A 53,210-nucleotide genomic window follows, 5' to 3' on the forward strand; every position below is an offset into this window, starting at 1 on the left:
CTCATAATCGGCTGGTCGCAGGTTCAAGTCCTGCCGGGCCCACCAATCTTCCAAACCGGTCGTCGGGATTCGTGCAAGGTAATTCTGGCCGGTGCGCTCGATTCGAGGGCCCGCTGAACGCAAGGGAAAGTTGGCGGCATCCTGATACTAAGCCACCTCAGCCAGGGGTGGCAGTTCACCCGACAACCACGAGACCAACGAATCGATTGCGGGCCTATGAACAAAGTTTGGCGCGGCCAGCAACTCCTCGGGAGTCGATGGTTCCGGTCTCCTGCGGCTCTCTTCGATAAAGAGGACCCGCCCCTCATAGTCGATGCTCTCCGCAACCGGCGCTCCGTAAAGGGTTCGAATCCAGGCCTTGAGCAGTCCGAGTCGCTCGGCGTCGTTCGCCACGCGCTCGTCCAGACCGTACATTCGCCACAACGCATCAAGCGACCTGCTTGGCGACTCATCAGGCGGGAACACAGGTTCTGAGGCCTTCCGGATTTCCCGGCGCAGTCGAGACTGGGCCGCTTGGTAGAAAAGCCAGTCGCCTACGAACAGGACGGGCGTGAGCGCGAGCAGCAGCGCGAACCCGGCGATTGTGACCGGAAGGCGAACGATCTCGGCAGCCCACCGGCGCGGGTTTTTCGTCCACCCGAATCCGAAATCTTTCATCCGGATTACGGGCTCGAATCCCATCCCTCGCTCGCGGAGTTCGGCAAGACGACGGGCGGCCGAGGCCGCGCGAGCTTGGCCTGCGAGTTCGATGCACTTGCGTTCCGTGGCGCTGATCATCTGGGGTGGGTATCGAGTCCGGCTACCAAGGGATTCTAGCGGCTGTTTCCGCCGAGCGTTTCCGTGGATCAGCCTCGAGACGCCCCAGCAATCGAGCAGCCGGCTTCGAGCCTGCAGATGCCTGGCCGCCACCAGCGCGAGTCCGCGAGAGCACCACGGGTTTTCGTGAGGTTACTTGCTGGTGCGGTTCTCTGCGGGCTGAAGACGCATTCCCTGTGAGAATTTTCGTGCTCGACCTCCTGCTACCTATACAGGTCGCGTTTTTTCTGACCAAAGGTAAACATGGCTGTGCGAAACTGTAATAATTTTCAAGCAAAACAATTGCTTGAAGACTTGTGATCAGGAAAACGCTGCTCCCGGCCACGTAGAACGTTGCAAATGAAAGCGGTAGAAAGCTACGCAACTCATGCCTCGTTGCTCGTTCGCTTGCACGCACTGCTCCGCCATACGCGGCCAGGATTACGTTTCGAGCGACGGCCAAAATTTCCTTCTGCGAAAAAACGGATTCGTGGTGATCCAGCCCCGGGCAGCGCTAGCGCCTTAATGCCAGCACGGCAGCACCCGCGGCTATGAGGCCGATCCCGAGCCACTCGCGTCCGATCGGTCGCTCGCCGAGAAACAGAAACGCGAACATCGCGACGAAGACGATGCTGAGCTTGTCGATCGGGGCGACCCTCGATGCGTCGCCAATCTTGAGCGCGCGAAAATAGCAGACCCACGAAACGCCGGTGGAGACTGCGGACAGCGCGAGGAAAAGCAGGGTTCGACCCGACAGGGTCAGTGGGTTTGTCCATTTGCCCGCCAGCCACACGAATGCGCCGAGCAACAGCAGGATCAGCACCGTCCGGATCAGGGTCGCGAGGTCCGAGTCGACGCCGTCCAGACCGATCTTGGCGAAGATTGCCGTCAGCGCCGCGAACACGGCCGACAGCAGTGCCCAATAGAACCATTCCTGCGATGTAGCCATGAATCCGATGGCCCTCAGTGTGTCACTGAGATGCCGCGCAGCGGTGGTATGCGCATGGCGTCGGCAACGCCTCCTAGACGTGAATCTGGCGACCGCCGGCAAAGGCCCAGTTCTCCCAGGTCGTTTCCTTGAACACGACCATGACGTTCTCCGGATCGAGATCGCGATCCCGGATCTGCTCCATCAGTACGTCGAGAAACCGTCGCTTGACCTTCACGCTGCGCCCTACCGACCAGAGCACCTCGATGAGGACAAAGTTCTCATCACGAGCCCCTTGCGCGTCGGGATAGCCCGCGTCGAAACGAAAATCCTCGGGTGCGAGTTCGAGAAAGCGCTGGAACCGGTCGGTTTCGGGTACGCCGACTGCGATCAGCGCGGCGTGAACGGAATCCAGAACGGCGGACTTGAACGAAGGGCCCTTGGGTTTCAGGGCGGTGACGGTGATCAGCGGCATCGCTACTCCGAGCCGCCCCGAACGGGATGGGGCGCGTGCCCCGTTTTACCAGACTGTCACGCGCGAGGGTATCGGCATCCCGGCGCAGCGCCTGGTTGCGCCCGGGGCAAAGAACGCGCGGCGGCGACCAGGTCTTGGGGCCCTGGTCGCCGCACGCGCCAAAACGGTGGTCCGGCGCCGGTCCATGACGCCGCAGTCGACCACGCCCTATTTCGACTCTTCAGCCAACCTCGCCGGGGTAGTTTTCCAGACCCGGGTCGTCGCTCACGCCAACGAGCTTCGGGTGATTGATCTTTTTTAGAGTGAACTTCTGAGTCTTGGGGTCACGGTGCCTCAGGATGTAGTCGCGCGTGAGATCCCACAGCAGTCGACCTTCCGGCGTGCGGTTGACCTGCGCCCAGCCGGCTACCTTGTAGACCTTGTCCGGATCGATCGGCGTTCCGTCATCGAGCCGCGCATCGTGGATGCGTTCGCCCAGTGTTTTGCGCGGGTGGATCGTGTAGTCGAGCCCACCGACGCGCACCATGTCGCCGCCGGATTGCAGGTACGGGTCCGGATCGAACAGGTTGTCGGCCACGCCTTCGAGTATGTCCAGCAACTGCTTGCCCGTCAGGTCGGATACATAGGTTTCGGCGTAGGTCATCGAACTCTGGTTGATGACATCGTCCATCGTGATCCACTCGCCCTTCGGCACGGTCGTGCCCCAGCGTACGCCTGCGGAAAGCGCGCAGTCGGCCTTGTACTCCTCGATCAGTGCATTGCAGAGCACCTGGTCCCAGCTGCCCATGAAGTTGCCGCGTCGATAGAGCGTCTGGCCGGCGATGGCGAGTTTCTCGCCTAGGATCTGTTCGAAGGTCTTGCCGTGACGCTCCTTGTTCGTATACAGCGCAGGAACGCGACTCTCCTTGATCTCCTGGTCGTAGACCTTGCCGCGCATGCGTTTGATGTACGCGGCCATCTCGGGGTCGGCCGGCAGCATGTTCGTGATGACCGGCACCATCCGGTAGTGAACACCCTTGACCTGACCGCCCTGGATATCCAGGTCCATCACGCCGACGAACTTTGCGTTCGAACCCGCGTTAGTCACGAGGCATTCGTTGCCATCGGCATTCTTGACCCGCACCGGCTTCGGCACGCCGTCGTGGGTATGTCCGCCGAACACCGCCGTCAGGCCCGGTACCCGGCTGGCCATCTTGATGTCCACGTCCATGCCGTTGTGGGAAAGCAGGACGATGGCGGCGGGCTTCTCCTCGTCGCGAATCTTCTGTGCAAGGTCGATAAGGTCATCCTCGCGCAGGCCGAAGGACAGATCCGGGAAGAACTCCTGCGGATTGGCATTACCAAGGCGCGGGAACGCCTGACCGATCACCGCGATGCGCGCGCCGCCGACCTCCTTGATCGTGTACGGGCGGAACGCATGGCCGGTGTCCTCGCTGAACAGCCCAAGGCCGTTGTATTTCTCGACTATGTCCATGTAATCGCCGCCGAACATCGACGACTCTTTCACGCGCACGTTCTGGCCGACGAAATCGCCCTTGAACAGCGCGACGTTGCTGAGCAGCTGCTCCTGGCTGTAGGTGAACTCCCAGTGGCCGACCATCACGTCGACACCCAGAATGTTAGAGGTCTCAACCATGTCCACGCCGCGAGTCCACAGCGAGGTGCCGGAACCCTGCCAGCTGTCGCCGCCGTCGAGCAGCAGGGTGTTCTGTCGCCCGCCGGCCTGCGCGCGCAGATGTTCGATCAGGGTCTTGAGCTGCGCAAAGCCCCCGGTCGGGCCGTACTTCTTTGCGAGGTTGTCGAAATCGATATAGGTAAACGCATAGGCCTCCGGACTACCCTCCTTGAAACCCATTTCCTTCATGAACGCCTTGCCGACGATGTGCGGCGGCCGGCCGAAGGCGTCGCCGACGCCAAGGTTCACGTTCGGTTCACGAAAATAGGTTGGCAGGATCTGGCCGTGCACGTCGGTGAAATGCATCAGGCGCGCCGAGCCTTTCATGGGCACGTCGAACAGTTTGTCCAGGCCCTTGCTGGCGGCGAGCGCGAGCTCCGGCACCAGTCCGGCCGCGGTGGCCGCGCCGGCCCACTTGATGAAATCACGTCGTTTCATGGTCATGATCGGGTCTCCTCGGGTTCTGTTTCATAGTTGTAGCTCGGCGGTTCAGCCGGCATTCCGTACAGGGGTTCGTTGACGGCAACAACCCATGGCTCAGCATCGAAAGTGCAACAGGATGACAGAATCTAGAGCCTGGGGTTGGCAGCGCGCTCGTTGGCCGCCAAACCGCCCTTTGCTTTCCAGCTGTCGTAGCCACCGGTCAAAACCTTGACGTTGTCGTACCCGGAAAGTTTTAAGGCAAATGCCCCCTGGGCCGAGAGGCTCCCGGTATTGCAATATACAAGTACGGTCTTGTCTCGCGGCAGTTCTGTCCGGCGTGCGACGAGTTGTCGCCACTCGATGTGCACCGCGCCGGGGATATGATCGTGCGCGAAATCCTCCGGACGACGGACGTCGACAACAAAAAGATTCGAATAGTCTGCGGCCGGAATCTGCTCGGGGAGCAGGTTGCCCCCCTGGTATTCGGTGAAGTCGAGCAGTTCGATCATCGCGTCTATCACCAGACCGTCCGGCTCGGCCATCGCTGTTCTGGCGCACAGCAGGCTCATAAATGCAACGAGCACCGCCAATTGGATTCGTCTGATCACGGGGATTCTGCCTTCAGTTCAGCCAAATCGATTCCAAAACGCATCCGGCCCTTGTGCCAGATCAATGGCGCGTGCCAGAGGATACGGAGTCTTCGGCCACGGGCGGGTCGACTTTTTCGCTGATCAGCTCGATCTGTTTGCCGGCAACACGGTACTCGTTGACCTTGTGTTCCATGCGCACGATCGGCACCGCCACCTTGCCGTCGCCGAGCAGCTGATCGATGAAATGCTGCGAGGCACTGCGGTAATTCAGCCGCACGTCCACCTTGACCGTGGCGTCCTTCGGCATGGGAAACACGAACCGGTGCAGCGCATGCCCTTTCGGCGGAATGGTGGTGTCCTCGACGAAGTGATTCATTTCCCACGGGTTGTGGGTCGCATTACCGGCAGTATCCACCGCCACGGTGCGGAAGATCACGGAACCCTGCTCGATGTCACCGTGCGAGTCGAGACCACCATTTGAGAGCAGCTTCGTACCCCGGCCATCGCGCACGTCGATCTGCAACCACATCTCACGCACCTGGGTCAGCGAGGTCGGCAGATGGTGACCAGCGGCTACATTGCGCACGTCAACCGCAAGTTCGAGCAACCCGTTGTCGAGACGGCGCATTGCCAGATCCACCTCGGCCGCATTCTGTAGCCGCTGACGAGCGATGTCGGCGTGTCGGCGGGCCGCCTTGTTATCGGGCTGCAGTGCCGCGGTAATCACCGCATTGCCACCAACAAATTCATGGTTGTGCACCACCGATCGCTCGGACTTCGCCACGGTGCCGGCCTTGCCACGCAAACGTTCAACTTCCTCGGCAAGTTCCTCCGGACGCTTGAGCTCTTTTGCAATCCGGATGGCGGTCTCCACCGGGTTCATGTGGCAGTCCTGACAGACAATGTCGTGCTGCGCATAGACCGAGCGCTTCCACTCGTCATAGGTGCGCTCGATCGGCATGCCGTTGATCGGGTGATGGATGTTGTGACAGTTCGCGCAAAGGTCCGCACGCGTGTGCAGCTCGGAATACTGGGTGTCGTGATACGGTGAGACCGCATCCTTCAGCGGGCCGTACTTCGTGTTTCCGGGCGAGATGTTGAACGATGCGTTGCCGTGTTCCAGCGTGTGCGTGTTCAGAAAGTTCGTGTCGGTCATCTGGTGGCAGACATCGCAACTGACGCCGCGCGTGGCAATTTCGTTCGACGAAACGAATTTGCCGCTCTCCTCGTCGAACGACAGGGACTGGGTGATGGTTCCGATCGGCGCGTGGCATGCTCCGCAGTAATACAGCAGCTTGCCGTCCATCGCCTTGTCGCCCTTCGCCCACTCGGCCTGAAAGATCGGGTCCTTGAACGAAAACGAGTGCATGGAACCCCGCCAGCCCTCGTACTGGCGCGGATGGCAGCCGGCGCAGACCTCGGGGCTTTCGAAATCCTCGGCGCGCAGGGGGCGGCCCGAGTCGGTCGTGATGTACGACGGCGGGAACGGACGTTCCCGGGTCGGCTCATGATCGAGGCCCGCACGTTCCTCGACGATGCCCTTGTGTGCAACGGCTGGATCACACATCAGGATGACCGCGGCTGCGAGCAGCGTAAACACGCCGGCCAGCCAGTATCGGGCCGCGCAGTTGTCGCTTGGGTGATGCGATTTGATCATGGTTCAACGTCTCCCGAGCGCCTGAACGTAAGCGGCTGTCGCGCTGATTTCGCGCTCGTCCATCCGCTCGGCGATGCGACGCATCATTTCCTCGGCGTCGTTGCTGCGCAGGCCACCCTTGAAGGCCGTCAGCATCTTCGCGACATAGTCGGCGCGCTGGCCGCGCAGGGGCGGGATGGATGGCTCCTTCGGCAATCCGCGCCCGTCGCGACCGTGGCAACCCACGCAGGCGGCGAGTCCGGTGTCAGCGTTGCCATGGAAGTAAACGCGTTCACCCTCGGCAATCAGCTTCGCCTGTTCGTCGGGTGGCCCGCCCGCACCCGGCATGAGGCCTGCGTACCAAGCGCCGATGTCCGCCATGGCCGTGTCGGTCAACGCGGCGGCCATCCCCATCATGATCGGATCGGACCGGCGGCCTTCCTTGAAGGCCCTGAGCTGATTGACCACGTAGGTTTCGGGCAGGCCCGCGAGATGGGGCGTACCGGGGATGGGACTCATGCCATCCGGGCCGTGGCATCCCGCGCAGGCGGCGGAGGCCGTCCGCCCGGCTTCCGGATCCCCGCCGGCCTTCGCAACACCGGCGGGGATGGTGCCGGATACGGCCAATATCACCACAATTGCCCTGGATAACCCTGGCCGTACCGTCCGGATCGTTGGCATCGTTCGACGGCTACTTGCAGGCCTGGCCGGCATAGAACGCCGCGAGGTTGTCGACATCGGCATCCGACAGGGCCGCAACCATGGCCTTCATCGTGGGGTCGCCGCGTTCGCCGCTCTTGTAGGCCTTGATCGCCTTGACCAGATAGGCCTCTTTCTGGCCGGCCAGATTCGGATACATCGGCACGTTGCTGACCCCGGTTGCGCCATGGCAACCGGCACAGGCGCCTGCGCGGGCCTTGCCAGCGGCAGCATCGCCGGCAGTGACATTGCCGGCCGCAAGTGCGACGACGGCGGCGAGGACGATTTGCTTGCTGATATTCATTTGCACACTCCAGTTGGATCGTTTTGGTGGTGGGTCTACAGGTCGCCTGCGGCGCCGGCTTCCATGATGGATTTGATGGTGTCGCGAACCTGAACCGCGTTCTTGTGCAGCTCCGGCGACAGATTCGCCGAGGCGATGAACATCTCGAGGTTCATGGTGATCAGCCACGGCTTGCCGTTCTCATCCTCCAGCAGGGTGATGCGGCAGGGCAGATAGGCCGAGAAGCTCGTGTTGAAGTCGATCATGGTCTTGGCAATTCGCGCATCGCAGAACTGGAATATCTCGATGCGTTTCGACTCCAGCCCCATGGCCTGAAGCTCCAGGTACAGAGGCTGATGGCCGACCATCTTGAAGTTGAGGTTGTTCGCGCGCAGCTTCATGGACTGCACGACGTCGTCCATGGTGATGCCGTCTTCAACCGGCATCTTGATCACGGTCTGGTCGATATCGAGCGCGGGCGCACCGCCACGCGCGGGGTTGATGAACGCCAGCGCCAACGCGGCAATGGCGAGGATTGTCCGGCACGTTGAACTCAGCATCTGCTGTTCTCCGCTTTGATGATTAACGTTGTTGCACACCGCGCCAAAAAAAGGCGGGCATCCCTGCCCTAGCTGGAGTATCACAATCCGTGTTGGCGCAAGAGTGAAGTGAACCCAACCAAGGGTTCGCCGCCCCCCGGCGGCGTTTTGCCCTAGAAACGCACGCTGGGCGTTTCGATGGACAAACCGTTTCCGCGCGAGTGAATGTAGGCTTCAAGCGCGGTGAACTCGTCACTGCCTTTTTTGTAGCCCTCCGCGCGGAACTGGCCGTAGCAGCCGGTGAACCGGCTCTGCGCGCCATTGATCTTGCCGTTTTTCAGTCGATAGTTCGGAAATCCGTTGGTCTGCCCCTGGGAGAGCGTCTGCGCACGCAGCTTCAGACCCGAGTAGTAGTCGTGGCACTGGTTGCAGGCCATGTCGAGCTGCCCGGCGCGCGTCGTGTAGATCTCGTGACCCTTGTCGATGAACGGCTTCATCGGGCCGTCGGTCTGCACGTTGACCTTTTCCCCTTTGGCCCGATTGCGGACGAACACTTCAAGATTCAGCGCCTCGGTGCCGTCATACTTCATCGGCGCGTTGCCGACGTTGTTCTCCGAACACATGTGAATGCGCTGCTGGAGGGTCACGGGCTTGCCGAGCTTTGCGTCGTAGGCCGGGTAGGTGGCGAGGTGTTTCTTGTCGAACTTTTCGCCCTCCTCGCCATGGCACGAGCCGCAGGCCTTGCCTTTCGCACCAACCGTATTGAACATCGCGTGGCCGGCCTCGACCGCAGCCATGCCCGGATTGAGGAAATCGTCGTCCTGCATCTCGCGGGTCTCGGCCTTCAGGAACTCGTAGCCGGATTTCGGCTCGGCGCCAGCGGGCTGCAGGGCAAGCCCACCGATCAGCAAACCGGCGAGCAGTCCGTGGCGAACGGCATTCATGCGAATCTTCATCTGCGCAGCCCTCACTTCAGCGTCAGCAGGTAGGCGATCACGTCCTCGACCTCTTGCGCGGTCAGGACCGTCTTGCCGGCGAACTTCTTGTCGACCCGCGAGAACTTGTCCGGGTGCTTGTAGAAACTCGGCATCAGGCTTGCCGGGTTGATCTGTTTGATGTCGACCACACGAACGCGCAGCTGACCCGCGTCGTATCGCGAGCCCACGCCCATGAGCGGCGGCGCAATCTCGCCGTGGAAGTCTTCCTCGGGGATGGGCAGGCGGTGACACGCAAGGCAGTTTCCGCGTCCGCGGTCGATGGCGACCTTGCGACCGTTCTCGGCATTGCCGGCCAGCCCACCGAGCGGTTTCGGAATCGCGAAATTCTCGACCGACCATTGCTGGTAGCCATCGCCCGAAAGGGCCGTGGCGGGCAGTGCCAGCGCGATCGCCAGCGTTGCGCCAACCAACACACGTGGATTCATCTGCAGTTCTCCTCGAGATGGACAAAGCCGGCGGCCACAGCAGCGGCAAACCGGAAGTCGTGGTCGAGGATCAGGCGCCAAGAGCCCGACTGCTCTGGCCCATACAGGCTGGCAGAGCTGCCATCGGTGCGAGTCAGGCACAGTTGCCCATGCGCACGGCGGTTTTCGCCATGTCGTTTGATCACAGATCCTCCACCCCAACGGTCTTTGAGTTTTTGAAACAGGGGCGAGAAGACATGTGCAATGCGCGTGCCAAGTGCCGGAGCGGGCACGAAGGCGGGGTTCGTTGGTTCAGGAACGCACAAACAGTCCGGCGAACCCTGCAAGTTGCAATGCTATGGGCTGCGTTTTGCAGTCATCACTGGCGATTAGGGAATCCGAATGGCGAGAGCTTCGGAAAGTCGATACAAGCGTGCGCAGGTGATAGACGCTGCACCATTGGCCTAGCTGCTACGCGCCGCCCCCCTGCTGCCGTTGCGTCTCGGCTACGGGTCGAGAGTTGTTCGATCCCAGTCTGCTCAGCGGACCACGATGTCAAGCCGGCTGCGGCGGTCGCTCTCGCAGTCTGCGCCACAGTGTCGTCTTGTCGATACCGAGCAATTCAGCGGCACGTCGCTGATTGCCGTCGACGTGCAGCAGCGCCCTGTCGATGTAACGGCGCTGGAGTTCAGCGAGCGTGGGCCAGTCGCCGTCGATCGGCTGGCCATCGGGCGCAACCGTCGGCAGCTTCGTCAGGCTCATGACGGGGCTGTCGGCAAGCACGACGCTGCGCTCAACGAGGTTACGCAGCTCACGCACGTTCCCCGGCCAGGAATAGTCGACGAGCTTCTGCTTGGAAGCCTCATCGAATCCAGTCACGCCGCGCTGGTACTTGTCGTTGAAATGCTGGACGAAGTGCTCGATGAGCAAGGGGATGTCGCCATGGCGCTCGCGCAGCGGCGGTATCGTGATCTTCACGACGTTCAGGCGGTGATAGAGATCCTGGCGAAACTCCCCGTCGCGCACCAGCGCCTCGAGATTCTGGTTCGAGGCCACCACCCAGCGCACGTCGATGCCGATCGGTCGCACGCCGCCCACACGAAGGATCTGCGCCTCCTGGATCACGCGCAGCAGTTTTACCTGCATTGCATCCGAGATATTGCCGATTTCATCGAGGAAAACGGTCCCGCCGTCGGCGACCTCGAGCAGCCCGCGCTTGGTCTGTGTGGCACCGGTGAACGCGCCCTTCTCGTGTCCGAACAGCTCGGATTCCAGCAGCGCATCGCTCAGCGCCCCGCAGTCGACGACCACCAACGGCGTATCCGGTGACGACGTGGTGTGAATCGCCTTGGCGACCAGTTCCTTACCCGTGCCGGATTCGCCCTGGATGATCACGTTGCAGCGCACGTCGGCGATCTTCTCGACCATCCGGTAGATTTCCCGGATCGGTTCGGACTCACCGATCAACTGTTGCTGGGTGCGTTCATCCTTGAGCTGCCGACGCAGCAGTTTGACTTCGCGCTCCAGCAACGAGTGATCGAGGATGCGGTCGACCAGCACAAGCAGCTCCTGCATGTCGAAGGGCTTTTTCAGAAAGTCGACGGCGCCGAGGCGCAGCGCATTGATCGCCGCGTTGACGGTCGAATACGCCGTGATCACGATCGCCGGCACTTCCTTGTCCTGCTCGCGGATCGCGCTCAGCAGGTCGATCCCGTCCATGCCGGGCATGCGCAGGTCGGTGATCACGACATCCGCACCCTGCTCGCGAAAGTGTTTCAGCGCCGCGCGCGGGTCCTGGAATACATGGCAGGTGTACGGCCGGTCGCGACAGAAACGGACGAACAGATCGCAGGCCTTGGCCTCGTCGTCCACGAATACCAGATCGAATTTCTTGCTCATGCTTCTCGCTGTTCTGAGGTGTCGGAGTCCGGCGCTGCGTCCGCCTGCGCCGCGGTGACATTCCCAAGTGGTAGCAACATGCGTGCCACGGCTCCGCCGTCGGGGCGATTGCGCAAATCGAGCGTGCCACCGTGGAACTGCACGATGCCCAGGCTGATCGACAGTCCCAGCCCGCTGCCCTCGCCCTGCGGCTTGGTCGTGAAGAACGGGTCGAACGCGCGGTCGGCCTGCTCGGCATTCAGCCCGGGGCCGTTGTCCAGCACCTCGATGCGGGCCATGTCACCGTCACGGCCGATCGACACCTGGATGTGCTCACCGAACGGGCTGGCCTGGGCTGCGTTTTCCAGCAGATTGCGCAGGGCGCGCTGCAACAGACGGCGGTCGCCGACGAGCGTGCAGGCGCAGTCGACCGTCAGATCGACCTCGACACCGCAGGCGTGACATTCCTTCGCGGCGAGCGCGACGGTGTCGCGAACCCACTCCGCGGCATCAAAGCTCAGCTTCTCGCCGCCGATCTCCGAGGAAAAATTCAGAATCGCACGAATCGTCTGCGCCGCACGCTCGCTCTCCTCGCGGATGGACTGCACGTCGGCGCGAACCCCGTCGGCGTCACCCGGAAGCTCGCGCTGGATCAGCGTCGTGAGCGAAATGATGGTGTTGATCGGGTTGCTGATTTCGTGGGCGATGCCGGCAGCCATCTGGCCGAGCGAGGCCAGCCGCCCGCTGCGCTCCTGCGCCGCACGCGCCTCGTCGCGTTCATGCTCGGCGCGATCCAGCGAGTCGGCCATCGCGTTGAACGCGCGGCCTGCGTCGCGAATCTCGTCCGGCCCGCTGGCCTCGACGCGCTGGCTGCGATCCCCGCCGGCGAACGCGGCCAGCCCCTGCGCGAGCCGCACCACCGGCTGCGCGATGCGCGCGGCGGCCGCGCGCGCGAGCAGCAGGCTGAACAGCAGGGTGGCAAGCACGCTGACGAAGATGCCGATTCGAATGTTGCGAAACGGCGCCCGCAGGTCCTCGGTGCGAATGCGCGTCGCGACCACCCAACTCACCAGCCGGTCCGGGTAGGGCAGAAACTCCTGGAAGTAGATGCGCATCTTGCCGTCCGGCGTGTCGACCACCCCGTAGGACTGCGCATAGGTCCCCGAATAGACCGCGGGATACTGCTCTTGCAGCCGGGGCGCCGAGCTGCGCACGCTGGAGAAATCCGCGCCGCGGTCATCGTCATACAGGACCAGCCCGTCACGCTCGGGGTTGCCGATATTGAGTTCGGCAATCAGCAGCGAGCCGTGGTGCAGACGTGGCGCGACGCCGACGATCCGGTTCAACGGACCAAGCGGTGCATCGATGGTGAGATATCCGACCGGCGCGTCGTTCATGACAAGGGTCGCCGCGGTGCTGAACACCGGCATCGGCCGGTCTTCGGGCCACTCGGTTGCATCGTGATCGAGCAGTACGCTGCCGATCTCGCGCGAGGCAAGGCTCGCCAGCATCTTGGCGAAGCGCGGGTCCTGCGGCTCACGCTCCACGTACGGCAAAGCGCCCAACCCGCCGAACGAGGCCGGTCGCCGGGCGCCACCTTCGACCTTCACCAGGGTGTGCCCCTCGCGATCCAGGATGCGCACGGTATCCAGGCTCGTGCGCACGGACTGGAAGGTCTCGAAGAACCGCGCGACCTGTTCGTAACGGCGGTAGGTCTGGCCGTGCTGCCGGCCCTGATTCAGCTCCTCGAGCACGGCCTTGAACTGCTGCACGGGCGGCACGCGCGTGAGACCATCGAGGATGTCGCGCTCGACCAGCAGGCGCCGCTCCAGCCCGCCCATCACGCTGGCTACGTTCGCGAACAGGTCGCGGTCGACGCCCTCGAAGTAGCGCTGCTCGCTCCAGGTCGTCGCGATCAGCGCGAGCGCCGCCAGCGGCACCACGGCCGCCGGGAACACCCACAGAAAGATGCTTCGATTCAGACGCATGTCGCGATTCCGTCCACGCCCCGCCGCACATGCCCGAGTGCATCGCGGACCAGAGGCGAGCCCTTTCTATGGTTGCACAGGTCGGGCCGGAGACTGCAACTGCTGCCGCGGAGCGGTCAACTCACCCGCCGTGGCACAGGCTTCGCGAGAATGAACAGCGCGACACCACCGAGCACGGCAACCGCCGCAAGCAGGAAGCGCACCGTCAACGGCTCAGCCAGAAACACGATGCCGCCGGCCGCGGCCAGCACCGGCGCGCTGAGTTGCAGGGTCGCAGCGGTCGTGGAACGCAGATACGGCAGCACCGTGTACCAGATGGCATAGCCGATGCCGGAGGCCAACGCGCCGGACGCAGCCGCGTAACCGATGCCATCAATCGGCAGTCCAGGCGGCATGCCCTGCCAGACGCTCGCGCCCAGCCCGAAGACCATCGCGCGCGCGAAGTTGCCGGCCGTGGTGACAACCGGATCGCCACCGCCGCCCTTGCCGAGGATGGAATACACGCCCCAGGCCACGCCGGCGCCGAGCATCAGAACCGAGCCGTACAGCGGCGGCGCGGACAGGCCCGGCAGCAGGAGACCAACGAGACCAGCCAGCGCAACGGCGAGACCCACGCCCTGCCATGACGCCAGCTGCTCGCCACGCGCCAGACCATATCCGATCATCGTGGCCTGTACGGCGCCGAACAGCAGCAACGCGCCCGTCGCCGCCGAGAGGCTGTTGTATGCGAACGAGAACGCGACGGCATAGGCAAACAGCGCGAACGCCGAACGCCAGTTGCCGGAACCGTTCCGCCCAGGTCTGAACATCGCGGCGAGCAGCCACAGCATCAGCGCGCCGGAGATCAGCCGGATGGAGGTAAAGCTGGCCGCGTCAATGCCCGTGTCGCGCAGCGCCGCACGACACAAGAGCGAGTTGGCGGCAAAGGCAAGCAACGCAGCGAAAGTGAGCACGACCAGTCGGATTGGCCGCACGCTACGCGCCTTTTCCGGATGCGCCGCGCGGATGGTCCGGCGAAGCCAAAGCCGGCTTGTGCGGGCTCCTGGCGGCGTCGCCCTCAATCACGCGACGACTGCAAGCCTTCGCGTACCGGCGGGAGGTGCTCGAGCAGGCGACGACTGATCGCATGGTGCCAGTACGGCCCCGGATGCGGATCGAACCCTTCGATGTCGTCGCGAACCTCGTAGTCAAAATCGCCGTCCAGTGCCCGTATGCGCGTGACCGACGAATCGATTGCAGCGAATACGGGGTTATCGACCTCGCCATCGAAATGCAGCACAAAAACCCGCGCCGGTGTGGACCGGGCAATCGCGTTGATCAGTGCCGCCGTAACACCGGTGCGATAGGCCGCGGGCGGGTCGTCCCGGTCGCAATAGCCACTGTTATAGCGACAGTTCTCGGCAATGTAATCGAATTTCAGCGCGCCTGCCGGGTCGAGAGACGCCCTCGGCAGTCGGAAGTTGTCTTCCAGTCGATCGGGCGAGAACTGCTTGCGGAAGCTCTCGGCCCGGCGCAGACGGGACGGCGCCAACGCGTGACGAAGGTCGTAGAAATCCGCGTAACCAAGCACGATGACGTCATCGGGCCCGATCTCGTCGCGCAGCCGCGTCAGGTTGAGATACGCCTGCGTAAGACTGTATCCGCCGAGCGCAAACAGCCGCACGTTGCGATCCGGCATGGCGTGCTGGACCAGGAAGCTGAAGGTCTGTTCATCGTTGACCCCGCTGCCGAAGGTGAAGCTGTCGCCAAAGATCCAGACATTGCGCAACCCGGGCCGGACCGGCAGGCCGGTCCATCGGGCGCCGTCGGAGTTGATCGTCACCTTGACCCGGAACGCCCGCCAATCCTCGCGTTTCGAATCACGGCGAAAATAACTGTGTACGTAGGCACCGGGAGCCGCCCTGTAGCCAAGGACGCTGTCCGCCACGAGAAACGGTGACGGCTCGGTCTTCTTGTTGAATTCGGGACGCTCTTTGGCGTTGGGCTCGGGCTCGTCCTCGGCGTCCCAGACCCGGCGCACCACCGCCACTACAAGATTGACTGAAGAAAGCGGCCCAGGCTCGCGCTCGAACACGCCCTGGCCCGATCGGGTGATCCGGTAGTAATACATCAGAACGACCGACGACAGGAGCTCGAAGAGCAGCAGCGCCACGACGACACCCGCAATGACTGCAATGCTGCGTTTCATGCGGCGCGAAACCATCGGCCATGCAACACGACCGTCAGAGCAGATGTCAGCTTAACGGGCTGTTGAAATGAGAAGTTCAACAGCCTGTTAATCGTTCGCGCCAATAAGAAGCGGTGCAATGAGCCGCTCGACCGGCGCATAGTCATCGCTGAGTGCGGGCAGGTCCGCGAGTGCTGTTCCGATGCCACGCATGGCTTCGTCAATGCGATACCAGCCGCGCTCGATTCCAGCGCTGGCAACGAACCATTCCGGCCACGGTTGCGACTGGCGCGCGGCAATGACATAGGTCACGCGGGTCGGCTGCTCGGGCAAGGCATCCACATAGACCGCGGTCTGTGCAAAGACAATATCGAGCGACTTGAGAACCGCCTTCACGAGCTTCGGTTCGGGGAATGCATCCACGACATTCAGCACAAACAGGCCGTCATCCGTCAGGCGTGAACGCGCAAGCTCGAAGAACTCGCGCGTGACCAGATGAAACGGCACGGCGACATCGTGAAACACGTCGCCGACGATCACGTCGTACGGCCCAGGTTCAGCGGCCAGAACGCGCCGCGCGTCGTCGTGGACGATCTTCATGCCGGCGGAATCGAAGTACATTTGTTCCGACGCGATTTCCGTGACCGTCGCATCGAGCTCCGCGACAGTGATTCGCGACGCCGGGCTCTGCGCCGCGATGGCACGCGGCTGGGTGTAGGCCCCGCCACCGGCGAAAAAATAATTCAGCCCCTGTTCGTACCGTTCCCCGAACGACGCATGTACGAGCTCATCCATGGCGTGCACATAGGGCGCGATCAACAGCCGCGGTTCCTCCGCGTGATTGATGCTGTGCAGGAGATGATCGAGCACCATGCCGCGCGCCTGACCAAATGGCGCATCCGCCGAACGGTCGACCACCCGGATGCAGAAATACGCGCTTTCCCGATCACAGGGCGCACGTGACGCGGACGCGCCCAGCATCGCCACGGCCACGGTCACACCCACGGTCACCGCCATCAGCACGGGTTTCGACCGGCGCAGCAGCGGCAGCGCCATCAGAAACAGTGCCACCGCCGTGCCACGCACCACTGCATAGGTCCCGAAGGTCTGGATCAGCCAGTAGCCCGCCGCAAAGGTACCCGCGATGCTGCCGACCGCGGCCAGCGCATGCATGCGGCCGACGACGTGTCCGGTGCGTGTATCCAGACGCAGCGCAAGAGTCGTCAGCAGCGGCGTGACCACGCCGAGCAATACGGCCGGCATGAAAAACAGCAGGCCGGCAAGCAGAAAACCCGACGACAGCAGACTCAGACCACGTTCCACGATGCCCGCCGCGACTTGGCCGAGCAGGGCAAGACTGAGCGCGCACCAGAGCCCCGCGAGCAACAGGACCACGGCTGCCGCGCGTTCGCCCGCGCCGCGATCGGCCCAGACCCCGCCGATCCAGTTGCCGAGCGACAGGCCCGCGAGCATGACGCCGATGATGGACGTCCAGGTGTACAGCGATACGCCGATGTAGGGCGCCAGCAGGCGCCCGGCGACGATCTCCAGCACGAGCAAGGCACCGGAACTCAGCAGCACGATCAGCGCATACAGCACCAACCGGCCGCGGTGGGAATCAGAAGCAGACTGCATGGCGACGCGCCCCTTCGCACGCAAACTGGGCAAGGCCCGGGGCCGCGAGTATGCCGGCGATGCAGTCGGTTCGCTATGGAATTTTATGGCCGTCCGGTGTTCGGCGATGGCATGGAATCAAACGCCACATGCACCGCCGACAGGGATCCCGCCAGGTCACCGGGGCGGCCGGGAAACCCGCGCGTGGTTCCGTCGGATTGCGTGGACTAGCTGCGCCGAAGGTCGACCAAGCCCAGCCCCAGCAGCACCAGCATGAGACCGGCGATGCCGTACAGACTGAATGCCGGCACGGACCGGGTGATCGGCACCGGCACTGCGATCATCGCACCCGGCTGTCCGTCGAGCACGACGTTGTCCCACAGAATGAAGTCGCGGGCCATGACCGGGCCGGCGGTCGAGAACAGTTCGATCTGCGCGCTCATGGCGCCGCCCGGCGCCATGTAGCCGCTACGGCTGGTCAGCGCCCAGTTCGGAAAGGAAAAGTCGGTCGCCTGCACAGTATCCAGCGGCGCCCCACTGCAGTCGAGCGACGAAAACACGCTCAGCCGCACACCGTTCATCGAGCCCGCACCAAAGGACGACTGGGTGGAACTCTGTGCCGAAAAATCGTAAGAGGTGCCGCCGACGATCGTGACGCACTGGCTGAGCTGCATGGATTCGCCGTTATTCTGATCCATTGCCGCCGAAGGCGCCGCGGGCTGTCCGGTATCCATGCGCCAGGTGAAATTGCCGGTTCCGCTGAGGGTCCAGCCGTTGCCGGATACCGACGGGTCGGCGTCAAACTGCGGGTTTACCAGCAGGTTCGCTGCAAGAACAGGCGCACCCAGGACCATCAGGCCCAAGGCCACTAGGCATTTCGTGAAGAGGGAATTCATGCAGATCACCGCCCGGTTTATTGGTATTGTCGGCGGGGATTATTCCGCCAAACCGGCCACTTGCCAACGATTTTCTTGCTCGCGGGTCAACGATGGGCGTCCGCGAAGTCGGGCGCCCCGCCTGCGGCGGCAGGGAAGCCGCCGAGGCGCTGGGCAAAGTCGTTTGAGTGGCTCTAGAACGCCCGCGCGGCGGCGTTCTGGGCTGCGGCAGCGGTCTGATCGGCGGCCGGCTCAATGCGCACGGCGCACTGCTTGTAAGCAGGCTGGCGGGAGTGCGGATCGAGCAGGCCAAGGGTCAGCCGGTTCACGCAGTCGTGGAAGTGAAACGGGATGAACACCATGTCACGCGGCACGCGCTGGGTCAGCTGCACGAGTACGACGGCATCGCCGCGGCGCGAGGTCAAACGAGCGTAGCTCATGTGCTCGATGCCGAGTTCGGCGGCGGCATCCGGGTTCATTTCCATATATGGCGTCGGACTGAACTTGTTCGCGTTACCGACCTTGCCGGTGCGCGTGCGGGTGTGGAAGTGTTCGACCACCCGGCCGGAGTTCAACCAGAACGGATAGTCGTCATCGGGTTTTTCGTTGTTGTCGATGAACGGCAGCGCGATCAGTTTTGCGCGACCGCTCGCGGTCGCGAACCGGCCGTCGGCATACAGGCGTTTCGTTCCACCCGAGGAATCGGCACCGGCCCAGTCCGACGGCTTGTCCGAACACGGCCACTGCATGCCGCGGTTCTGTTCGATCTTGTCGTAGCTCATGCCGGAATAGTCCAGCATGCGTCCGCGCGAAAGGTCTTTCAGCTCGTTGAACACGCCTTCCGCGGTTTCGGGAAACACCGGGCCGCCGGTATCGTTGCGCAGCCGTTCGGCGAGCTGGTTGAAGATCCACAGATCAGGCTTCGAGTCGCCATGCGGCGCGACGACATTGCGGATCAGGTTCACGCGACGTTCGGTGTTCGTGAACACCCCTTCCTTTTCCGCCCACACGGCGGCCGGCAGGAACACGTGGCTGTACTGATTGGTTTCGACATCCTCGTAGGCATCCTGCACGACCAGGAACTCGAGTTGCTCGAGCGTCTTACGGATGCGCCCGGTATTCGCCATGGAGGTCATCGGGTTCGTCGCGATCAGCCACAGCCCGCGAATCTGACCGGTCTCGATGGCCGGCAGGATGTCGGTCATGAACATGCCGCGCTTTTCCGGGAAGAAATCCGGGTCCACGTTCCAATACTTGGCAATCTCCTGACGGTCCTGTTCGTTTTCGAGCGCGCGGTAGCCGGGCAGCCCGGAACACGAGGACCACTCGCGCGTACCCATGGCGTTGCACTGGCCGGTGATCGACAGCGAGGAGCCGCCCTCGCGGCCGATGTTGCCGGTGATGAGATTCAGGTTGTTGATCGCCACGACGCCGTCAGAGCCGTGCGTGGACTGGTTGATGCCCATGGTCCAGATCGTCATCGCGCGCCCGGCGCCGGCATAGGTGCGCGCGACATTGCGGATGGTGTCCTCGTCGATGCCGCAGACCGCCGCGGCACGCACCGGATCCCAGCGTTCGACCTCTTCGCGAAACGCCTCATATCCTTCGGTGTGGGCGTCGATGTAGTCGCGGTCCGCCAGCCCCTCCTTGAGGATCACATGCGCGATCGCGTTCAGCAGCACGACATCCGTACCGGGTGCGATCGGCAGATGCACGTCCGCATGCTGCGCGAACATGGTCACGCGCGGATCGACCACGATGATTGGAAAGCGTCGCTTTTCGCGCGCCTCGACCAGGCGCCAGTAGATGACCGGGTGCTGTTCGGGGAGGTTCGAGCCGAACGCAAGCAGGCACTCGGTGTGCTCAAAGTCGTCGTAGCAGCCCGGCGGCCCGTCGGAACCGAACGAACGCTTGTAACCCGAAACCGCCGACGACATGCAAAGCGTGGTGTTGCCGTCGTAGTTGTTCGTGCCGATCACGCCGCGCGCAAGCTTGCCGAGGGTGTAGAACTCCTCGGTCATGATCTGGCCGGTCGAGACAATCGCGAACGAGTCGCGACCATGCTCGGTCTGGATGCGCCTGATCTCGCTGGCGGTTCGTTCCAGCGCCGCATCCCAGCTTGCCGGCGCAAACTTTTCCCAGCGATTCATGCGCATCAGCGGCGTATTGCCGCGTCCGGCAGTCTTGCGGAACAGCTCGTGTTCGAAGATGCCCTTGATGCAGAGCTTGCCGCGATTGACGTCCGCGTCGGCGACGCCGCGCGAGGCGACCGGCTCACCGTTGGCGTCCAGCCCGACCTCGATCGAACAGCCGGTGGAACAGTAGCCGCAGGTGGCGTACTTCCATTCGACCACACCCTTGTCGGCGATCTTGATCGGGTTCTTGTTCTTGCGTCCGAACAGCATGGGGCGCCGTGCTCCGTGTTTTCGCGGTCAGGCCACTTTGTCGAGTGCCGCGATCGAAAGCCGCACCCGACCGTTCTCGATCTGGACCGGAAATGCGTTCGTGCAACCCTCGTCCGGACCCTGCGCCTCGCCGCTGGCAAGATCGATCTTCCAGTTGTGCAGCGGGCAGGTCACGGTCGTGCCGTGCACGATGCCCTGCGACAGCGGACCGCCCTTGTGCGGGCACTGGTCACGCAGCGCGAACACGCGGTCATCGGTCGTGCGAAACAGTGCAATGTTCAGCGTATCGGACTTCACCACGCGCGAACCCAGGCGCGGGATGTCCTCGACGGCACAGATGTCTATCCAGTTGGTCATGATGATAATCCCCGGTTCTCAACCCGCCAGGCGGATCGGCGTGAACTCAGCGGCGTCGTAGCCCTCGGCACGCTGTTTCCACGGGTCGATCTGCGCGTACAGCTGCGAATGCTTGAATCGCTCGTACAGCGCCCTGCGTTCCTCGGCGCTGTCGAGCAGGCGGCCTTTCACATAGCTCAGGCCCACGCGCTCGATCCACGGCGCGGTGCGTTCGAGGTAATGCGCCTCCTCGCGATACAACTGGACGAAGGCGCCGCAGTACTCCAGCGTCTCGGCCTCGGTCTCGACCTTTGCGAGCAGATCGGTCACACGAACCTTGATACCGCCGTTGCCACCGACATGCAGTTCGTAACCGGAGTCCACGCAGACCACGCCGAAGTCCTTGATGGTCGCCTCGGCACAGTTGCGCGGACAGCCGGACACCGCCATCTTGAACTTGTGCGGCATCCAAGAACCCCAGGTCAGTTCCTCGAGCTTCACGCCAAGCGCGGTGGAGTCCTGCGTGCCGAAGCGGCACCACTGCGAACCCACGCAGGTCTTGCAGGTGCGCAGCGCCTTGCCATACGCATGACCCGAAACCATGCCGGCCGCGGACAGGTCATTCCACATCGCCGGCAGGTCTTCCTTCCTGATGCCGAACAGGTCGATGCGCTGTCCGCCGGTGACCTTGACCTCTTTCGCGTTGTACTTCTCCGCGACATCGGCAATCGCGCGCAGTTCATCGGGCGTACACAGGCCGCCGAACATGCGCGGCACGACCGAATACGTGCCGTCCTTCTGGATGTTGCCATGGGCGCGTTCGTTGATGAAACGCGACTGCTTGTCGTCGGCGTAGTCGTCGGGCCAGCGCACCAGCAGGTAATAGTTCAGTGCCGGACGACAGACGTGACAGCCGTCGGGGTTCTTCCATTCCAGAAACTCGCGCACCGCGGTCATGGATTTCAGTTCATGGTCGCGGATGGCGTGAATGATCTCGTCATGGCTGTGCGTCGTGCAGCCACACAGGGGCTTCTTGCTGGGCGCGACGTCATAGCCATCGCCGACCGTGGAGGCCAGCAGGGCTTCGACAAGGCCGGTGCAGGAACCGCAGGACGACGATGCCTTGGTGTGGGCACGGACATCGTCGAGCGTGAACAGTCCCTTCTTGACGATCGCATCGACGATCTCGCCCTTGCATACGCCATTGCAGCCGCAGATCTCGGCACCGTCGGGCAGCGCCATCACGCGGGTCTTCTCGTCGCCGTGCCCGGCATCGCCCAGATCGTGCTGGCCGAACAGCACGGACTTGCGGAAGTCCGCGATGCTCGTGCCCTCGCGCATGAGCTGGAAGTACCAGCTGCCGTCGAGCGTGTCGCCATACAGCACGGCGCCCTCGATCTTGTTGTCGCGTACGACGAGCTTCTTGTAGACGCCGGCCGCGCTGTCCTGGACCACCAGGGTTTCGTCGCCTTCGGCCTCGGTGAAGCGTCCGGCTGAGAACAGATCGATGCCAGTGACCTTGAGCTTCGTCGAGGTGACGGAGCCTTCGTAGTACGCCGTGCCGTGATGCGCGAGATGGTTCGCGGCGACACGTGCCTGTTCAAACAGCGGCGCGACCAGGCCATAGCACTCGCCGCGATGCTGCACGCACTCGCCGACCGCCCAGATGCGCGGATCGAAGGTCTGCATGGTGTCGTTAACGACAATGCCGCGCTCGCAGTGCAGGCCGGAGGCCTTGGCGAGTTCGATGTTCGGTCGGATGCCAACGGCCATGACGACGAGGTCAGCCGGGATCTCCCGGCCGTCCCTGAAGCGCACGGCGGTCACGCGCTCGTCACCGAGGATGGCCTCGGTCTGCGCCTTCATCTCGAAGCTCAGCCCACGCGCCTCCAGCGACGCCTTGAGCAGGTTTGCGGCCGGCACGTCCAGCTGACGTTCCATCAACGTGTCGAGCAGGTGCACGACCGTCACGTCCATGCCCTGCTTGGCCAGACCATTCGCGGCCTCCAGCCCGAGCAGGCCGCCGCCAATCACGACCGCATGCCGGTAACTGCGCGAGGCGGCGAGCATGGCGTCGACGTCCGCGATATCGCGAAACGTGATCACGCCCGGCAGGGTCGAGCCCGGCACCGGGATCACGAACGGACTAGAACCGGTCGCCAGAATCAGCCGGTCGTACGGCGTCTCGCTGCCGTCATCCGCGATGACCAGCCGCCGTGCGCGATCGATGCGCGTGACCTTGCGCCCCATCAGCAGGCGGATACCGTTGGAGGCATACCAGACCAGGTCGTTCAGGATGATGTCCTCGACGGACTTCTCCTGAGACAGCACCGGCGAAAGCATGATGCGGTTGTAGTTCGGATGCGGCTCGGCCCCGAACACGGTGATGTCGTACTGCGCAGCGTCGAGTTTGAGCAGTTCCTCGAGGGTGCGCACGCCGGCCATGCCGTTGCCGATGAGGATCAGTTTCTGTCGCTTCATGAAAGATTCCATAGCAATGCGCGGGCGACCCGCGGACGTTCTTCCCTGTCCCTGAAGCAACCGCCGTGCCAACCGCACGGGCCGGCGGCGAATTCAGGGCGTGGGTAGACGCGCAGGCAGATGGCGACCTCGCGTCGCCCTGTTCCGGTGCATGTGGAATCACGGACGCACCAAACCGAGCATGCGTGCATGGCGCGCAGGCAAGAACACCGCAGCCGCCGTTCGGCAGCCGCGGCGCAGTCCCAGCGCCTAGCTGGCCGCCTTGCGGCGCTCGAACAGGCTTACCGAACCGGCCGGGGTCGGCGTTTCAGCTTGCTCCGGCTGGGCTTCCGACGTGGTGTCGGCTGCGGCCGGCGGAGGCGCACTGGCCACGGCGGCGACCTTGCGCTCGTAGAGGAAGCGCAGGACTTCCGCCCGCAGGTGATTGTAATGCGGGTCGCCGGCGAGTTCGACGCGATTGCGCGGGCGTTCGAGGTCCACGGTCAGCACCTGGCCGATCGTCGCGGCCGGGCCGTTGGTCATCATCACGATGCGATCCGACAGCAACACGGCCTCGTCGACGTCATGCGTAATCATGATCACGGTATTGCCGAGGCTTGCGTGAATCTCCATCAGCGAGTCCTGCATGTGCGCACGGGTCAGCGCATCAAGGGCACCGAACGGTTCGTCGAGCAACAGCACACGCGGTTGCATGGCCAGTGCACGGGCAATGCCGACGCGCTGCTTCATGCCGCCGGAAATCTCGCCCGGCCGCTTATGCATGGCATGTTCCATGTGGACGAGTTGCAGGTTGTGCTCGATCCACTCGCGCATCTCGGCGCGCGTCTTGGTGCGCCCGAACACGCGTTTGACGGCCAGCTCGACGTTTTCATACGCCGTGAGCCAGGGCAGCAGCGAATGATTCTGGAATACCACGGCGCGCTCGGGACCGGGCGCGTCGACTTCCTTGTCATCGAGAATCACGCCGCCACTGGTGGCCTGATGCAGGCCGGCGACGATGTTCAGCAGGGTCGACTTGCCGCAACCGGAATGGCCGATCAGCGAGACATACTCGCCTTCGGCTATGTTGAGGTTGACGTCGGTCAGCGCGACATACGGCCCGTTCGGGGTCGGAAACTCGATGCCGACCTGCGTGATGAGAAGATGATCCTTGATCATGTTCAGTTACCTCCGCCCGCCATGCTCACCGCAACACCGCGGATTTGTCCCACTGCACCCGGCGTTGCAGCATCAGCATCGCGCGGTCCAGCAGAAGCCCGATCGCCCCGATCGCGATGACGGCGACCATGATGCGCGAGAGCGACTGCGAGGAGCCGTTCTGGAACTCATCCCAGACGAACTTGCCTAGCCCCGGGTTCTGCGCCAGCATCTCGGCCGCGATCAGCACCATCCAGCCGATGCCGAGCGACATGCGCAGGCCCGCGAACATCAGCGGCAGCGCCGACGGCAGCACGACCTTGCGGATGTTCGTCCACCAGCCCAGGCGCAGCACGCGCGAGACGTTCGTGAGGTCCTTGTCGACCGTGGAGACCCCGATGGTTGTGTTGATGATCGTCGGCCACAGACAACACAGCGCAACGGTCAGCGCCGAGTTCAGGTAGGACTTCGCGAACATCGGATCGTCACTCACGTACAGGGCGCTGACGACCATCGTCACCAGCGGCAGCCATGCAAGCGGTGACACCGGCTTGAACAGCTGGATCAGCGGATTGAGCGCGCTGTACATGGTCGTGGACAGCCCCGCGACGATGCCGACCGGGATCGCGAGCAGCGAGGCAATGATGAACCCCGTCGCGACCGTCCCCAGACTCGTCAGGATCTGGTCGAGGAACGTGGGCTTGCCGGTGTAGGGCCGGATCTTCACCTCAGCTTGGGGATCCGCGGCGAGCTTCTCGGCATTGCGCGTTTCCTGGCGTTCGTAGAACGCGTTTTCCTTGCGGCGCTCGGCGATGTGTTCTTCGAGCAGCGTTCCGGCGGCCTCGTACACCTGCGCCGGACCCGGCAGCTGGCCAAGCGAGGTCTGCACGTTGCGTGCGCCGCCTTCCCACAGCATCAGGAACACGGCAATGGCGATCGCCGGAACCAGCGTCGCACGCGCGGCGCGTGCGAGCAAGCCGGTGACAGGCGCCCAGTTCACACGCGCCAGCAACGGCCGAAACTCGCGGCTGGGCAGGGTCATGATCTGTTCACTCACAGGGGTTACCTCCGGTCTTTTTTGTCGGGCTCGTGTTTCCCGCGGGCGGTCCGCCTTTCACCGGACGGACCACCCGCTTAGCCGTCAAACCTTGTCGTCGCCCTTCAGGCCGATCGGGAACTTCTTCAGATACTCGTTCGGTTTGCGCCCGTCATAGGCGACACCGTCGATGAACTCGGTCTGTGGTGGCTTGAACCCGGACTCGTTCGCAAAGTCCGGAAAGTCCTCGGCCCTGGCCTTGCCTTCAGCGATCAGTTCCTTGGCGGCCTCGGCGTACAGGTCGGGCCGGTAGACCTTCTTCGCGGTATCCATGTACCAGCCGTCGGGCTTGCCGTCGGCGATCTGGCCCCAGCGACGCATCTGCGTCAGGTACCAGATCGCATCCGAGTAGTACGGATAGGTCGCGTTGTAGCGGAAGAATACGTTGAAGTCCGGCACCGAACGCTTGTCACCCTTCTCGTACTCGAAGGTTCCGGTCATCGAGTTGGCGATGACTTCATAGTCCGCACCCACGTAGTTCGGCTGCGACATGATTTTCGCGGCCTCCTTGCGGTTGGCCAGGCCACCGGAATCGAGCCAGATCGCTGCGCGGATCAGCGCCTTGAGCACGGCCTTGTGTGTGTTCGGGTACTTCTCGGCCCATTCGTTCGTTACACCGAAGACCTTCTCCGGGTTGTCCTTCCAGATCTCGTAGTCGGTGATGACCGGCACGCCGATGCCCTTGAACACGGCCTGCTGGTTCCACGGCTCGCCGACGCAGTAGCCGTAGATCGTGCCGGCCTCGAGTGTCGCCGGCATCTGCGGTGGCGGGGTGACGCTCAGCAATGCATCGGCCTTGATCTGGCCGGTGATGTCGCCCTTGGCCGGCGCGTAGTAGCCCGGATGGATGCCACCGGCGGCGAGCCAGTAGCGCAATTCATAGTTGTGCGTGGACACGGGAAAGACCATGCCCATCTTGAACGGCTTGCCCTCGGCCTTGAACTCGTCGACGACGGGCTTGAGGTAATCGGCCTTGATCGGGTGGACCGGCTTGCCGTCGGCGCCGGTCGGGATCAATGGCTTCATCTTTTCCCAGACGGCGTTGGAAACGGTGATGCCGTTGCCGTTCAAGTCCATCGAGAACGCCGTGATCACGTGCGCCTGCGTACCGAAGCCGATCGTCGCACCGAGTGGCTGACCGGCCAGCATGTGGGCGCCGTCGAGTTCGCCGTCGATCACGCGATCGAGCAGCACCTTCCAGTTTGCCTGTGCCTCGAGGGTCACATACAGGCCTTCGTCCTCGAAGTAGCGCTTTTCATATGCAATTGCCAGCGGCGCCATGTCGGTCAGCTTGATGAAGCCGAACTTCAGGTCTTCCTTCTCGAGGTTCGCTGTTTCGGCAGCCGCCGGCAGCGTCAGCGCAACACCAAGCACTGCGGCGAGTGTTCGCACGCCCGTTGCGCGCTTGCGCCGGTCCGCCTTGTCCAAAAACGTCATACATAACTCCAGAAAGTCGTTGTGCAAAAAAAACGACGCCCGGGCCGCGCGATCACGAAGACCACGCGGACGGGCGTCGTTACCCTGGGTGGAGGAGGAACCCATGCATCCGGCCGACGGTGGCCGGACACGACAGGGTAAAAGCAGGTTCCGTGCCAGCATCGCCGGCAGCGGGTTCGCGAGGCGGGGAAATCGCGGTGCGGCAGTGGCGCCGCACCAGCTCAGTTCAGATCAGGGTGCCCAATGATCGAAAACGGTGCGAAATCCGGCCAATACCCGATCGAGACAGTCGGGTTTCAGCGCGATGGCACCGAGACGGCGCGTGCTATTCGAACTCCATTGCGCGAAACACCCGCCCGGCGTTCTGGCGCGACAGTTCGTTGTAGGTGTGCAGATGCCGGTACGGGGACTGGTCGATCTTGTAGGCGTCCTCGAGCTGGCCGCCGTTGTCGAGCAGCTCACGTACCTTGCCGCGCAGGTATACGAGATAGTCCTTGGTATAGCGCGTGACCTCGGCCATGTTCGTCGGCCCGCCATGGCCCGGAATGACGATCTCGGCACCAAGCGCCTCGAAGGCATCCCAGGTCTCGATCCAGCGCGCGGTATCCGTGGTCTCGAACACCGGCAGCAACCGAACGTGGAATGCCACGTCGCCGGAGATCACGAGCCTGTCCTCCGGCAGCCAGACGACGATGTCGCCCGGACCGTGCGCCGGGCCGAGGTAACGCAGTTCCACACGCTTGTTGCCAAGCTCGATCGGCAGAACCTCGTCGAAGGTGACATCGGGCTCGACCACACGCGTGCCGAACGCATAGTCACGCCGGCCCGCCCGCACCCGCGCGAGAATCGCCGCGCCGTGCTCGTGGATCTCGGTCGCCGCATCGCGATGCGCGATGATCTGCGCGCCCTGATCCTTCCAGTAACCCGAGCCCAGCATCGCGTGACCCTGCGCATTCTCCAGCGCGACATAGCGCACGGGCAGGTCGGTGATCTGTCTGATCTCGGCGTGCAGGGCACGCGCGAGGGCGTCGTTGTCGCCCGCATTGACCACCAGCACCGCCTCGCTGCCGATCACAAAGGACAGGTTGTTGTTATGGCCGGCGTTCTCGTAGCTCGGCGGCTGCGTGGCGCCGATCGCCGAATAAACGCCCTCGGCGATCTTGCGCGGCCGCTCGTAGAGCGGCGTGTCCAGCGCCTTGTCCATGATCCAGCGTGGCAGCCCGGCCTCGCGCCAGGCGAAGATGCCGGCGGCGTAATTGCGCACGTTCGTGTAGCCCATCTCGCGCAGCGTGGCGGCCGCCAGCGGGCTGCGTTCGTTGCGCCCGCAATAGACGACGATCGGGGTCGTCGGGTCGAGCACCGTCTCGCGGATGCGAAACTCCAGCCAGCCGCGCGGGATGTTGTAGCTCTGCGTCGCATCGATCATGCCGTCACGCAGCAACACCTCCTCGGGTGTGCGCACGTCGATCAGCACGAGCCGCGGCTCGGTCTTGATCAGCTCCGCCAGCTCACTGGTGCCGATCTCCGGCACGGGCGGGCCTACCTCGGCCCCGGCGCTGCACCAGCCGCCGATGCCAAGCGCCGCAACGGCGGTCAACAGGAATTTCATCGGGGCCTCCTCGGTCGTTCGATCAGTGTTTTCGTGGGCCGTGCGAGGCCCGGGGGCCGGCGGCGGCGCTGATACAATGCCGCGTTTTCGGAGCCAAGTCGATGTCGATCGCAAACCTCGTGCACCTGCTGGCCGCCGTGGTCTGGGTCGGCGGCATGTTTTTCGCGTACATGGCGCTGCGCCCGGTGGCCGCCAGCCTGCTGGAGCCGCCGACACGGCTGACGCTGTGGTCGCAGGTGTTCGCGCGGTTTTTTCCGTGGGTCTGGCTCGCGATCGGCCTGCTGCTCGCGAGCGGGCTGTGGATCATCGTGGTTGGCTGGGGCGGGTTCGCCGCCGCGCGCCACTACGTCTGGACCATGTTCGGGCTCGGACTGGTGATGATGGCGCTGTTCCTGCACCTGTACTTCGCGCCGTATCCGCGCCTGAAGCGCGCAGTCGAGGCAGCCGACTGGCCGGCCGGCGGCAAGGCGCTCGCGCAGATCCGCCGCATCATCGGCATCAACCTCAGCATTGGACTTGTCGTCGTCTGCGTCGCCGCCGCCGGTCGGTATCTATAGCCGATGCGTGATTTTCAGCGCTGCGTCGACGAACTGATCTGGGCCGGCCACGAACTGCACCGGCTTGGCTGGGTGCCGGCCACGAGCGGCAACTTTTCCGCGCGGCTCGACGATGGCGACCTCGCCGTGACGGTCTCCGGCGCACACAAAGGCCGGCTGACCCCGCGCGACATCCTGCGTGCAGACGCCGACGGCCGCCCGCGTGACCAGCGTCGGGCCTCGGCCGAAACGCCCCTGCACGTGCAGATCTACCGGCGCATTCCCGAAGCACGCGCGGTGCTGCATCCGCACCCGCCGGCGGCGACGGCCTGGTCCATGGACGCGGGCGCGACGATCGAACTGGCCGGCTACGAACTCCTGAAGGCCTTCCCTGGCGTGGACACCCACGAGACCCGGGTGACGATTCCGGTGTTCGACAACGACCAGGACACCGTGCGGCTCGCACAGACGGCCGACGCCTGGATGACCCGCCACGGCATCCCGCCCGCGTACCTGATCCGCGGCCACGGACTGTACACTTGGGGATCGGGCGTCGACGCCGCGCTGCGCCATTGCGAGGCGCTGGAGTCGATGTTCCAGGTCGAAATCGAACGTCGGAGACTGCGCGCATGACCACACTCTCGATCCACCCGGACAACGCCCCCGACCAGGTCGAGGTGCTCGACGACCACGCGGCCATCGCCGCGCGGCTGGCCGAACTCGGCGTGGAATTCACCCGCTGGCCGGTACGCGCCGACGCCGCGGCGCTCGACACCGCGGGCGTCCTGCAGGCGTTTTCCGACGACATCGCCGAGCTGTCGCAGCGTTTCGGCTTTCAGCATGTGGACGTCGCACGCATCACGCCGGACAACCCGCAGCGTGCGGAATTCCGCAAGAAGTTCCTGAACGAACACACCCACGACGACTTCGAGATCCGCTTCTTCGTCGCCGGGCGCGGGCTGTTCTACCTGCACATCGACGGTCACGTGTACTGCGTGCTGTGCACGGCGGGCGATCTGATCAGCGTGCCCCCGGACACCACGCACTGGTTCGACATGGGCGAGCATCCGGAATTCACCTGCATCCGGTTCTTCACGACACCGGAGGGCTGGGTCGGCAAGTTCACGGGCTCGACGATTGCCGAGCGCTTCCCGAGCTTCGACGCCTTCGTGACCGCGCACGCCGCCTGAGGCGTTTGCGCATCCGGCCGCTCCGCGTGCGATCACGCGCAGGCATTCACGTCGCATGAGCGCACCGCGCAGCATCGTCACGGACATCGAGGGCACCACGACCTCGGTGCGCTTCGTCTACGACACGCTGTTCCCGTATGCGCGCGAGCGGATCGGCGCGTTCGTGCGCGAACATCGGGCCGATCCGGTCGTTGCCGCGCAGATTGCGGCCATCGCGGAACAAGCCGGCGGCGACTCGCTCGACGCCGCCATCGCAACGCTCACCCGCTGGATCGACGAGGACCGCAAGGCCACGCCACTCAAGACCCTGCAAGGGCTGATCTGGGCCGCCGGCTATGCCGACGGCACCCTGCGCGGGCATGTCTATGCGGATGCGGCGACGACACTGCGCCGCTGGCACGCGGCCGGCCATGCGCTGTATGTGTACTCGTCGGGTTCGATCGCCGCACAGAAACTGCTGTTCGGCTACAGCGATCACGGCGACCTGACGCCGCTGTTTTCCGGCTATTTCGACACGACCACCGGCCCGAAGCGCGAGGCGGATTCCTACCGGCGCATCGCCCAAACCATCGGCCGGCCGGGCGAGGAGATCGTATTCCTGTCGGATATCGAGGCGGAACTCGATGCCGCACGCGCGGCCGGCCTGCACACCGTCTGGCTGGCGCGCGACAGCGAGCCCGATCCGCGCGCCGGCCATCGCCAGGTCGCGGACTTCACGACGATCGATCCCGAACGGCCGTGAGCACGCGCGTGCGCATCGCGCTGGCGGCCCTCGCGCTCGCACTGCTCGCCGGCTGTTCGACGACCGGCACGACCGGCGACCCGCCGGCCGCCGCAGCCTTCGTTGCGCCCTTGCTGGATGCCGAGCTCGCAACACGCATCCAACAACTCGATCCGGATCGCGTCTCGGCGGCGGATGTATCCGAAACGCTCGCGCATGCACCGGCCGCGCAGATCATGCTGGTCCACGGCGCGGTGCCGCCGGCGGCGGAAACCCTGCGTTCGTTTGGCGCGTTCCTCGTCGCAATGGGTTACCCCGCCGAACGCATCCGCAACCCGGCCGATGGCACCTACACCTACAGCGCGTATCTGGGCAGCGAACGGCTGACCGGATCAATCGCCTGGTATTACGAACACAGTCCGCTGCGGCCGATGATCGTCGGACACAGCCTCGGTGGTGTGCAGACCGTGCGGGTGCTACATGAACTGGCCGGTGAGTTCGACGCCGCACACGAGGTCTGGAATCCGGCCACCGGCGCGCCCGAATCGCGCACAACGATCACCGACCCGGTCGATGGAGACGAACGCCCCGTCGTGGGCCTGAAACTCGCATTCGCATCCGCGCTCGCATCAGGCGGCATGGCGCGCCTGTTTCCGCAGGCCTGGGCGATGGCAGGACGGCTGCGCGACATCCCGCCGTCGACCGAGGCCTTCTTCGGCGCCTACATCGGCGGCGATCCGTTCGGCGGGGATTTTTTCGGCGTGGGGTCGACGAACGCCTATGCGGCCACGGCACCTGGGGTCGTCGTCGAGACCATCGGGTTGCCCGCGACCTACAACCATTTCACGGCACCCGACACCGCGGCACTCGCAGACGATCCCGCGGCGCGCGCCTGGATCGAAGGCTACGACCCCGCGAACCCGCCCCCAACCGACGACGCATTCACGAACGCCCATCCGAACATCGTCTGGGCCGCCCAGATGTGGGCGCGCATCAAGCGCCACTGGGTGCTCGAACTGAAGCGCTGGCTCGCGACGCAGGGGCAATGAACACAGGCCGGGCGCGACACCGTGCATGCGTGATCGGCGCGGGCCCGAGCGGACTCACGGCCGCGAAGAACCTGCTGGCCGCGGGGATCACGGACCTCGTGGTGCTGGAGAAGTCCGCGCGTGTCGGCGGCAACTGGGTGTTCGACCCCAGACCCGGTCATTCGAGCGTGTACGCGAGCACGCACCTGATCAGCTCCAGGCGCGAGTCGCAGTTCACCGACTTTCCGATGCCGCGCGAATATCCGGACTATCCCTCGCACGCGCTCGTGCTGAAGTATCTCGAGGACTACGCGCGCGCGTTCGATCTGCATCGACATATCCGGTTTGAAACGGAAGTCAGAACCGCGCGTCCACTGGATGGCGGCGGCTGGTCGCTCGCGCTCAACAACGGCGACTGCATCGAGTGCGAACACCTGCTGGTCGCGAACGGCCACCACTGGGCGCCACGCGAACCGCAGTACCCCGGCACCTTCAGCGGCGAATGGCTGCATGCGCATGCGTTCAAGGACAACACGCCGTTCACCGGCAGGCGCGTGCTGGTGATCGGCGGCGGCAACTCCGGCTGTGACATCGCCGTGGACACCGCGCGGGTTTCCGCGTTCACCGCCATCAGCCTGCGGCGCGGATACTACTTCGTGCCGAAGTTCGTCGGCGGGCTCGCGTCCGACCGGCTGCTGACGAATATCGCCTGGATGCCGCGCGCCGTCCGCATCGCACTCGGGCGCCTGATGCTGCGGATCTTTGTCGGCCCCGCGCGACGCTATGGCATGCCGGAGCCCGACCATCGGCTGTTCGAGAGCCACCCGATCGTGAATTCGGAACTGCCGTATGCCATCCGCCACGGGGATGTCGCGGTGCGCCGCGATATCGAACGATTTGAAGGAAACGAGGCGATCTTCACCGACGGTCGCCGCGAGGTTTTCGACGTCGTGATCGCGGCCACCGGCTATCACGTACGCTTCCCGTTTCTTGACCGCGACATCACACCCTGGGCGGACCGTGATCTGCCGCTGTACCTGCGCGTGTTCGACCCGAACCGCGCGGACCTTTATTTCATCGGACTGATTCAGCCGAACGGCTGCATCTGGCCGCTGGCCGACCTGCAATCGCAGCTGGTCGCGGCCTCGATCACGGGACGCTGGCAGCGGCCGGCCGACATCGCCGGGCACGTCGACGCCGAGCTCGCCGAGGTGCGTGCACGCTATGCGGCAACACCGCGTCACGCGATCGAGGTCGACGTGCACGACTACGCAAAGCACCTGCGCCGCGAACTGTGCAAGGCCAGGCCGGTCAGCGCCGTGTGACCACAAGCGTGCCCAAAACTCCAGGCCTTCGTCCGAGGAACCTTCGCCAGTGACCACCACCAACAAAGACTCCGGCACCAACGTGCACGAGATTGCGAGCGGCATATTCCGCATCAACACACCGGTCAAGATACCCGGCGCCGGCGGGTTCTCGTTCAACCAGTATCTGATCGTCGACGACGAACCGCTGCTGTTTCACACCGGGCCACGCAGGATGTTTCCGCTGGTGCGCGAGGCGGTTGCAAGCCTGATTGCACCCGAGTCACTTCGTTTCATTGCGTTTTCGCACGTGGAAGCGGACGAATGCGGATCGCTGAACGAATGGCTGGCAACGGCGCCGGCCGCGGTGCCCGTTTGCAGCGAGGTCGCCGCAATGGTTTCGATCAGCGACATCGCAGACCGCCCGCCGCGCGCGCTGGCCGACGGGGCGACCCTGGCGCTGGGATCACACACGCTGCGCTGGTTCGACACCCCGCACCTGCCGCACGGCTGGGACTGCGGACTGATGCACGAGCAAAGCACCGCGACGCTGCTGTGCGGCGATCTGTTCACCCAGGGTGGCACGGACGGGGCAGCGCTGACCGAATCCGACATCCTTGCGCCCTCCGAAGCCTTTCGGCAGAAGTTCGACTACTTCTCGCATGCGCCGCGCACCGCCGCATTGATCGAGTCACTTGCGGCGACGCAGCCCGGCACGCTGGCCTGCATGCACGGCAGTGCATGGCGCGGTGACGGAGCGGCGCTGCTGCGCGCGCTCGCGGACTCGCTGGGCGGTTAGTGGGCCAAGTGGAAAGTTCTGTGACACTCAGCCGCGCCACAAGCATTGTGGGCAAGGCGCAGTCCGCAGGGAATGGCAGGCCCTTTCCAAGGACTGCAACGCAGCCCACGATGCTTGTGGCGCGGCCCTTCGGGAGCCGCTGGGCGAGCGCGACTCTGTGTTGCGTTTCTTGCCAAGGGCGGGCCATTGCCTGCGAAACGCGCCTTGATTCGCACTCGCACTGTGGCTCTGAGGGTTACAGAGCTTTCCACTTGGCCCACTAGATCGTCGGCGTCACGCGCGGAGAAACCCGATGACTTCAGACGCCCTGCTCTCGGCGGCGGGTGCGTATCCGGCGTGGGCGATCGCGGTTTCGGTCATTGCCGTCGCCGCCGGCGCGGCACTGCAGTCAGCGGTCGGGTTTGGCTTCGCGCTGGTCGCCGCCCCCGTGTTGCTGTTCATCGATCCGGCGCTGGTACCGGTGCCGATCACACTCGCGGCGCTGGTGCTCACAGCAGCCAACTTCATCGCGAACCGGCATGCCGCGGACTGGCGCGGGCTGGGCTGGATCGTGCTCGGCAATGGGCCGGGTTATCTGCTCGGCGCGATTGCACTGACGCACCTGCCGCTCGTGTGGCTGGCGATGCTGTTCGGGGCGCTGACGCTCGCGATGGTGTGGCTGTCACTTGCGCGAATCCACTGCTCGCCAGTGCCGCGCTGGCAGCTGCCCATGGGGGCGCTTTCGGGTTTCAGCGGCGTGACGACCGCGATGAACGGCCCGCCGATCGCACTGGTGTATCAGCACGCGGCCGGACCGGTCGTACGCGCAACGCTGTCGGTGTACTTCTTTGCGAGCAACCTGATCCTGCTTGCGATCTTCGCGGGCCTGAACCGGCTGGACATGCAGGCGGCCGCGGCCGGGCTGCTGCTCGTGCCCGGCGTGCTGCTGGGGCTGTGGCTGGGGCGCAGGTTCTCGCGCTGGGTCGATGCCGGACGCACGCGCCGCTCGATCCTCTGGGTATCGGCGCTCAGTGCGGTGGCCGTGATGCTGCGTTACGGGGGGTTCTGAACCGTCGGCAAGGCGGCTGACCACCACACCCGTCGGACGGTGCGACTACAAGAAGCCCGGCGTACCAGTCACGCTCGCAAAACTACTCGCCCGAACAACAGCAGCGTGCCTATACTCTGCCGGCCCTTCCCAATGGCGGCTTTGACACTGGAGCACCGTATGTTCTCGTTGAAGTTCCGGCATCTCCTGGCGATCCTTCCCTGCACCATCCTGACCGCGCTGCCAACGACGACGGCACGGGCGGTCGATGGCGTCATCGAAATCAATCAGACCCGCGCCCTGGCCGGCGGCGTCACGGCCGGCGACACGCCCGGGTTCCCGGTCACGATCAGCGCGGCCGGCAGCTACCGGCTGACGGGGAACCTCGACGTTACCGGCCTGCCGCAGCCCGAGAATATCTGGGCGGTCGAAATCACCAGTTCGGACGTGGACCTCGACCTGAACGGATTCTCGATCATCGGGCCGACGGACTGCTCGGGGATGCCGAAGGTCTGCTCGCCGGTCGGAAGCGGCGAGGGCGTCAGTGCCGGGGGGCAGAGACGGGTGGCGGTACGCAACGGTCGCGTACGCGGTTTTGGCCATGCCGGTATACGCCTTGGCCCGCAAGGCGTGGTGGAAGAAGTTCATGTCATGGACAACAGCAGCTTCGGAGTCGCCGTGGAACTGTCCGGGCGCATCGTTTCAAACACCATTGAAGAAAACGGCATCAACGGGATCACCTGCGGCCAGGGGTCGTTCATATCGGGCAACGCCCTTCATCGAAATGGAAACGACGGCATCGGCACGACGGAGAGCCTGATCAGCAACAATGTCGTGATGCTGAACGGTGGCGCGGGTATCAGCGATGCACGCGCCTCGCTCGTGACCGGCAACACTGTCCTGTCAAACACCGGTTTGGGTCTGAACCTGGGCCAGGCCAGCGCCTACGGCAACAACAGCATTGATGGCAACAACGGCGGCAACGCAAACCCACAGGTCGCGAACGGGACGCAGATCGCGACCAATATGTGCGGTGGCGACACCATCTGTCCCTAGATATCAAGCCGCGCGTTCTCGTGCCGGGCAACCCGGCGCAGGAACGCGGCCGGCGCAAGGCGCTTGAACCACCAGGCGAGCCGTGACGGTGCAAACGGCGTGACGAGGTAGAGCCGGCGGCTGCCGATCGCGGCCAGCGTCTCGCTCACGAGACGATCGACGGCCATTGCATTCATGCGCAGCTTGCGCGCGTGGCGATGCTGTTCCGCGGGACGGGTGAACTGCGTGTTCGCGAACATGCCCGATTCAAAGAACCCCGGGCAGAGCACGGTGATGCCCAGACCCTCGTGCGCGAAGTCGCTGTAGAGGTTTTCGGACAGCGCAATCAGCGCGGCCTTGGACACGCTGTACGCCCCCATGCGCGGGCCGTTCACGAAGCCGAGGAACGAGGCGACATTGACGATGTGCGCGCTTGCGGGTGCACGCCGCAGCAGCGGCAGCAACGCCTCGCAGCCGTGCACCGCCCCCCAGTAGTTGACGTCCATTACACGCCGCCATTCGTCCAGCGGCAGTTCGCCGAGCCGGCCCGAAGCGGCAACCCCGGCATTGTTGATCAACAGCGAGAGTGCCGCCGGCTGGTAGGAGAGTTCCGCGGCCAATGCCTGCCACTGGCCCGGTTCGCGGACATCCAGTGCGCGCGCCTCGGCCGCACCGCCGGCTGCGTGGATCGCCGCCGCCGTCGCCTGCGCGCCGGCTTCATCCAGATCGCAGGCCCACACCTGCCAGCCGTCACGCGCGAGCGCAAGCGCAAGCGCGCGGCCGAAACCGCTGGCGGCACCGGTCACCAGCGCCGCACGCAGCTCGGTCGACCCTGCCTGATCAGGCACCGCTGGTGCGCGGACGCCCCGATGCGAACAGGAACGGCAGACGCGAGCGGACGAAATGGCCCGACTCGCGCCTGCGCATCTGCCAGAACCGCGCGTCCAAATGGTAGTGCACCAGCGAAAAGCTGGTCGTAAGCCCGATCAGCGCGCTCGTCCACGGCTGTTCGAACACCTTCGCGCGGTGCAGGCCGGCGGTTCCGTCCCAGAGCTGCCAGGCGAGATAGCTGATCGCACCGAGCAGCACAACAGAAACCGCGCCCTGCCACAGGCCACGACGGCCGGCGGCGCGCACACCGTCCACGCCCGTACCGTTGGCAGCCACGAAACCCATGATGGCGAAGTACTGCAGGGCGTGACTGCCGGCAAACATCAGAAACGCCACGAGCCGGTTCTCGATGACGAACAGCGGCCAGTAATAACCCACCAGCACGAGCAGCAGGACGTACTTCAACCACTCCGGGCGCGTGCCGGCCTCGCGGGCGCGCAGCTGCCGAACCACATGCCAGACCGCCACCGCCATGAGTGCCGCGAACGCAATCAGGTCGGCCGACACGATCCAGTCATGCGCGGGACCGAGCACCGTGTCGTGAAACGGCGTGTGATCGATCGGATAGGCAAACGCGGCGATGCCGATCAAGCCACCGGCGAGAATCAGGCGCCGCTCGAACGTTGACATGCGCCCATGCCCCAGCACGGGCGCAAGCAGGGCAAACACGCCGATGTTCTGCTTCTGGTAGTGATAGATCGTGATGCCGGCAAAAAATGCCCAGAAGTAGCCGAGCGCCGTAACACCGGCGAAATAGAACCAGACGGTCGTCGCCGCGACGATTACCAGCGGCCAGACCAGAAAGAACGCCCGATCGGCCGCCACCACGGCGCGCGCCTCACGGTCGGTGAACAGATACAGCGTCGCAACCTGGTGCGCGCCGAACACCGGCCCTAGATAGGCCAGCGCGTGCATGCCATCGCCAAACGGCCAGTGCTGCGAGGCCAGCGCCGGCATCAGCAGGAACATGGAGACCGTGGTCGCCAGCAGGCAGAACGTGAACGCACGCGCGACCACGGGCGAGTCGCCGGGGCCGGCTACCGCCATGGAAGCGGCGGACAGGTGCATGAACGTGACCCGAGCGGGAAAGCAGGCGATCAGGATACGCGAGCGCCGCCGGACGGCACAACGCGCGGGGCCCGCCCGCGCACGCGCAAGAACAGGCCTCAGCCGCCCCAGTCAGGCGATCGTATTCGGCGCCAGCGGCTTGACCAGCACCTTGGAATTGCGCTGCCAGTTGTACATGGCCTTGCGCGCGATCGGCAGGTGATCCACACCGACCTCGCGAAAACCGTGCTCGATGAACCAGTGCGCGGACTGCGTCGTGAGCACGAAAATCTCGCTCGCGAAGGCATCGGCGATCGACTCGACATGCCGCAGCAGTTGCTCGCCACGGTCGCTGCCGCGATAGCTCGGATGCACGGCCAGACAGGCAAGCTCGGCGGTCCGCGCATCGGCGAACGGATACAGCGCCGCGCAGGCGATGACCATGCCGTCACGCTCGATGACCTGGAAGCGGTCGATCTCGGTCTCGAGCTGCTCGCGTGAGCGCCGCACGAGCACACCGCCCTGTTCTAGCGGTTCAATCAGCGCGAGGATGCCGCCGATGTCATCGATGCGCGCCTGGCGCGTGACATCGAACGGGTCGGATGCGATCAGCGTGCCGATGCCGTCGCGCGTGAACAACTCGCGCAGCAGCGCGCCGTCGACGCGCCGGTCGATCAGATGGCAGCGCGCGACGCCGCCACGCGCGGCCTCGCTCAGTGCCCGCGCGGCGGTCGCCACGGCCGGATCGGCCGGCGGCGAAGCGGCGATCAGTTTCTCGGCCTGCGAGGTCAACAGCTGGCGCCGCAGCCGGCCATCAGCATCGTGCAGGCCCGCTGCGTCGACCAGCGCGATGAGCTTGTGCGCGCCGAGTGCGATCGACGTCTGTGCGGCGACCTCCTCGGCACGCAGGTTGAACACCTCGCCGCTGGGCGAGTATCCGAGCAGCGACAGCAGCACGACAGCGCCGGTGTCGAGTTGGCCGCGGATGGCCTGCGCATCGACCCGCCGCACGCGCCCGGTGTGCTGGAAGTCCACTCCGCCGACCACTCCGATAGGCTGCGCAGTGACGAAATTGCCGGAGGTCACGCGCAGGTTCGCGCCCGCGAGTGGCGAGCCCGGCAGCCCGGCCGAGAGGATCGACTCGATCTCGACGCGGATCACCCCGGCGGCGGCCTTCACGCATTCGAGCGAACGAACATCGGTCACGCGCAGACCGTCGACATACCGCGGCTCCACGCCGGCGGTCCGACAGCGGGCCTCGATCTGCGGACGCGCCCCGGCCACCAGCACCAGCCGCACACCGAGCCCGGCGAGCAGTGCGATATCGCCAAGCAGGTGCGCGAATCCGGGATCGGCCACCGCCTCGCCGCCCAAGTACACCACGAAGGTGCGCCCGCGATGCGCGTGGATGTACGGCGCCGACTGCCGAAACCCGGCGACGAACGGATCGATAAAGCTGGTTTCCTGGCTCATGCCTGACAGAACTCCGCGATCAGTCCGCGCAGGATAGCGATACACGGCTCGACACGCGAAACCGGCAGCGACTCGTTCGGCTGGTGCGCGACCTCGATGTCACCGGGACCCAGGATCACGGTGTCGATGCCCAGCTCGGCGAAGAACGGACCCTCGGTGCCGAACGCGACCGCGCCGGCGCGCTGGCCCGACAGCCGTTCGCAGGCGTCGACGATCCGCGCGTCGGCCGCGGTCTCCATCGCCTCGATGCCCTCGAACAGCGCGCGACGCTCGAAACGGACCTCGTGCGCACTGGCGATCGGTGCGACCAGCGCGTCGATCTGCGCGCGCAGATCGTCCGCCCGCATGCCGGGCAGCATGCGCAGGTCGAAATGCAGTTCGCATTGGGCGCAGATGCGGTTCGGGTTGTCACCGCCGTGCACATGCCCGAAGTTCAGCGTCGGCTGGGCCACGTGAAACGCCGGCTCGCGATGCGCCCGCGCGAGTTCCGCGCGCCAGGCATCCAGCGCGTTCAGCACCTCGCGCATGGCATCGAGCGCGTTGCGCCCGAGCGACGGGTCGCTGGAGTGCCCCGAGCGCCCCGTCAGCCGCACCGCCTCCATGATGATGCCCTTGTGCATGCGGATCGGTTTCAGCGCGGTCGGCTCGCCGATCACGCAATGTCTCGCCGGCAGGCCGCCGTGGTCCACCAACCGCCGGGCACCGTCCATCGAGGATTCCTCGTCGGCCGTGGCCACGAACACCAGCGGGCGGCGCAGCGTGCGCGCGTCCACGCCGCGCGCGGCTTCCAGCACGAGCGCGAGAAACGCCTTCATGTCCGCGACGCCGAGCCCGTACCAGTGCCCGTCGCGCTCGTCGAGCCGGAACGGGTCGCTCGCCCAGCCGGTTTCGTCATACGGCACGGTGTCGGTATGGCCGGCCAGCACCAGGCCGTCCTCGCCGCTGCCGAGCACCGCGACCAGGTTCGATTTCTCCGGGTGCTCCGAGACGGGCTGCACGGTGACCCGGAAACCCAGTGCCTCGCACCAGCCGGCGAGCAGGTCGATCACGGCCCGATTGCCGTGATCGAACTCGCGGCTGACACTCGACACCGAATTGATCGCCACCAGTTCGGCGACCATCGTTTTCACGTCCGGAATCATGTTTCGTTCACCGCCTTGAGAGTCCCAAACGCCGCCCGCCGCCGCTCGCGCCGCGCACCGAACTGATAGACCGCAAGCCCGCCAAGCACGAGCGCCGCGCCGCCCAGCACCCGCGCGCCGAGCGGCTCGTCATTGAGCCACGCACCGAGCGCCAGCGCGATCACCGGCGTCACCAGCGTGATCAGTGCCACCCGGCTGGCCGCAACCTGCCGCAGTACATAAAAGTACAACGGAAACCCCAGCGCCGTACCGACAATGGCGAGATACGCGATCGCGCCGAGCGCATGCGGCGGCACCTCGGCGACCGGTTCGCCCGCCACGACGACCAGCAGCCACCACAGCGGCAGCGCGAACGCGAGCGTACCGGCGTTCAGTGAAATCGCCGGAATACGCCCCATCGCGGACTTCAGCCACACCGCACCCGCGCAGTGCACGACCACCCCGCCGAGCACGGCCGCGAGCCCCAGCACCGCGCCGCCATCCAGCTCGAAACCCTGCGCGAACACCAGCACCAGGCCGCCAAAGGCCAGCGCGAATCCGGTCAGGCGCACAGCGCCCGGTGCGGCTTCATCGAGATAACGCACAGCGAGCAGACCCGTGACCAGCGGCGAAAGCCCGAACACCAGCGAGATCCAGCCGGTCGGGACGTGTCGCGCGGCCCAGTACACCAGCGTCATCGCCACAAACAGCACCGCGCCCGAGATCGCATACACGCGCAGTGCCGCGCGTTCGCGCGGCCAGTCGGTGCGCATGACCGCGATGATCGCCGCGACCAGCGCAAAGCCCAGGCTCATGCGCAGCGATACGCCCAGCAAAAAGCCCAGGCCATCGCCACTCCAGCGGATCGCCAGTGGCGTGGTGCTCCAGATCAGAATGACGCCGACATACGCGGCGGGCACGGACATGACACAGCTCCAAGTCGACAGATTGCAGGCAACAAAAAAGGCCACGGATCACGAAGGATCGGTGGCCTCTTGCAGGGTTCCGGTTTGTTAGGGGATCAGACCGGATGCGCCTCCACGAACCACCGTCGCGACCGCCAGAAGCGGACGCGCGCCATCAGTACGCGGGTGGTTTTCGGGTGCGGGCACATGCGCGCCATCCTCGCCCGGGCGTAGCGGCTTGTCAATGCCCGTCCACGCGCCTGCGTTTGACCCTCGGTCCGCCCCGGTGCTACAACCGCTGCGGTCCGCCCGCGAAAAAACAATCACAGGGCGGCGCCCGCCAACCATTCTTAAGGCCCCCGGAGGATTTTCTTTATGTCTCATATCGTCATTCTTGGCGCCGGCACGGGCGGCATGCCCGCCGCGTATGAAATGAAGGAGGCCGTCGGCAAGGCGCACGACGTGACCGTCATCAATGCCGTCGACTACTTTCAGTTCGTGCCGTCCAACCCGTGGGCGGCGGTCGGCTGGCGCAAACGCGGCGACATCACCTTTCCGATCGAGCCGTATCTTTCCAAGAAGGGCATCGGCTTCATCGCCGCGACCTGCACGCGCATCGACGCCGAGAACAGCAAGCTGGAACTCGACAATGGTCAGAGCGTCGATTACGACTACCTGATCATCGCCACCGGCCCGCGGCTCGCGTTCGAGGAGGTGGAAGGTTCCGGCCCTCATGGCGGCCACACCACCTCGGTGTGCTCGATCGACCACGCCGAGAAGGCATGGGAACAGTACCAGTCCTGCCTCGACGAGCCCGGTCCGATCGTCATCGGCGCGATGCCGTTCGCCTCGTGCTTCGGTCCGGCCTACGAGTTTGCATTCATCGTCGACGCCGATCTGCGCAAGCGCAGGATTCGCGACAAGTTCCCGATCAAGTTCGTCACCAGCGAGCCGTATATCGGTCATCTCGGCCTGGGCGGCGTGGGCGACTCGAAAGGTCTGCTGGAGAGCGAGTTCCGCAGTCATCACATCCAGTGGGTCACCAATGCGAAGACCACGAAGGTCGAGGCCGGCAAGCTGTTCGCCGATGAACTCGACGCCGGCGGCAACACCGTCAAGCAACACGAGATTCCGTTCAAGTTCGCGATGATGCTGCCGGCGTTCAAGGGCGTGGAAGCGGTCGCCGCCGTCGACGGCCTGTGCAACCCGCGCGGGTTCGTGCTGGTCGACGCGCACCATCGCAACCCGAAGTACAAGAACATCTACTCGGCCGGTGTCTGCATCGCGATTCCACCCGTGGAGGCCACTCCGGTGCCGACCGGCACGCCGAAGACCGGCTACATGATCGAGTCGATGGTGACCTCCATCGTGCACAACATCCAGGCCGAACTCGCCGGCAAGGAACCCCATCAGAAGGCGACCTGGAACGCCATCTGTCTTGCGGACATGGGCGATACCGGTGCCGCGTTCGTCGCGCTGCCCCAGATTCCGCCGCGCAACGTCGCCTGGTTCAAGAAGGGCAAGTGGGTGCACCTGGCGAAGATCGCGTTCGAGAAGTACTTCATCCGCAAGATGAAGAAGGGCACCTCCGAACCGCTCTACGAGAAGTACATCCTGAAGCTGCTCGGCATCGAAAAGCTGCCGAATCAGTAGAGCAGCCGGGGGCCGGTGAAAGCCGGCCCCTGCCCATACCTCAATGCTCGCGTTTCCGTTTTTCTCCGGGTCGTTTGCCACACGCTTCCGCGACTGGCTGGGCGCGCGCGGCATCGACGCCGAGCTGCGCGAGCTCGATGGCGTCTGCGAGGTTCTGATCGACGAGGACACCGACGCCGGACAGATCGACGAGATCGAGCGCGAATACGATGCCCTGCTCGACGAGCAGGCCGCCGCGATCAACGCCGAGGACTCGGATGGTCCCGCGGCCATCTCCCGCGTCGGCGTGCAATACAGCCGCGCGGACGGCAGCATCGGCCAGGTACGCCTGCCGGCCGAGACCGTCAACCGCATCATGCGCGAGCTTTCGGTCAGCGAGTTGCAGGCGCTGGTGCAGACCATCGCGGACGAAATTGAACGCGGCGGCGACGCGACGCTCTGCGAGCGCTGACCGTCTACCCGACCTTGCGCCGCACCTGATCGGCAAAGCGCGGATCGCCAATCCCCGATGCACCGTCCACCACCGGGGGGGGCGCGGCATCCCGTTTCAGCACCCTGAATCCGTCCGCGGTATCACGGAGGTGTTCGAACCCGCGCCGCAACAGCATTTCGTAGAGGCGCTGCGAGCGCCGCGCGCAGCGCACATAGACCACGTTGTTCCGCAACGCCCTGAGCGTGGTTCCCAGAAACTGACGCCCGTAGCCGAGCTCGCGGTATTCGGGCGACAGCGCGATGGCTTCCAGTTCCCGCTCGCGGCCGGAACGGCCGAGCCGCGCGACAATCGAAAAACCCGCACGTTCGCCGTTGATCAGCAGCAAGCGGATCACATGGAGGACTTCTGGCCCGTCTCCGCGCTGACTCAGCGCATCGCGGAGTTTGCGCTTGAACTCGGCGATGGCCGCCTGGCTCGAGACGTCCACTGTGAAATGCCCGTTGCGGGCGCCATTGAGCATGAGGCCGCTGACGAAGCCGTGATCCGTTTGATCACCCCTGCGAATAACCGGCGGCAGGCCCGGCTGATGCTGTGCTGTCGAGATTACGATTGCAGCTCCAATCCGGAGGGAAACCGAACGACGGCAACCAAGCCGTACAGGCCAGGCAGGGGCAGCAGGTGCGAAAACGAGTGATACGGAGTCAGCACACGCAGCGAACGCCGTCGCGCAACAAAAACCGCAGAACCACCCGGGACCGGGCGGCTGAAAGTTCAATTATCCGCCGTTCCGGTTCGGCCGGCGAGTGTCGGCGGGGCGGACCGACTATTTCTCCACCGCGGCATCACGGAGCCCGGACAGGCGAGGCGCCAGCGCTGCACCGCGACGCCCAAGGCGCGCGTTGGGCACCACCGCACTGCCGTAGGCTCAGGCCGAAGCGGTATAGTCGGCACGCAATGGAATGGATCTTCTACACCGCGCTGGGCGCCGTCGTCGTCTGGGCCATCGTCGCCTTCAATCTGCTCGTGCGCGATCGGCACCGGGTCGCGCAGGCCTGGAGCGACATCGACGTGCAGCTCAAGCGCCGCCACGACCTGATTCCGAAACTCATCGACGCCCTGCGTGCGCACACGGATTTCGAGCGCAGCGTGCAGACTGAACTCGCGGAACTGCGCGCGCGCAGCGAACGCCAGCAAAACCCCGCCGAACGCGGCGCGACGGAAGGCCGGCTGGGCGAACGGCTCGGCCAGCTGATCGCCGTCGCGGAGGCCTATCCGGTGCTTGCCTCCTCGGAATCGTTCCTGCACTTGCAGCAGCAATTGACCGCGGTCGAGACCGACCTGCAGTACGCGCGCCGCTACTACAACGGCGCGGTCAATGCGCTGAACGTGCGCATCGATTCGTTCCCGGACCTGCTCGTCGCGCGGCCGTTCGGCTTTCGCCCGGCGGAACTGTTCCAGGCCGAGGCATGAAGGGTTTGCGAATCCTCGCCGCGCTTGCGCTCGGCTGCCTGCTGGCGACCCCCGCGCGGGCCGAGGAACGCATCCTGGCGTTCGACGCCAGCATCAACGTCAGCGCCGACGGATCGCTGCAGGTCACCGAAACGATCCGGGTGCGCGCCGAGGGCAAGGAGATTCGCCGCGGCATCTATCGCGATTTTCCGCTCGACTACGAAGACCGCCGCGGCATGCACTACCGCGTGGGTTTCGACCTGCGCGAGGTCGAGCGCGACGGCGCGCCCGAACCGCACCACACCGAGCGGCTGTCCAACGGCATTCGCATCTACGTGGGAAGCGCCGACCGGCTGATTGCACACGGCGAACACACCTACCGGCTGCGTTACCGCACAACGCGCCAGCTCGGCTTTTTCGAGGAGCACGACGAGCTCTACTGGAACGTCACGGGCAACGGCTGGGTGTTTCCGATCGACCACGCCAGCGCGCGAGTCGTGCTGCCCGCCGAGGTCGCGCGAAGCGATCTCATGCTCGCCGGCTGGACCGGCCCGCAGGGTTCCACGGCAAAGGCCTTCACGCAACGCGTGCTGGACGGCCGCCGCGTGGAGTTCGAGACCACCGCACCGCTTGCACCACGCGAGGGCCTGACCATTGCCGTGGGTTGGCCCAAGGGCATGGTCGAGCCGCCCGGAGCGGCCGACGAGGCGCGCGCCTGGCTGGAGGCGAACGCGACCCTGGCGGCGCTGCTCGGCACGATCGCCGTGGTGTTCGTCTACTACCTGATCGGCTGGGTCCGCGCCGGACGCGACCCACCGGGCGGCGTGATCATTCCCGAATACCAGCCGCCAAAGGGGCTGTCGCCGGGCGCGGCGCGCTATCTCGCGCGCATGGGGCACGACCGCACGGCGTTCGTCGCGGCCGTCGTGAACCTCGCGGTGAAGGGCTACTGGACGATCCTCGAGAACGAAGACGGGTTCGTGCTCGAGCGCACGGGCAAGTCCGTGGACAAGGCCCCGGGCGAAGCGGCGATCACCGCGAAACTGCCCGGCAAGCGCTTTCGGTTCGAGCAGTCGAAGCACGCGACCATCTCGAGCGCGATCGATGCCCACGAGCAGGCGCTGAAAAAGAACTGGAACAAGGAATATTTCATCACCAACGCCGGATGGTTCGCCGGCGGCGTGGTGCTGTCGATCGTCGGTCTGCTCGCGGCGATTGCGCTGGGTGTGATGTACGGCAACGAGTTCGACGTGTTCATCGCGATGTTCGGCGGCGTCGGCAGCATGATCGGCGCGGGGATGATCGCCGGACTGGTCAAGGGGCTCCAGGCCTGGCGCGGCCTGAACTGGCCGAAACGCATCGCAATGCTGCTGTCCAACGGCATCGCCCTCGGCTTCCTGGGATTCATCCTCGCGCAGTTGCCCTTCGGCGACATCTCGCCCGGCGTCATCCTGCTCGGGCTCGGCGCAATCTCGGTGCTGGGCCTGAACATGCTGTTCTACTGGCTGCTCAAGGCGCCGACCAAACTCGGGCGCAAGCTGCTCGACCGCGTGGACGGCTACCGGCTGTATCTGGGCGTCGCCGAAGGTGACGAACTCGAACTGCGCGACCGCCCGGAGAAGACGCCCGAGGAGTTCCAGCGCAACCTGCCCTACGCCATCGCGCTCGGCGTCGCGGATCGCTGGGCCGCGCGCTTCGCCGCCGTGCTCGCAACCGCGGCGGCCGCGGGCCAGACGTTCGCCTGGTATTCGGGCCGCTCGTTCGACTTCGACCGGCCAACAGGCTTCGCCTCGACGCTCAGCAGTTCGCTCGGCAGTTCCATCGCAGCGGCGGCGACCGCGCCCGGCTCGTCGTCCGGCTTCAGCGGTGGTGGCGGCGGCGGATCATCGGGCGGTGGTGGTGGTGGCGGCGGTGGCGGCGGCTGGTAGCTCTGCAAGCGCCGACCTTCCACGCCCGCACGGGCGCTGCGCGGCTTCCGGGCCACTCGACCGCGCTGGGGCTACACTTTAGGGAAGCTCTGATCAATCCGTCCCGGATTGCCAGGAGTTTCCGCAGATGCTGCAAGCAACCAGCGAGGATGCCCAGCCCGTGGACCAAGACCCCTCGACGCTTCGACCATTTCGCCTGACCCGCGCGTATTCGCTGGCGAGTCTGCTCGGCATCCTCGGCGTGGCCGTGGTCATGGCCCTGTTCTACCGCCAGGTCGCGGTCAACGCCCTCATGGATGTGCAGAACGAGGCGAACGCAGACCTCACCCGCGCGTTTGCCGACGCCATCTGGGACCGCTATGCGCCGTTCTTCGCGACCGCCGCGAGCCTCGACCGGAACGCGCTGACTGCCCATCAGGAGACCATGGACCTGCGCGAGGAACTCAGGCTGCGCACGCGCGGCATGCGCGTGGTCAAGATCAAGATCTACAACCTGGCCGGTCTTACGCTGTTTTCCACGGACCCGTCCCAGATCGGCGAGAGCAAGGCGGACAACCCCGGCTTCCGGGGTGCACGCGCCGGTGAAATCGTCAGCAACATCACGTTCCGTGATCGCTTCGACGCATTCGACCGGGTGCTTGAGAATCGTGATCTGCTGTCTTCGTATCTGCCCGTGCGTCGCGGCGACCAACCCCACGTGGTCGGCGTGTTCGAGCTATATACGGACATTACGACACTGCTCGCGCGCATCCACCGCACCGAACTGACGATCGTCGCACTGATCGCGACACTGATGCTCGCGCTGTACCTGTTTCTGCTGGTCTTCGTGCGCCGCGCCGACGGTGTGATTCGGCGCCACGAGGCCGATCAACTGGCACGGCAACAGGAGCGTATTCAGTATCTGTCCCAGCACGACACCCTGACCGGAATGCCCAACCGCAAGGGGCTGCTCGGCCTGCTCGAACCCATGTTGCAACGAACGCGCGGGATGCACGCGCCGGTGGCCGTCGTCTACATCGATCTCGACCGGTTCAAGCTCATCAATGACCATCTCGGCCACGAAGCCGGCGACCGAATCCTAATCGAGATCGCCGGGCGCATCAGCCTGTTCGCGAAGCCGCGTGACATCGTCGGTCGAATTGGCGGCGACGAATTCGTGCTGGTGGCCGAGGACACGCCCGCTGCGGCCGCACAGGCGCTGGCCAGAAAGTTGACCGGAGAACTCGGCGAACCGTTCAGGCCACAGTCCACGGACATCGGCATGAGCGTTTCGGTCGGAATCGCGCTGTCACCCGACGGTGACGCCGATCAGCTTCTCAAGCATGCCGAAGCCGCAATGCTGCGGGCCAAGGAACTCGGTCGCAATCGCTATGCGTTCTTCACCGATGAACTGAACGCGCGCGAACTGGAGCGCTTCGAGCTGGAACGCGGGCTGCGCGCGGCGGTGACGAACCGTGAATTCGAGCTGCATTTTCAACCGCGCGTGGATACCGCAAGCGGCCGGACCGTCGGCGCCGAGGCGCTGCTGCGCTGGCGTCGCGCCGACGGCGAACTGCTGATGCCGGCCGTTTTCGTACCGCTGCTCGAGGAGATGGACCTGATCGGCGCGGTCGGACGCTGGGTGCTCGGCGAGGCATGCAGGCAATGCCGCGCCTGGCAGCAGGCCGGACGCGGCGATCTGAGCGTCTCGGTCAACCTTTCGATCGTACAGTTGCGGTCGAAGGAACTGCTCGGTCAGGTTCGCGGTGCACTGCTCGCATCCGGGCTGGCACCCGGCAGCCTTGAACTCGAGCTGAGCGAAAGCATGCTGGTGACCGAGAACAGCGCAGCGCGACAGCTGTTCGCGGATCTGCGCAAGCTCGGCGTGCACCTGTCGATCGACGACTTCGGCACCGGCTACTCGTCACTGAGCTATCTGATGCATTTTCCGATCGACTGCCTGAAGATCGACCGCGCATTCATCCGCGACGCCGTCGCCAGCAGCGAGTCCGCCACCCTGACCCGCACCATCGTCTCGCTTGCGAAAAGCCTGAATCTGCGCACCGTGGCCGAGGGCGTCGAAACCGCGGCGCATCGCGACTTTCTCGCGCAACTCGGCTGCAATGAACTGCAAGGCTATCTGTTCAGCGAGCCCCTCTCGGCGGGCGATTTCGTCCGGTTTCTGGACTCGGCATCGGGCGCGGAGCAGACTGCCAGCTAGGGCCTGTTCACACTACGCCTGGCCCGAGAATCGATCCCGCAGGTGTTCGATGTTCGCGGGCAACCGAAAGCCGCGATCTTCGGTTGCGCCGTTGAAACGGCCATGGGTGCGCCGTTTTCAGCAGCCGGCTGCATGCGCAATCCGCCGGTTCACATTCATGGCGGGCGACGATGTATTGCCGACGGGCCGAGCGCCAACGACGCGACTCGACATTGCGTACACGCCCATGCTGGCGCTAGCATCACGATTCCCGTTTGCGCCCCGATGCCGGAGACCGTGCGCCACCCGAGCACCCTGCACGCGCTTGTCAGACCCAGCCTGCGCAACCGTGCCGCAGCCTGGCTGCTCAGCCTCGGTCTGCTGCTCGGGCAGCTCGGGCTGTTCCTGCACCACTACGACCACTCGCTCGCCGACGACAATGGCGGCTGTGCGCTCTGTCTGGTCGGCCAGCACACGGGTTCTGCACCGCTCCCCGCTCTACACGCGGCCGTCACACCGGCCGCCAATGTCCCGGTTGCCAGCGCATCGGCGTCATCTGCCAACCGGTTCGCGCCGCTGGCATTCCGCGCGCGTGCCCCTCCCGCCCCGTTCCTCGGTTAGACCCACCTGAACCTGCGGGCGTTGTGCCCGCTTTTTGATCACGCTGCCGCGGCCGGCTCCGCGCGGCGCGATCGAACAATCGAGGAACAAGACATGATTCGATCGATTTCCGCGGTCGGCGCCGTACTGGCGTTGGCCATGCCCGCGGCATCTGCGGCCGTGAGTGAGCAGGACCTGCAACTGATCCGCCAGCAGATGACGCAGATGAAGGCGGACTACGAACAGCGTATTCAGGCGCTTGAGCAGCGGCTTCTGGCAGCCGAGCAGAAGGCCGACTCGACGGAAATAAAGGTCGTCGCCGTGGAAGAACAGGTTCAGACGAAGCCACGCACCGGCGACAACAGCTTCAACCCCGCGATCAGCCTGGTGCTGCAAGGCGGGTTTGCGGGATATTCGCAGGATCCGGAAGCGTTTCACCTCGAAGGTATGCCAATCGGCGGAGAGGCCGGCTTGCAAGAGGAAGGGCTGGCCATGTGGGAAACCGAGCTGACGGCATCCGCCAACGTCGACAACCTGTTCTATGGTCAGGCAACGCTTGGTCTGCACTCGCACGAAGGCGAGATCGAAGTCGATGTCGAAGAGGCCTACGTCGACACGCTTTCCCTGCCGGCGGGCTTCGGCCTGCGCTTCGGCCGCTTCTATTCGGCGGTCGGCTACCTGAACCCGCACCACACCCACGCCTGGGATTTCGCCGACGCGCCGCTCGCCCACCAGGCCTTCCTCGGTGGCCAGTACCGCGACGATGGCGTTCGCGCCACCTGGGTCGCACCGTTCGAGTCGCTGTTTGTGGAAGTCGGCGCGGAGGCCCTGCGCGGCGGCAGTTACCCGGGCGGCGGAAACAACGACAACCTTGGCGGCGTCCACAACCTGTTCGCCAAGCTCGGCGGCGACGTCGGTCCGAACAACAGCTGGCAGGTCGGCGTGTCACGGCTCGCTGCCGACGTCGAGGCACGCGCGGCCGGCGGGCACGATCACGAGGGCGAAGGCGGCGGACCCGTGTTCGCCGGTGATTCCGACCTGACGGTATTCGATGCCGTATGGAAGACGGATCTCGGCGGGGACCGCGCGCTGATCTTCCAGGGCGAATACTTCTTGCGCGACGAGAACGGGGAAGTCCTCCTGTCCGAAGACGCCGGCGACGCCCTCATGGACTACGACGGCGAGCAGGACGGCTGGTATCTGCAAGGCATCTTCCAGTTCGACCGGCAATGGCGGGCGGGCCTGCGTTACGACCGCCTGAGTGCGGACAACAAGCTGCTGATGCTCAGCAATGCGACCGGTGAGGACGACGACGAGATCTTCGAGGAATCGGGTTACCAGAGCGGTGACCACGAACCCCATCGCTGGTCCGCGATGGTCGACTGGTCGCCGAGCGAGTTCAGTCGCGTGCGCGTGCAGTACTCACGCGACGATTCGCGCGAAGACACCGACGACCAGCTGTTCCTGCAATACATCATGACGATCGGCGCTCATGGTGCCCATCAGTACTGACGGCGCAAAGGAGTCTTCCATGAGATTGCAAGTCAGACAATTCGCCGGTTTGCTCGTCGCCTCCTTACTGGCAGGTTCGGCCCACGCCGGACTGGACATCTTCGCCTGCGAGCCGGAGTGGGCCGCGCTGGCCCAGGAACTGGCCGGCGAGCATGCCGACGTATTCTCCGCCACGCATGCGGGTCAGGATCCGCATCACATTCAGGCCCGGCCTTCACTGATCGCAAGACTGCGTGCGGCCGATCTCGCCGTGTGTACCGGCGCCGAACTCGAGGTCGGCTGGATGCCGATGTTGCAGCGACGCGCCCGCAATCCAAAGGTATTGTCGGGCAACCCGGGTTATTTCGAGGCGACGCAACCCGTCGCGCTGCTGGAAAAACCGGCGGAACTGGATCGTGCCGAAGGCGACGTACATGCCGCCGGCAATCCGCATGTTCAGCTGGACCCGCGCCGCGTGCTGAAAATCGCACAGTCCCTGTCTGCAAGGCTCGCGCAGCTGGACCCTGACAACCGGGCCACCTACGAGCGCCGCTTGCAGGAGTTCGTCACGCGGTGGCAGGCAGCGATGGAACGCTGGCAGGCAGACACCAAAGGACTCAGGGACAAGCACGCGATCGTGCATCATCGAGAATGGATCTACCTGCTGGACTGGTTGGGCATGCAGCGCGCCGGTTCGCTGGAACCAAAGCCCGGCATCCCGCCGAACCTGGGACACCTTTCAGAACTGAAGAACCGGCCCGCGGACCTGATCATCCTGTCGCCCCTGAACGATGCGAAGCCCTCGGCGTGGCTCCGGGAACAGACCGGCGCCCCGGTGGTCGTCCTGCCGCATACCGTCGGCGCGGTCCCGGACAGCGAGAACCTGTTCAGCCTGTTCGACGAGATCGTGAGGCGGCTGTCGGAAGCGGTGCAGGGATGAACCTAGCTGATATCGCCTTGCTCGGACCGCCCCTGCTTGCGGGGGCGGTCGTGCTCAGCACCCATGTGCCGCTCGGCCGGCAGGTCCTTGCGCGGGGGATCATCTTCATCGATTTGGCCTTCGCCCAGCTCGCGGGACTGGGCGTGATCATGATCCACTTCGTCAGCGAAGAGCCCGCGGGCTGGACCGTTCAGCTCTCAGCCTTTGGTGCGGCACTCGCGGGTTCGCTGGGGCTGCGCTGGGCGGAGCGGCGCTGGCACGAGGTACTGGAGGCGCTGATCGGAGTCATCTTCGTGCTTGCGGTCACCGCCGCGCTGCTGATTCTGGCGAACGATCCGCATGGTGGCGAGCGCCTGAAAGACCTGCTGGCCGGCCAGATGCTCTGGGTCACCTACGACGACCTGTGGGTACCCGTTGCGTTGTCGTTCGTGATCCTGGCGCTGTGGTTCAGGGGCAAGGCAGTGAACCGGCCGAGCCTGTTCTATGGCCTGTTCGCGCTGAGCATCACGACATCGGTTCAGCTGGTCGGCGTCTATCTGGTGTTTGCCAGCCTGATCATTCCGGCCCTGGCAACGCGGACCCGGCATGGCCTGACGGCCGCGTACGGCGTCGGCATGGCGGGCTACCTGCTCGGCTTGGCAGGATCGCTCGTGAGCGACCTGCCCACCGGGCCCAGCGTGGTGTGGGCAATGGCGCTGGTCGCCGTTGCATTCGGACTGTTTGCGCGGCCCACCAACAAACAGGCTCAACAATCCTAGTGTCCTGTCCCACAGTTATCTATCGTCTCTGCGTGGCTGAGCAGGGCTGAATCAAGGCGGCGATTCGCAGCCATAGCGCGCTATGGTCAGGATCGCCAACGCCGAGTCAGCCCAGCTCAGCCGCGCCCGCAGGGAGGGCCCCTACGGTTCGATGTCTGTGTTGCGCCGCCTGCCAATGGAATGACCTTTGCCTTCACGACGCGCCTTGCCCTCGAACCGTAAGAGCCCTCAGAA

48 protein-coding genes are annotated in these 53,210 nt (G+C 64.8%); 18 read left to right on the forward strand and 30 right to left on the reverse strand.

The genetic code is table 11. The annotated features are described in order from the left end of the window. Window positions 1–147: 147 nt before the first annotated feature. The 24 genes from KDG50_03420 to KDG50_03535 form a co-directional block, all read right to left on the reverse strand. The gene (locus tag KDG50_03420; protein MCB1864453.1) at window positions 148–777 is read right to left on the reverse strand and encodes a hypothetical protein; all 630 of its coding nucleotides are present in this window, start codon (window positions 775–777) and stop codon (window positions 148–150) included. 532 nt (window positions 778–1,309) lie between these two features. After that, window positions 1,310–1,744, reverse strand: a complete 435-nt coding sequence (locus KDG50_03425; GenBank protein ID MCB1864454.1) for an EamA family transporter — start codon at window positions 1,742–1,744, stop codon at window positions 1,310–1,312. A gap of 73 nt (window positions 1,745–1,817) precedes the next feature. Further along, on the reverse strand, window positions 1,818–2,198 hold the full coding sequence (locus KDG50_03430; GenBank protein MCB1864455.1) for a tautomerase family protein: 381 nt from the start codon (window positions 2,196–2,198) through the stop codon (window positions 1,818–1,820). A gap of 220 nt (window positions 2,199–2,418) precedes the next feature. Beyond that, window positions 2,419–4,317, reverse strand: coding sequence for a 5'-nucleotidase C-terminal domain-containing protein (locus KDG50_03435; protein MCB1864456.1), 1,899 nt, complete (start codon window positions 4,315–4,317; stop codon window positions 2,419–2,421). A 125-nt stretch (window positions 4,318–4,442) separates the two neighbouring features. After that, window positions 4,443–4,904 carry a rhodanese-like domain-containing protein gene (locus KDG50_03440; protein ID MCB1864457.1) on the reverse strand — a complete coding sequence of 154 codons (462 nt, stop codon included), beginning with the start codon at window positions 4,902–4,904 and terminating at the stop codon, window positions 4,443–4,445. A 61-nt stretch (window positions 4,905–4,965) separates the two neighbouring features. Next, entirely contained in the window at window positions 4,966–6,543 is a 1,578-nt protein-coding gene (locus KDG50_03445) for a cytochrome c family protein (protein ID MCB1864458.1), read from the reverse strand. A gap of 3 nt (window positions 6,544–6,546) precedes the next feature. Then, on the reverse strand, window positions 6,547–7,155 hold the full coding sequence (locus KDG50_03450; protein MCB1864459.1) for a cytochrome c4: 609 nt from the start codon (window positions 7,153–7,155) through the stop codon (window positions 6,547–6,549). 58 nt (window positions 7,156–7,213) lie between these two features. Next, entirely contained in the window at window positions 7,214–7,525 is a 312-nt protein-coding gene (locus KDG50_03455) for a cytochrome c (GenBank protein MCB1864460.1), read from the reverse strand. A 35-nt stretch (window positions 7,526–7,560) separates the two neighbouring features. Beyond that, window positions 7,561–8,064 carry a DUF302 domain-containing protein gene (locus tag KDG50_03460; protein ID MCB1864461.1) on the reverse strand — a complete coding sequence of 168 codons (504 nt, stop codon included), beginning with the start codon at window positions 8,062–8,064 and terminating at the stop codon, window positions 7,561–7,563. A gap of 152 nt (window positions 8,065–8,216) precedes the next feature. Beyond that, window positions 8,217–8,999 (reverse strand): sulfur oxidation c-type cytochrome SoxA, encoded by a 783-nt coding sequence (gene soxA, locus KDG50_03465; protein MCB1864462.1) that lies wholly within the window; start codon window positions 8,997–8,999, stop codon window positions 8,217–8,219. Window positions 9,000–9,010: 11 nt separating this feature from the next. Next, the gene (soxX, locus tag KDG50_03470; GenBank protein MCB1864463.1) at window positions 9,011–9,466 is read right to left on the reverse strand and encodes a sulfur oxidation c-type cytochrome SoxX; all 456 of its coding nucleotides are present in this window, start codon (window positions 9,464–9,466) and stop codon (window positions 9,011–9,013) included. Window positions 9,467–10,000: 534 nt separating this feature from the next. After that, entirely contained in the window at window positions 10,001–11,344 is a 1,344-nt protein-coding gene (locus tag KDG50_03475) for a sigma-54-dependent Fis family transcriptional regulator (protein MCB1864464.1), read from the reverse strand. Further along, a complete protein-coding gene (locus KDG50_03480; GenBank protein ID MCB1864465.1) occupies window positions 11,341–13,311 on the reverse strand; it encodes a HAMP domain-containing histidine kinase in 1,971 nt (656 codons plus the stop codon). The genes KDG50_03475 and KDG50_03480 overlap by 4 nt, the downstream gene beginning before the upstream one ends. A 116-nt stretch (window positions 13,312–13,427) precedes the next feature. Beyond that, window positions 13,428–14,285, reverse strand: coding sequence for a DMT family transporter (locus KDG50_03485; GenBank protein ID MCB1864466.1), 858 nt, complete (start codon window positions 14,283–14,285; stop codon window positions 13,428–13,430). An 83-nt stretch (window positions 14,286–14,368) separates the two neighbouring features. After that, window positions 14,369–15,499, reverse strand: coding sequence for a hypothetical protein (locus KDG50_03490; GenBank protein MCB1864467.1), 1,131 nt, complete (start codon window positions 15,497–15,499; stop codon window positions 14,369–14,371). An 87-nt stretch (window positions 15,500–15,586) separates the two neighbouring features. After that, window positions 15,587–17,113, reverse strand: coding sequence for a fused MFS/spermidine synthase (locus KDG50_03495; protein MCB1864468.1), 1,527 nt, complete (start codon window positions 17,111–17,113; stop codon window positions 15,587–15,589). Window positions 17,114–17,319: 206 nt separating this feature from the next. Then, window positions 17,320–17,988, reverse strand: a complete 669-nt coding sequence (locus KDG50_03500) for a hypothetical protein (GenBank protein ID MCB1864469.1) — start codon at window positions 17,986–17,988, stop codon at window positions 17,320–17,322. A gap of 173 nt (window positions 17,989–18,161) precedes the next feature. Then, window positions 18,162–20,372, reverse strand: a complete 2,211-nt coding sequence (locus tag KDG50_03505) for a nitrate reductase (GenBank protein MCB1864470.1) — start codon at window positions 20,370–20,372, stop codon at window positions 18,162–18,164. A 27-nt stretch (window positions 20,373–20,399) separates the two neighbouring features. After that, window positions 20,400–20,729 (reverse strand): nitrite reductase small subunit NirD, encoded by a 330-nt coding sequence (nirD, locus tag KDG50_03510; protein MCB1864471.1) that lies wholly within the window; start codon window positions 20,727–20,729, stop codon window positions 20,400–20,402. An 18-nt stretch (window positions 20,730–20,747) separates the two neighbouring features. Beyond that, window positions 20,748–23,201, reverse strand: coding sequence for a nitrite reductase large subunit NirB (nirB, locus tag KDG50_03515; protein MCB1864472.1), 2,454 nt, complete (start codon window positions 23,199–23,201; stop codon window positions 20,748–20,750). 237 nt (window positions 23,202–23,438) lie between these two features. Continuing rightward, window positions 23,439–24,347 (reverse strand): ABC transporter ATP-binding protein, encoded by a 909-nt coding sequence (locus KDG50_03520; protein ID MCB1864473.1) that lies wholly within the window; start codon window positions 24,345–24,347, stop codon window positions 23,439–23,441. Between the two features lie 25 nt (window positions 24,348–24,372). Next, a complete protein-coding gene (locus KDG50_03525) occupies window positions 24,373–25,368 on the reverse strand; it encodes an ABC transporter permease (protein ID MCB1864474.1) in 996 nt (331 codons plus the stop codon). 99 nt (window positions 25,369–25,467) lie between these two features. Beyond that, a complete protein-coding gene (locus tag KDG50_03530; GenBank protein ID MCB1864475.1) occupies window positions 25,468–26,859 on the reverse strand; it encodes an ABC transporter substrate-binding protein in 1,392 nt (463 codons plus the stop codon). Window positions 26,860–27,184: 325 nt separating this feature from the next. Continuing rightward, window positions 27,185–28,468: an MBL fold metallo-hydrolase gene (locus KDG50_03535; GenBank protein ID MCB1864476.1), complete on the reverse strand. Its 1,284-nt coding sequence runs from the start codon at window positions 28,466–28,468 to the stop codon at window positions 27,185–27,187. Between the two features lie 101 nt (window positions 28,469–28,569). On the opposite strand from KDG50_03535, the gene KDG50_03540 reads away from it, so the two are divergent. From KDG50_03540 to KDG50_03580, 9 genes are all read left to right on the forward strand, one after another. Continuing rightward, window positions 28,570–29,025 carry a CopD family protein gene (locus KDG50_03540; protein MCB1864477.1) on the forward strand — a complete coding sequence of 152 codons (456 nt, stop codon included), beginning with the start codon at window positions 28,570–28,572 and terminating at the stop codon, window positions 29,023–29,025. A gap of 3 nt (window positions 29,026–29,028) precedes the next feature. Beyond that, window positions 29,029–29,637, forward strand: coding sequence for a methylthioribulose 1-phosphate dehydratase (locus tag KDG50_03545; GenBank protein ID MCB1864478.1), 609 nt, complete (start codon window positions 29,029–29,031; stop codon window positions 29,635–29,637). After that, window positions 29,634–30,194 carry an AraC family ligand binding domain-containing protein gene (locus KDG50_03550; GenBank protein MCB1864479.1) on the forward strand — a complete coding sequence of 187 codons (561 nt, stop codon included), beginning with the start codon at window positions 29,634–29,636 and terminating at the stop codon, window positions 30,192–30,194. The genes KDG50_03545 and KDG50_03550 overlap by 4 nt, the downstream gene beginning before the upstream one ends. A gap of 55 nt (window positions 30,195–30,249) precedes the next feature. Next, window positions 30,250–30,936, forward strand: coding sequence for an acireductone synthase (gene mtnC / locus KDG50_03555; protein ID MCB1864480.1), 687 nt, complete (start codon window positions 30,250–30,252; stop codon window positions 30,934–30,936). Beyond that, complete coding sequence (locus KDG50_03560) at window positions 30,933–31,964, forward strand: hypothetical protein (protein ID MCB1864481.1); 1,032 nt, start codon at window positions 30,933–30,935, stop codon at window positions 31,962–31,964. The genes mtnC and KDG50_03560 overlap by 4 nt, the downstream gene beginning before the upstream one ends. Beyond that, window positions 31,961–33,268: an NAD(P)-binding domain-containing protein gene (locus KDG50_03565; GenBank protein MCB1864482.1), complete on the forward strand. Its 1,308-nt coding sequence runs from the start codon at window positions 31,961–31,963 to the stop codon at window positions 33,266–33,268. The genes KDG50_03560 and KDG50_03565 overlap by 4 nt, the downstream gene beginning before the upstream one ends. Window positions 33,269–33,317: 49 nt before the next feature. Further along, complete coding sequence (locus KDG50_03570) at window positions 33,318–34,046, forward strand: MBL fold metallo-hydrolase (protein ID MCB1864483.1); 729 nt, start codon at window positions 33,318–33,320, stop codon at window positions 34,044–34,046. Between the two features lie 292 nt (window positions 34,047–34,338). Then, complete coding sequence (locus KDG50_03575; GenBank protein ID MCB1864484.1) at window positions 34,339–35,094, forward strand: sulfite exporter TauE/SafE family protein; 756 nt, start codon at window positions 34,339–34,341, stop codon at window positions 35,092–35,094. Between the two features lie 132 nt (window positions 35,095–35,226). Further along, window positions 35,227–36,129 carry a right-handed parallel beta-helix repeat-containing protein gene (locus KDG50_03580; GenBank protein ID MCB1864485.1) on the forward strand — a complete coding sequence of 301 codons (903 nt, stop codon included), beginning with the start codon at window positions 35,227–35,229 and terminating at the stop codon, window positions 36,127–36,129. Here the strand turns inward: KDG50_03580 and KDG50_03585 are convergent. From KDG50_03585 to KDG50_03605, 5 genes are all read right to left on the reverse strand, one after another. After that, window positions 36,126–36,956 carry an SDR family NAD(P)-dependent oxidoreductase gene (locus tag KDG50_03585; GenBank protein ID MCB1864486.1) on the reverse strand — a complete coding sequence of 277 codons (831 nt, stop codon included), beginning with the start codon at window positions 36,954–36,956 and terminating at the stop codon, window positions 36,126–36,128. The two genes, KDG50_03580 and KDG50_03585, sit on opposite strands and share 4 nt — an antisense overlap. Beyond that, the gene (locus KDG50_03590; protein MCB1864487.1) at window positions 36,949–38,067 is read right to left on the reverse strand and encodes a hypothetical protein; all 1,119 of its coding nucleotides are present in this window, start codon (window positions 38,065–38,067) and stop codon (window positions 36,949–36,951) included. Before KDG50_03590 ends, KDG50_03585 begins: the two co-directional genes overlap by 8 nt. Window positions 38,068–38,178: 111 nt before the next feature. Beyond that, window positions 38,179–39,519, reverse strand: a complete 1,341-nt coding sequence (gene argA / locus KDG50_03595; protein MCB1864488.1) for an amino-acid N-acetyltransferase — start codon at window positions 39,517–39,519, stop codon at window positions 38,179–38,181. Further along, entirely contained in the window at window positions 39,516–40,661 is a 1,146-nt protein-coding gene (argE, locus tag KDG50_03600; protein ID MCB1864489.1) for an acetylornithine deacetylase, read from the reverse strand. Before argE ends, argA begins: the two co-directional genes overlap by 4 nt. Continuing rightward, window positions 40,658–41,566, reverse strand: coding sequence for a DMT family transporter (locus KDG50_03605; protein ID MCB1864490.1), 909 nt, complete (start codon window positions 41,564–41,566; stop codon window positions 40,658–40,660). Before KDG50_03605 ends, argE begins: the two co-directional genes overlap by 4 nt. A 354-nt stretch (window positions 41,567–41,920) precedes the next feature. On the opposite strand from KDG50_03605, the gene KDG50_03610 reads away from it, so the two are divergent. Both KDG50_03610 and KDG50_03615 read left to right on the forward strand, forming a co-directional pair. Continuing rightward, entirely contained in the window at window positions 41,921–43,198 is a 1,278-nt protein-coding gene (locus KDG50_03610) for an FAD-dependent oxidoreductase (GenBank protein MCB1864491.1), read from the forward strand. Between the two features lie 43 nt (window positions 43,199–43,241). After that, window positions 43,242–43,649 carry a hypothetical protein gene (locus KDG50_03615; protein MCB1864492.1) on the forward strand — a complete coding sequence of 136 codons (408 nt, stop codon included), beginning with the start codon at window positions 43,242–43,244 and terminating at the stop codon, window positions 43,647–43,649. A 4-nt stretch (window positions 43,650–43,653) separates the two neighbouring features. On the opposite strand, the gene KDG50_03620 is transcribed toward KDG50_03615, so the two are convergent. Next, window positions 43,654–44,406: a GNAT family N-acetyltransferase gene (locus KDG50_03620; protein MCB1864493.1), complete on the reverse strand. Its 753-nt coding sequence runs from the start codon at window positions 44,404–44,406 to the stop codon at window positions 43,654–43,656. A gap of 179 nt (window positions 44,407–44,585) precedes the next feature. On the opposite strand from KDG50_03620, the gene KDG50_03625 reads away from it, so the two are divergent. From KDG50_03625 to KDG50_03655, 7 genes are all read left to right on the forward strand, one after another. Next, window positions 44,586–45,101, forward strand: a complete 516-nt coding sequence (locus KDG50_03625) for a LemA family protein (protein MCB1864494.1) — start codon at window positions 44,586–44,588, stop codon at window positions 45,099–45,101. Then, on the forward strand, window positions 45,098–47,008 hold the full coding sequence (locus KDG50_03630; protein MCB1864495.1) for a DUF2207 domain-containing protein: 1,911 nt from the start codon (window positions 45,098–45,100) through the stop codon (window positions 47,006–47,008). The genes KDG50_03625 and KDG50_03630 overlap by 4 nt, the downstream gene beginning before the upstream one ends. A gap of 127 nt (window positions 47,009–47,135) precedes the next feature. Next, window positions 47,136–49,208 (forward strand): EAL domain-containing protein, encoded by a 2,073-nt coding sequence (locus tag KDG50_03635; GenBank protein MCB1864496.1) that lies wholly within the window; start codon window positions 47,136–47,138, stop codon window positions 49,206–49,208. 264 nt (window positions 49,209–49,472) lie between these two features. Further along, window positions 49,473–49,808 (forward strand): hypothetical protein, encoded by a 336-nt coding sequence (locus tag KDG50_03640; protein MCB1864497.1) that lies wholly within the window; start codon window positions 49,473–49,475, stop codon window positions 49,806–49,808. 93 nt (window positions 49,809–49,901) lie between these two features. Further along, complete coding sequence (locus KDG50_03645) at window positions 49,902–51,299, forward strand: hypothetical protein (GenBank protein MCB1864498.1); 1,398 nt, start codon at window positions 49,902–49,904, stop codon at window positions 51,297–51,299. A 19-nt stretch (window positions 51,300–51,318) separates the two neighbouring features. Then, window positions 51,319–52,218, forward strand: coding sequence for a zinc ABC transporter substrate-binding protein (locus tag KDG50_03650; protein ID MCB1864499.1), 900 nt, complete (start codon window positions 51,319–51,321; stop codon window positions 52,216–52,218). Beyond that, complete coding sequence (locus KDG50_03655) at window positions 52,215–52,976, forward strand: metal ABC transporter permease (protein ID MCB1864500.1); 762 nt, start codon at window positions 52,215–52,217, stop codon at window positions 52,974–52,976. The genes KDG50_03650 and KDG50_03655 overlap by 4 nt, the downstream gene beginning before the upstream one ends. The last annotated feature ends 234 nt before the right edge of the window (window positions 52,977–53,210 follow it).

The sequence above is a fragment of the Chromatiales bacterium genome, assembly GCA_020445605.1.
Lineage (GTDB): Bacteria > Pseudomonadota > Gammaproteobacteria > JAGRGH01 > JAGRGH01 > JAGRGH01.

Excerpts from the sequence above, each read along its gene's own strand:
- KDG50_03630 (MCB1864495.1), top strand. The coding sequence starts at position 45,098 with ATGAAGGGTTTGCGAATCCTCGCCGCGCTTGCGCTCGGCTGCCTGCTG.
- KDG50_03455 (MCB1864460.1), bottom strand. The coding sequence starts at position 7,525 with ATGAATATCAGCAAGCAAATCGTCCTCGCCGCCGTCGTCGCACTTGCG.
- KDG50_03505 (MCB1864470.1), bottom strand. The coding sequence starts at position 20,372 with ATGCTGTTCGGACGCAAGAACAAGAACCCGATCAAGATCGCCGACAAG.
- KDG50_03635 (MCB1864496.1), top strand. The coding sequence starts at position 47,136 with ATGCTGCAAGCAACCAGCGAGGATGCCCAGCCCGTGGACCAAGACCCC.
- KDG50_03520 (MCB1864473.1), bottom strand. The coding sequence starts at position 24,347 with ATGATCAAGGATCATCTTCTCATCACGCAGGTCGGCATCGAGTTTCCG.
- KDG50_03655 (MCB1864500.1), top strand. The coding sequence starts at position 52,215 with ATGAACCTAGCTGATATCGCCTTGCTCGGACCGCCCCTGCTTGCGGGG.
- KDG50_03530 (MCB1864475.1), bottom strand. The coding sequence starts at position 26,859 with ATGACGTTTTTGGACAAGGCGGACCGGCGCAAGCGCGCAACGGGCGTG.
- KDG50_03445 (MCB1864458.1), bottom strand. The coding sequence starts at position 6,543 with ATGATCAAATCGCATCACCCAAGCGACAACTGCGCGGCCCGATACTGG.
- KDG50_03625 (MCB1864494.1), top strand. The coding sequence starts at position 44,586 with ATGGAATGGATCTTCTACACCGCGCTGGGCGCCGTCGTCGTCTGGGCC.
- KDG50_03575 (MCB1864484.1), top strand. The coding sequence starts at position 34,339 with ATGACTTCAGACGCCCTGCTCTCGGCGGCGGGTGCGTATCCGGCGTGG.
- KDG50_03425 (MCB1864454.1), bottom strand. The coding sequence starts at position 1,744 with ATGGCTACATCGCAGGAATGGTTCTATTGGGCACTGCTGTCGGCCGTG.
- KDG50_03615 (MCB1864492.1), top strand. The coding sequence starts at position 43,242 with ATGCTCGCGTTTCCGTTTTTCTCCGGGTCGTTTGCCACACGCTTCCGC.
- KDG50_03525 (MCB1864474.1), bottom strand. The coding sequence starts at position 25,368 with ATGACCCTGCCCAGCCGCGAGTTTCGGCCGTTGCTGGCGCGTGTGAAC.
- KDG50_03580 (MCB1864485.1), top strand. The coding sequence starts at position 35,227 with ATGGCGGCTTTGACACTGGAGCACCGTATGTTCTCGTTGAAGTTCCGG.
- KDG50_03500 (MCB1864469.1), bottom strand. The coding sequence starts at position 17,988 with ATGAATTCCCTCTTCACGAAATGCCTAGTGGCCTTGGGCCTGATGGTC.
- argE (MCB1864489.1), bottom strand. The coding sequence starts at position 40,661 with ATGATTCCGGACGTGAAAACGATGGTCGCCGAACTGGTGGCGATCAAT.
- KDG50_03605 (MCB1864490.1), bottom strand. The coding sequence starts at position 41,566 with ATGTCCGTGCCCGCCGCGTATGTCGGCGTCATTCTGATCTGGAGCACC.
- mtnC (MCB1864480.1), top strand. The coding sequence starts at position 30,250 with ATGAGCGCACCGCGCAGCATCGTCACGGACATCGAGGGCACCACGACC.
- soxA (MCB1864462.1), bottom strand. The coding sequence starts at position 8,999 with ATGAAGATTCGCATGAATGCCGTTCGCCACGGACTGCTCGCCGGTTTG.
- nirD (MCB1864471.1), bottom strand. The coding sequence starts at position 20,729 with ATGACCAACTGGATAGACATCTGTGCCGTCGAGGACATCCCGCGCCTG.
- KDG50_03460 (MCB1864461.1), bottom strand. The coding sequence starts at position 8,064 with ATGCTGAGTTCAACGTGCCGGACAATCCTCGCCATTGCCGCGTTGGCG.
- KDG50_03430 (MCB1864455.1), bottom strand. The coding sequence starts at position 2,198 with ATGCCGCTGATCACCGTCACCGCCCTGAAACCCAAGGGCCCTTCGTTC.
- KDG50_03435 (MCB1864456.1), bottom strand. The coding sequence starts at position 4,317 with ATGACCATGAAACGACGTGATTTCATCAAGTGGGCCGGCGCGGCCACC.
- KDG50_03480 (MCB1864465.1), bottom strand. The coding sequence starts at position 13,311 with ATGCGTCTGAATCGAAGCATCTTTCTGTGGGTGTTCCCGGCGGCCGTG.
- KDG50_03565 (MCB1864482.1), top strand. The coding sequence starts at position 31,961 with ATGAACACAGGCCGGGCGCGACACCGTGCATGCGTGATCGGCGCGGGC.
- KDG50_03610 (MCB1864491.1), top strand. The coding sequence starts at position 41,921 with ATGTCTCATATCGTCATTCTTGGCGCCGGCACGGGCGGCATGCCCGCC.
- KDG50_03645 (MCB1864498.1), top strand. The coding sequence starts at position 49,902 with ATGATTCGATCGATTTCCGCGGTCGGCGCCGTACTGGCGTTGGCCATG.
- KDG50_03545 (MCB1864478.1), top strand. The coding sequence starts at position 29,029 with ATGCGTGATTTTCAGCGCTGCGTCGACGAACTGATCTGGGCCGGCCAC.
- KDG50_03590 (MCB1864487.1), bottom strand. The coding sequence starts at position 38,067 with ATGCACCTGTCCGCCGCTTCCATGGCGGTAGCCGGCCCCGGCGACTCG.
- soxX (MCB1864463.1), bottom strand. The coding sequence starts at position 9,466 with ATGAATCCACGTGTGTTGGTTGGCGCAACGCTGGCGATCGCGCTGGCA.
- nirB (MCB1864472.1), bottom strand. The coding sequence starts at position 23,201 with ATGGAATCTTTCATGAAGCGACAGAAACTGATCCTCATCGGCAACGGC.
- KDG50_03540 (MCB1864477.1), top strand. The coding sequence starts at position 28,570 with ATGTCGATCGCAAACCTCGTGCACCTGCTGGCCGCCGTGGTCTGGGTC.
- KDG50_03495 (MCB1864468.1), bottom strand. The coding sequence starts at position 17,113 with ATGCAGTCTGCTTCTGATTCCCACCGCGGCCGGTTGGTGCTGTATGCG.
- KDG50_03475 (MCB1864464.1), bottom strand. The coding sequence starts at position 11,344 with ATGAGCAAGAAATTCGATCTGGTATTCGTGGACGACGAGGCCAAGGCC.
- KDG50_03550 (MCB1864479.1), top strand. The coding sequence starts at position 29,634 with ATGACCACACTCTCGATCCACCCGGACAACGCCCCCGACCAGGTCGAG.
- argA (MCB1864488.1), bottom strand. The coding sequence starts at position 39,519 with ATGAGCCAGGAAACCAGCTTTATCGATCCGTTCGTCGCCGGGTTTCGG.
- KDG50_03650 (MCB1864499.1), top strand. The coding sequence starts at position 51,319 with ATGAGATTGCAAGTCAGACAATTCGCCGGTTTGCTCGTCGCCTCCTTA.
- KDG50_03535 (MCB1864476.1), bottom strand. The coding sequence starts at position 28,468 with ATGAAATTCCTGTTGACCGCCGTTGCGGCGCTTGGCATCGGCGGCTGG.
- KDG50_03490 (MCB1864467.1), bottom strand. The coding sequence starts at position 15,499 with ATGAAACGCAGCATTGCAGTCATTGCGGGTGTCGTCGTGGCGCTGCTG.
- KDG50_03640 (MCB1864497.1), top strand. The coding sequence starts at position 49,473 with ATGCCGGAGACCGTGCGCCACCCGAGCACCCTGCACGCGCTTGTCAGA.
- KDG50_03420 (MCB1864453.1), bottom strand. The coding sequence starts at position 777 with ATGATCAGCGCCACGGAACGCAAGTGCATCGAACTCGCAGGCCAAGCT.